This window comes from Alteromonas salexigens, assembly GCF_025628895.1.
Taxonomy (GTDB): Bacteria; Pseudomonadota; Gammaproteobacteria; order Enterobacterales; family Alteromonadaceae; genus Alteromonas; species Alteromonas salexigens.
The window spans coordinates 173,014-230,684 of sequence record NZ_JAOTJC010000002.1 but is presented as its reverse complement, the minus strand read 5'-3'; the positions used below and the strand labels follow the sequence as shown (position 1 = coordinate 230,684).

Genomic DNA, 57,671 nt, shown 5'->3' with positions numbered 1-57,671 from the left:
CAATGAATGATGAGCAAATACCAAATATATGGATAGCACAGAGTTATACTACCCAAAAGAACTGAGCTGGCTGGCGTTTAATGAGCGCGTTCTTCAGGAAGCCGCCGATAAAAACACCCCTGCCGTTGAACGGATCCGCTTTCTGGGCATTTATTCCAATAACCTTGATGAATTTTTCCGGGTTCGCGCGGCTGATGTAAAACGTCAGATTACCATTGCGCAAAACGATGGCAACGAAGAAGAAGCCGAGGCGCAAATCGCCCTGCTGGAGAAAATTCAGCAAAAAGTGGTAAAACTGTCCGAAAAGTTCGACGGTATTCACAAAGATGCGCTGAAGTCGCTGGCCCGCTACAACATCCACATTCTGCGTAAAGACATGCTGAACGACTTTCAGCGGACCTGGGCACGAAACCTGTTTATCAATAAAATCCTCCGTCATATAGCGCCCATTCTCATTGATAAGTCTACCGACTTACTCAGCCGCCTTAACGGAACGTCCGTGTATTTATATGTGGCTATTCGCCGCGAGGGCAGAAATCCGAAATTCGCGGTAGTACAGGTGCCCACGGCGGAGATGTCACGGTTCGTGCAGATCCCCCCTGAGAAAAGCCGCAAGAAGAAAAATCTGGTGCTGCTGGATGACATTATTCAGCTATGTCTGGAAGATATTTTCCGTGGTTTTGTGAAGTTCGACTCACTGGAAGCATTCTCTTTCAAAATGACCCGGGACTCTGAGTATTCCATTAACGACGAGATTGACGAAAGTTACGTGGAAAAAATGTCAGAGAGCATGAAACAGCGACTGATTGCTGAGCCGGTGCGGGTAATATACGACACCGCCATGCCCAAAGACATGGTGCATGATTTACGTAAGCGTCTGAAAATCACCTCGCTGGATACCATGCACGCCGCCGGTCACTACCGAAACTTCAAAGACTTTATCGGCTTTCCCAATGTGGGTCGGGAATACCTCGAACACAGTAAGCTGCCCGCTATCGATACCCAGCGGTTTTCCCGTTACAACACTGTGTTTGACGCCATCACCGCCCACGATATTCTGCTGCACTACCCGTATCACCGGTTCCTGCACTTCACCGAGTTCGTTCGGCAGGCGGCGTTTGACCCCAGTGTTAAAGCGATTCGCATCAACATTTACCGGGTAGCCAGCCATTCCCGTATTATCAGTTCGCTGATTGATGCGGTAGACAACGGCAAAAAAGTGACCGTGGTGGTAGAGCTGCGTGCCCGCTTCGATGAAGAAGCCAATATTGAGTGGTCCAAGCGCATGACCGACGCCGGGATCCGGGTAGTGCTGGGTATTCCCACCCTGAAAGTTCACAGCAAGCTGTGTCTGGTGACCCGTGAAGAGCGCGGCTCACTGATAAATTACGCCCATTTCGGCACCGGCAATTTCAACGAAAAAACAGCGAAGATTTACACCGACTTTTCGTTATTCACTCGTAATCAGGAGCTGGCGGATGAAGCCGCTGCGGTCTTCGATCTGATTCAGTATCCGTACCGGCGGTTTAAGTTTCAGCATCTGCAAATTTCGCCATTAAATGCGCGCACCAAAATTCAGTCGCTAATCCGCCAGGAAATACAGCATCTGAAAGAAGGCCACGACGCCGCCATCACATTTAAGATGAACAACCTGGTAGATAAAGAGTTAATTGACGATCTGTACCGGGCAAGTCAGGCCGGGGTTCGCATTCGCGGTATTGTGAGGGGTATGTGCTCACTGGTACCAGGCTTACCTGGCATCAGCGACAATATTGAAATTATTTCCATTGTTGATCGGTTCCTGGAGCATCCCAGAGCAATGGTGTTTGAATCAGGCGGGGACAGGAAGGTCTTTATTTCATCGGCCGACTGGATGACCCGCAATATGGACAACCGCGTAGAGGTGGGCTGCCCCATCTTCGACAAACAGTTACAGCAGCAGATTGTTGATATTCTGGAGATCCAGTTTCAGGATACCCTTAAAGCCAGGGTGATTGATAAAGATCAGACCAACCGGTACGTGGCCCGGGGCAACCGCAAGAAATTGCGCTCTCAGGTAGAAATTTACCATTATCTGAAACAGCTTGAAGAACAGTAACCGGCGGCCTTATGAATCAACATGAATCGGCATTTAACTCTGTGTCCTCCCGGGAGACAACGAAAGTCGCCGCGTTGGACATGGGGTCGAACAGTTTCCATTTGGTGGTAGCCCGGATTAACGCCGGCTCAGTCCAAATTCTGCACCGCGTTAAACAGAAAGTGCGGCTGGCGGAAGGGCTGGACGAACACCACGTATTGTCGCAGGAAGCCATTGACCGTGGCCTGGACATGCTCAAGATCATTGCCGAGAGCCTGCGCGGTTTTGAACCTGACTCGGTGCGCATCGTGGCCACGTACACCCTGCGTAAGGCCAAAAATGCCCGGGCATTTATTGATGCGGCTAAAGCAATTCTTCCCTACCCCATTGAAGTTATCTCCGGCACAGAAGAAGCCCGCCTCATCTATTCGGGCGTGGCCCACACGAACTTTTCCGAAGGCCAGCAACTGGTGGTGGATATTGGCGGTGGCTCCACCGAGTTCATCATTGGTGAAGGCTTCACGCCGTTGTTGTGCCGCAGTCTGCAAATGGGCTGTGTGTCATATACTCAGCGCTTTTTTGCCAGTGGCGAACTGACTAATAAAGCCTTCAAGAAAGCCATCACCTCCGCAGCCCAGACCCTGGAGCCCATTGAAACCCGCTATCGCAAACTGGGCTGGGCGCAATGCCTTGGCACCTCAGGCACCATCCGTACCCTGTACACCCTGGCCCAGCCCGAAGCTGACGGGGGCAAAGACGTCCCGCTCACGTTAAAGTCGCTGCAGCAGCTTAAAAAGCAATTTATAAAGGCCGGGCATATCGACAAGCTCGCTTACCCGCTGCTGAGTGAAGAGCGTCGGGTAGTGGTGGCAGCAGGTCTGGCTATCCTCATCGGCATTTTTGAGGCACTGCGCATACAGAGCCTGCACTTCTCCCCTGCTGCACTGCGTGAAGGGGTGCTTTACCAGATGGAAGATGAACTCAACAATGCGGACATTCGTGGACGCACAGCCAGTAGCCTGGCCACCCGCTACGATGTCGATACCGCGCAAGCCACGCTGGTGCTTAATACCACCCTAGCCTTACTCGACAAGGCCTCGGCATGGAAACTGGATACCGAGGACTGCCGCAGCATGTTGGGCTGGGCTGCCCTGTTGCATGAAGTGGGGCTGCAAATAAATTCCCGGGGCGTGCAACGTCACTCCGCCTACATCCTGTCAAATGTGGACATGCCCGGCTTTACCCAGGAACAGCAGGAATTACTGGCCACGCTGGTGCGTTTTCACCGCAAGAAAATCCGGACTGCAGATATTCCCAGTTTCTATCAGTATTCGGGCAATACGGTATTACGCCTGATAGCCTTACTGCGGCTGGGGGTGCTGTTGAATATCAAACGTCAGGAGGGCTTTGTGCCCGAATTTGACGTTGCTGCCGGCAACTCGTCACTGTCACTGACTTTCCCTGACGACTGGCTGGCAGGAAAACCTATTATGTCGGCGGATCTGGAGCGGGAAGTCGGTTACTGGGAGTCGCTGGGGCTTACCTTACAGGTACAGTAAGCGGATTAGGTTAACACGGCAGGGATGTTGGGACTTTGTGCGGGGATAAAAGCTTGCCGGCCAGGTGACCGGCAAGTCCGGAGTATTACGCCTTAGACGCCTGGTAAATACTTTCGATTGCATTATCCAGTGTCTTTTCGAACTCTTCTTCGGTTTGCTGTACCGCAATGCCTTCAGTCAACGCTCGTGAGAAGCTGGCGATCATGCCCTGGTTTTCAGCCAGTTTAGCGTTTGCATCGTCACGGCTATAGCCCCCTGACAGCGCCACAACTTTGAGAACCCGCGGATGGTCTACCAGTTCTTTGTAGAAGTTGGCTTCATTGGGCAGGGTGAGCTTGAGCATCACTTCCTGTCCTTCGTCCAGCATGTTCAGCTGAGCAAGAATTTCCAGCTTTAACAGCGCTTCCGCTTCTGCTTTCTGAGGACTGTTAATATCCACTTCAGGCTCAATAATGGGCACCAGACCGGCACTCAGAATTTGCTTACCCACGCTAAACTGCTGCTCAACCACATCTTTGATGCCCTGGTGGTTCGCCAGTTTCACCACGGAACGCATTTTGGTGCCGAAGACATCCTGCGCTACCGCTTTGGCCAGTAGTGCGTCCAATGCCGGCATAGGCTTCATTACCTGTACGCCATTGGCTTCTTCAGCCAGCCCTTTATCCACTTTCAAAAACGGTACCACCCGCTTTTTCTGCCATAGATAGTGAGCTGTGGTCATGCCTTCAATTTCCCGGTCCAGGGTGTTTTCAAACAGGATCGCTCCCAGGATCCGCTCACCGCTGAACGCGTTGCTGGTTATTATGCGAGTACGCATCTGGTGTACCAAGTCAAACATTTCGCTGTCGTTATTGTATGCAGACTCATCCACACCGTATAACTTCAATGCTTTCGGGGTACTTCCACCGCTTTGATCAAGGGCTGCTATAAAACCAGTCTGGGTTTTAACCTTATCAAGCATGGCTTGCTGAGCTTGTGATGCCATTCGCAACACTCCTTTTGTAGGTATCTGCACAAGGCAGGTGTAGGGTTATATTTGTATTTGCTGGCGCACCTCATTGTGCAGCCAGCGAAAAGGCACTCGCTTTGCGGTCTGGTTATTTTTGTTTTTGTTCCAGTACCGCCACTGCCGGCAGTGTTTTACCTTCCAGGAATTCCAGGAACGCACCACCACCGGTAGAGATATACGATATCTTATCAGCGATTTCATATTTATCTACTGCCGCAAGCGTGTCACCGCCGCCGGCAATGGAAAAGGCATCGCTTTCTGCAATTGCATTCGCAATGGCCTTGGTGCCAGCACTGAACTGGTCAAATTCGAACACACCCACCGGGCCGTTCCACACTATAGTGCCGGCGTTTTTCAGGATATCGGCCAGTACCTCGGCAGTGTCAGGACCGATATCAAAAATCATGTCACTGTCGGCAATACTGTCTACCGGCTTCAGGGTCGCCGGGGTGTTTTCATCAAAGGCTTCGCCTACTACCACATCGGTGGGAACCGGAATATCTCCGCCATTGTCCTGGGCCTGGCCAATCAGTCGCTTGGCTTCATCCACCAGATCCATTTCCACCAGCGAGTTGCCCACGTTATGACCCTGCGCAGCGATAAACGTATTGGCGATACCGCCGCCAACAATCAGCTGGTCAACTTTGTCCGCCAGTGTTTTCAGTACCGTCAGCTTCGTCGACACCTTGGAGCCACCCACAATCGCCACCATGGGTCGCTTAGGGTTATCCAGTGCCTTGCCCAGCGCATCCAGCTCAGCAGCCAGTAACGGACCGGCACAGGCTTTCGGTGCAAACTTAGCCACACCGTGGGTAGAGGCCTGGGCACGGTGCGCCGTACCAAACGCATCCATCACGAAGATGTCACATAACGCAGCGTACTGCTTTGCCAGGCTGTCGTCATCGCTTTTCTCGCCCTTGTTGAAACGGACGTTTTCCAGAATATACAATTCACCCGGGGTCGTCTCGACACCGTTCAGGTAATCAGTAACCAGTTTTACCGGCACATCCAGCGCCTCGTTCAGGTAGTCCACCACGGGCTGCAGTGAGTACTCAGACTCAGGCTGACCTTCCGTCGGACGCCCCAGATGCGACATCACCATGACCGCAGCACCGGCATCCAGCGCGGTTTTTAAGGTCGGAACAGAGGCTTTAATACGGGCATCAGACGTCACCTTGCCGTTTTTGACCGGCACGTTAAGGTCCTGACGGATCAGCACTCGCTGCCCGGATAATGAAAAATCCTGCATGCTTGGAATAGCCATGATGTCTCCCTAATTTATTAAGTGTTAATTCGTTGTACTGACACGGTGCATTGCCATTGCCGTGTCAATCATTCGGTTCGCGAAGCCCCATTCGTTATCACACCACACCAGCGTTTTCACCAGATGGCGGTGGCTTACCCGGGTCTGGGTGCCATCCACAATGCACGAATGCGGATCGTGGTTGAAGTCCACCGACACCAGCGGCTCTTCAGTGTAACCAAGAATGCCCGCCAGACGCCCATGACGAACGGCAGCCAGTGCCGCGTTGACCTGTTCAATCGTCACTTCATCGTGCACGGTGACACTTAAGTCCATTGCAGTCACATTGATTGTCGGCACCCGCACCGCAATGGCTTCAAATTTGCCGGCAAACTTCGGCAGTATCCGTTCGATGCCCCGGGCGAGCCGGGTATCCACGGGAATAATTGACTGACTGGCAGCCCGGGTGCGACGAAGATCGTCGTGATAGGCGTCAATGACCTGCTGGTCATGCATGGAAGAGTGGATAGTTGTGATGGTGCCACTGAGGACGCCAAAAGCATCATCCAGTGCCTGAATAACCGGCACGATACAATTGGTCGTACAGGATCCGTTCGACACCAAGCGCTGCTCCGCCGTCAGGGTATCTTCGTTGCTGCCAAAGATAATGGTGTTGTCCAGATCCGGCGTCCCCGGTGATGAAAACAGCACTTGCCGGGCACCGGCATCCAGGTGCGCCTGGCCAGAGGCCCGGTCATCGAACACACCGGTACATTCCAGTACTATATCCACACCCAGTTCGCGCCATGGCAACAGATCAATATCTGGCTGAGCCAGTAACCGTATCTCATCGCCGGCCACTTTCAGGCCGCCGTTTTCCAGGTGCACATCAAACGCAAACCGCCCGTGGGCGGTGTCGTATTTAAGCAGATGTGCTATGCCTTCGGGTTTGGCCACGTCGTTAATGGCCACCACGTCAATCAGCCGGTTGCGCCCGCTTTCATACAGCGCACGCAATATGTTCCGGCCAATGCGTCCAAACCCGTTTATGGCTACACGTAACATGAGTACCGCCTGGGTTTACAGAGACAGCGCCGCCTCAACCACGGCCTCTGCCGTAATATTGAAGTGTTTGAACAGGTCGGCAGCCGGGGCAGACTCACCAAAGGTGTCCATTCCCACAATGGCGCCGTGCATGCCCACATACTTGTACCAGCTGTCTTTCGCTAACGCTTCTACTGCCACACGCTTTGTCACCGTCGCAGGTAGTACCCGCTCTTTGTAGGCGATGTCCTGACGATCAAACACATCGGTACAGGGCATTGACACTACCCGCACCTGTTTGCCTTGGGCTTTCAGCGTGTCCGCGGCACTGACTGCCAGCTGCACTTCTGAGCCGGTGGCGATCAGGATCAGTTCTGGCTCGCCGTCGCAATCCACCAGAATGTAACCGCCCTTCTCAATATCTTTCACCTGCTCACTGGTGCGTGATTGTTGCGGCAGACCCTGACGGGTGAAGATCAGAGACGTCGGTCCGTCATTTCGCAGTAGCGCGGCTTTCCACGATACGGCTGACTCAACCTGGTCACACGGACGCCAGTTATCCAGATTCGGCGTAGCACGCAGTGCCACTACCTGCTCTACTGGCTGGTGGGTCGGACCGTCTTCGCCCAGACCAATGGAGTCATGGGTGTATACGAAAATCGCCGGCTGCTTCATCAGTGCCGCCATACGTACTGCGTTACGGGCATATTCCATGAACATCAGGAAGGTTGCACCGTAGGCTTTAAAGCCACCATGCAGGGTAATGCCGTTCATGATGGCTGACATACCAAATTCGCGCACGCCGTAGTAGATATAGTTGCCACTGGCGTCGTCTTTATCTACGCCCTTACTGCCCGACCAGATAGTCAGGTTGGAGCCCGCCAGGTCGGCCGAACCGCCTAACAATTCCGGTAACATAGGCCCGAATGCATTCAGGGCATTTTGTGATGCTTTACGGGTAGCCACAGACTCCGGGTTGGCCTGCAGGTCAGCAATGATTTTGTCTGCTTCGGCAATGAAGTTTTCCGGCAGCTCACCGGCAACCCGGCGAGCGAATTCAGCCGCCAGTTCAGGGTGCGCTTCTTTATACGCAGCAAACTTGTCATTCCAGTCTTGTTCAGCCTGGTTGCCTTTTGCTTTTGCATCCCAGCCTGCGTAAATGTCGTCCGGCACTTCAAAAGGACCATGCGCCCAGTCCAGCGCTTCGCGGGTAGCAGCGATTTCATCTTCACCAAGCGGGGCGCCGTGACACGACTCTTTACCCTGCTTATTTGGCGCACCGAAGCCAATAACGGTACGGCAGCAAATCAGCGTAGGCTGATCGGTATTGCTACGCGCGGCTTCAATGGCGTCGGTCACCTGCTGGGCATCGTGACCATCCACGTTCTCAATGACCTGCCAGCCATAGGCGCGGAAGCGCTCTGGCGTATTATCGGTAAACCAGCCCTCGACTTCACCGTCAATGGAAATGCCGTTGTCATCCCAGAACGCAATCAGTTTGCCCAGGCCTAATGTGCCAGCCAGTGAGCAGGACTCATGGGAGATCCCTTCCATCAGGCAGCCATCGCCTAGGAAGGCATAGGTGTAATGATCAACAATGTCGTGTTCATCGCGGTTAAACTGTGCCGCCAATACCTTTTCAGCCAGTGCCATACCCACGGCATTGCTCACACCCTGGCCTAGTGGACCTGTGGTGGTTTCGATGCCCGGCGCATAACCAAACTCAGGGTGGCCCGGTGTTTTTGAGTGCAACTGACGGAACTGCTTCAGCTCTTCTAACGGCAGGTCGTAACCTGACAGGTGCAACAAAGAATACAGCAACATGGAGCCATGGCCGTTAGAAAGCACAAAGCGGTCACGGTTAGCCCAGTTAGGGTTGGCCGGGTTGTGAGCAAGGAAGTCTCCCCACAATACCTGCGCAATGTCGGCCATTCCCATAGGGGCGCCGGGGTGACCGGATTTTGCTTTTTGTACTGCGTCCATACTTAACGCGCGAATGGCGTTGGCGAGTTCACGGCGAGAGGGCATGATGTCTCCTGATTTCGGTTCGAAGGTGGGTGGCGAAACGCCGCCTCGGTAATTCACTCAAGGCAGCGCAGACAGACAGGCGCACCCGTTTATCTGAATGAGGGGTATTCTTACTCATGGGCTGCTTCAGTTCAATGGATTTTGCTTATCTAATGGGTTGCGGCGCCGATAACCCGAAAACATGCCAGTATAAGGTTTGCTCGGGCGGCTTTTAATGCCACTGATTCGAACCAGAACTGTCAACTAATCGTAACGAACAGACTTTTAGACGTCTAGAAGTAAAGACTGGCATTTCCAATCTAAACCAGTACAATACTGTTAATATTGTGATAACGCGCACGGAGATTATATGGCCACGCATTTGTTCACTTCCGAGTCGGTGTCAGAAGGACACCCGGATAAGATAGCCGATCAGATTTCTGATGCGGTGCTGGACGCCATTTTAGAACAGGATCCCACTGCCCGGGTAGCTTGTGAGACCTACGTCAAGACCGGTATGGTACTGGTTGGCGGGGAAATTACCACCTCTGCGTGGGTAGATATTGAAGAGCTCACACGGCAAACCGTAAAAGACATTGGCTACACGCATTCAGATATGGGCTTTGACGCCGACTCGTGTGCTGTACTCAACGCCATTGGTAAACAGTCGCCAGACATCAACCAGGGCGTTGACAGACAAAGTCCTGAAGAACAGGGTGCCGGTGATCAGGGCCTGATGTTTGGCTACGCTTCCGATGAAACCGAGGTGCTGATGCCCGCGCCAATTACGTACTCACACCGGCTGGTTCAGCGCCAGGCCGAAGTGCGTAAGTCAGGCAAGCTCGACTTCCTGCGTCCGGATGCGAAAAGTCAGGTGACGTTTAAATACGAGAACCACAAACCAGTGGGTATCGATGCCGTGGTGCTGTCTACCCAGCATTGCGACACCGTATCAACGGCCCAGGTGCGTGAAGCGGTAATGGAAGAAATCATTAAACCGGTCTTGCCTGCCGAGTGGCTCGACAAAGACACACAGTTTCATATTAACCCCACTGGCCGTTTCGTCATTGGCGGACCTATGGGTGACTGCGGTCTGACCGGGCGTAAAATTATCGTCGATACCTACGGCGGTATGGCACGTCACGGCGGTGGCGCCTTTTCCGGTAAGGATCCATCAAAGGTTGACCGTTCTGCGGCCTATGCGGGCCGCTATGTGGCCAAAAATATTGTGGCCGCAGGTCTGGCGAAACGCTGCGAAATTCAGATTTCTTATGCTATCGGCGTGGCTCAGCCCACCTCCATCAGTATTGAAACGTTTGGTACCGGCAAAGTTGACGAAGCCACACTGGTAGCACTGGTGCGTGATCACTTCGATTTGCGTCCGTACGGTCTGATTAAAATGCTGGATTTGGAACGTGCAATTTACCGTCCAACCGCAGCTTATGGTCACTTTGGCCGCGATATTTTCCCATGGGAAAAAACGGATAAAGCAGAGGCGCTGCGCGCCGCACTGTAATATTCACGCGTCCGCGGTTTAACTGTGGACGCGTACTTCTCCCGAGCCCAGGCTATTCCTCACTTATCTCTTTTCGCTATAGCTAAATAACAATAGCGAACAAAAAACACTCAATGTTTATTATCTATCTTTCGTACTCCCAACTACACTAGAAACTGATGGCCATGACGCCATCGACGTAATAGCTGTGTCTGCCCTTTCCTGTATTTAGCACGATAAGAAAGAAGGACGTTACGTATTAAAATTGCACACACTCACTGGAAGATCTCGCATGAAATTACTGTGGCGGGTATGGATAATTATCGTTGTTTTTTCTGCACCTGTTTACGCAGAGCAGATGCCAAACGTGACCAGTCAGGAGGTCAGGCTGCCGGCCCTTTCAGCGCCTTCTGCCCACGACATTACCTACCGCAGCACGGCATTACCGCTATGGTCGTTCGATATTCAACATCAACGCACCCTGCCCGCACAGGAAATCTGGATAGATACTATTACCCATGCCTCTCCCCTGGACTCAATTACCCTGTCAGCCAGCCGCACCGTGTCAGCTACCTCCTCACAACACGTATTTGCAAGGGTGCAGGCCAGTAATAATGCTTACCTTCAGCCCCTCAGCTGGGTGACACTGCCGGAAAATGCAGGGGTAGCTGCCAGCGTTGGATGGTTGATTGGCGATCGTGAGGCATTAAACATGGCAGTGGAGTTTGAACACCGGGAAGTGGGCGAAAAGGAAGTAAATTCGCTGAACCTGGGGATTCAGTATCATTTCTGAGGGGCGCTTTGAGATGAACGCAACATCAGGTGCTTTTTATTAAAGCGTGTATTCAGACAGCGTGTGTTTCCAGCTTCCAGTCAGCAATGGCCTCTGCGTGAATAGCTGTGGTGTCCAGTAACCCCACCCGTTTTACGTTTTGCTGACGACAGGCGGTCGCCGCAGCATCCCCGATATGTAGCAGTGGGACATCAATATTATCAATAATATCTGACGCGACGTAATGCATGGTATTGGTGGCAATGGCAATGCCCTCAGCGCCGGCTAACTGCAATGCTCTGGCACTGGTGGCTAACTGCTTCCCAAGTGCGGCCCAGTCATTAGCATGCTGAAGGTGAGCAATGGGTTCAAAATCCACGCTGTGAATAAGCAGATCGGCGCTGTGCAGGCCGCCCAACCGCTCACCGATAAGACGGTTAATATGCTGATAATACAGCAATGTCGACTCCCAGCTCATTCCCCCGATAATTCCACATCGTCGCTGTTGCCCCACCCTTATTCTCCGGTTTCGTTTTTTAAAACGGCAGCTTTTTCAGCCGTTTTCATAAATGTAGACTGAATAAGCTGTGCATCGGCACTGGCACGGTGGCGGAGATCCTGATCCTGGTCAAGCATAGCCCGCTTGACCTCGTGCCAGCGTTGCATTTGAGCCTCAGAGAGCAGGTATTCCAGCGCTGAGAGCTGGAATGACATATTAACGTTAGCTGCTGCATACAGTTTGGTCAGCCAGGGTTTATCCACCACCCAGCCATCAGAATAGGCAGTGCGTTCGCCGAGGAATTGATTGAGCTGCTGGCACACGGTTCGGGGGTCTTCGCCGTACTCCGATAAGTGCTGACGGCTGATGCCGTGCAGTGTCTGGGCGTGTTGATCCCAGTGTGTCCACTCCGGATAAGGCTTTATCAGGCGACAAAACAGGGCACCGTCGTCCCTGGCCACTCCTATTTCAATGGGGTAGCTGTCAGCGCCAAACCCGCTGGCTTCAATGTCGACGATTGATGGACGCCCGTTGTTCATATGTAAGTCGCTGGCCTGAGTTAATGAGTTAAACAATAACTATACGCTACGACCCTAACCTACAGAGTGCAAGGAAATGGCTCTATTAATTACCGCAAGCGGCAAACCACTACAACTTTAGCATAATTTTTCGCAATTTAGCGGCTGCCAACTATCTGAATAGTATAAATAGAGCTAGTCTTTAAAGGTAAATTCTTACGCATTAACCGGGCGTAAGTTAGGGAAAGAATAAGCCTCATGAAGACGCCGTTAAAATATTTATTGCCAATCAAACTCTTGCTTTGCTGCTGGCTATGGATGCCCCAGCTCGCTCAGGCTGAGTCGGCGAATATGTATATTGGTATAGATGCCGACCTCTCTGCGGTAGCCGTAGAAGGTGGTGTGGCAATTTCCCGTGGCGTGGAACTGGCGGTAGCGCAAATCAACCAGGAGGGTGGCCTGCTGGGCAAGCGGGTTAAAGTTATTCAGAAGGATCATAGGGGTAATCCCGCCCGGGGGATCCACAATATCCGTCAACTCGCTGAAACAGAAGGCATTCTGGCAGTAGTAGGTGGTGTGCATACCCCGGTGGCATTAGCCTCATTGCCAGTGATCCATGAAAAGAACCTGCTCTACCTGGGTCCCTGGGCTGCAGGCACCCAGGTGGTGGATAATGGCTACGTCCCCAACAACGTATTCCGGATCTCGGTTCGGGATGCTGAAGCCGGCAAAGTCATGGTGGCACACGCCACCGAAAGAGGCTTTAAGCGGGTAGCTTTAGTACTGGAGCGCACCGCCTGGGGGCGTTCTAACGAAACCTCTATTTCTCAGGCGGCAGCCGCAGCCGGCGTCACCATTGACAGCGTGTACTGGATAAACTGGCAACAACCCGAGTTTGGTGGGGCCAGTACCCTCCTTGAGAGCGATGTCGATGCCGTTATGTTGGTCACCAACGCGCCGGAAGGCAGTGTGGTAATCAATTCTCTGCACCAAACGGGGCAACCGCAGAAACCCATCATTTCGCACTGGGGGATCGCCGGGGGTAACTTTGTGGAAAATGTCGGACTTAAGACGTTAGCAGAGATGGACATTTGCGTGTTGCAAACTTTCAGCTTTCTGCGCCAACGGCACCCGGAGGCGCTGGCGTTGTTAGCCAGCTACCGGCGGGATTACGGCGATGTTGAAGCTCAGAATATTCCCGCCGTGACCGGCTTAGCCCATGCCTATGATCTTACATTAATGTTGGCTGAAGCAGTACGCCAGACAGGCAGCACTGACACCAACGCGCTGCGCACGGCGCTTGAGCAAATCAGTCAGTTTCGTGGTGCAGTCAAGCGCTACGCGTCTCCCTTTACTGCATCACGCCACGATGCACTGTGGGCTGAGGATTATTTTATGGCCAGCTACAGTAGCCAGGGCCGGTTACTGCCAAGGGACGCCCATCACTAATGCCACAACGCTCTCTTTATCAGCAGCTGCTGGCGAAAATACTTCCCCGACTGGTTGTCATCACTGTGGCGATCAGTGCCGTTATTTTGTTGCTTGCCTACGTGGTTGCCCAAGAACAAGCCGATAACCAGCAACGGCGCCAGATTGCCGCTTTACAAGATGAACTGATGGTGTTTTTAGAAAATACCCAGGGGCATATGGCGAATCTTTCGCAAAATCATCTGCTCATTAACAGCTTTATCGACTTTGAATACCGGGATAATTACCTGCCCCTGTTTATCCGTTCACTCCGGCTCACCGAAGCCCCACAGCAAACGCTGGGACTGTTTGATTTTACCGGCAGACCAATGGTCGCCCCATACTGGCAGAAAGTGGTTCCCGCGACATTGCGCAACACCTGGCAGGAAGCCACGCTTAGCCAGTCACGGCCATTCACAGCAATTTCAGAGGATGGTGTACTCATTGCCACACCGGTACTTATCAATGATATAGCGGAAGGCGCCATGGTGCTGTATATCCCTAATTTGCAGTCAGTCATTGAAATGCCAGACACAGCCAGCAACCTGCTTATTACCAGCCCCAGTGAAACAATTTTATTCAGTAACAACCAGACTCAGTATCCGCCGGGGACCACACTTGACCCCACACCGCCTGCCTGGATGCTGCAGAAAAAGGTCGCCTGGCGCAGCCTGGTGTTTACCAGTCAGTGGTCATTTCAGCATGCGTTCACCACCGTGTATTGGTTACTTCCACTGCTGGCGATGGTTATTGGCTCTTTGATTTTCGTCAGTATGTACACCGCCAGACGGACGGCTTTTTTTGCCGGTACCACGTTGCGCGGCTTATATGATGATTTAGAAATGGCAGCGGCCACGGGCGAGCCACCCAAGGCGCAACACCTGCACAACGAGCCCCTGGAGCTGGCCGACATTCGCCAGGCATTTTATTCGCTCACCCGCAATCTGTTAGAAGTGTCACTTTCCAATGAACAGTTTACTAATGTGCTCGACTCATTAGGTGAGATGCTACTGGTGGCCGATGAACGTTACGATACTCTGTTAAGTAATCAGCGCCTGAAGCGATTCTGTCAGCAACATAATATTGACGAAAGTCAGTTCGCAAAGGATCTCCACCCTCATCTTATTTCGACGTCGGTCACCGAATTACACTACCCGGCCCAAAAGAACGAAAAAGATATGCGCATAGCGTGGAGCGCAATTCCGCTACTGGATAGCAATCACAACCGCACAGGCACTATTTATGTAGGCGAAGATATGACCCGCCAGCGGTCACTGGAAAGTCATGTGAAGCTGCTGAACCAGGCCATCGATGAAGCGACGGTGGCCACGGTGATCACAGATATTCAGTCCCACGATCACCCTGTGGTGTACGTGAATCAGGCCTTTCAGAAGCTCACGGGGTACCGGCCAGACGAAATTATCGGCAGGAACTGCCGCATGCTGCAAGGCAGTGGTACCTCCAGAGGTAACGTGGCACGGATACGTCACGCCATTGCTAAGCGCCAGCCGGTGGACGTGACCTTGTTAAATTACCGCAAAAACGGTGAGCCGTTTATGAACCGCCTGATCCTCACACCCGTGAGCTCAGAGGGCACCGTGACCCATTACATTGGCTTTCAACAGGACGTGACCGAGCAGGAGCAGGCAACCAGGTTCCTGGAAGAGGCCAGACAAAAAGCGGAAGAATCAGTAAAAATTAAAGCCGGCTTTTTAGCAAGCATGAGTCATGAAATCCGCACTCCTATTCATGGCATCTCCGGGTTGCTGCAATTGCTCAGCAGCACCAGCTTAAATGGCCAGCAGAAAGAGTACCTCAGACTGGCCACCAGCAGTACCAATAGTCTGCTGCATATCATCAACGATATTCTGGATTTTTCTAAAATCGAAGCCGGTCAGTTGCAGGTAGAACATGCGCCCTTTGATCTGCGCGAAGAGCTAACGAGCATTACCGAAAACTTCCGGCTGCAATGCGAGGACAAAGGCCTCGCGTTCAGTGTCTCGTTTAAATTAGGTCAGTCAGCGGCGGTGATCGGTGACGCAGTCCGTGTGCGGCAAATTCTCACTAACCTGTTAAGTAACGCACTGAAGTTTACTCATACTGGCAGTATTTCCGTAACTGTCATCTTGCAGCCTGTTGCCGGAGAAGACAGCCCGGCCAGAAAGCTCACCATGGAGGTAAGTGACAGCGGCGTCGGAATAGATAACGAAAAGCTGGACACCATCTTTGAACAATTTGTGCAGGAGAACATGTCTACTTCCCGCCAGTACGGTGGCACCGGGCTCGGGCTGTCGATAACACGTCAACTTTGCCAGTTAATGCATGGAGATATTGAGGCGAAAAGCCAAAAAGGCCAGGGCAGTACCTTTACCTGTCACCTCATGCTAAAACAAGCAATCAGTCCGCCCATACCGCCCCGCCTTCCACATAATACAAGCCCGCTGGCGGCGCCGAAAGACAAGCTGACTATTCTGGTAGTGGAAGATAATGAAATAAACCGGGTCATTGCCTGCCAGCATTTGCAACAGCACAAAACCCTGTGTGCTAAATCTGGCCGGGAGGCTCTGAATGCACTGCATAACCCCAAAGTTCATTTCGATATTATTCTGATGGACTGCCAGATGCCGGTGATGGACGGCTTTGAAGCCACCCGACGGATCCGCGGCGGAGAAGCGGGTGACAGCTACCGTCACATTCCAATCATCGCGCTCACTGCCAACGCCATGAAAGGAGACCGGGATATTTGTCTGCAGGCCGGCATGAACGATTACCTGAGTAAGCCTTTCGAAGCTGAAGATCTGCATGAAAAAATCCGTGTGTGGGCCCAACCTGAAATACCAGCGGAAGCGGCCGGTATTTCCCAGGCCTGATTTAATGCGGCCCCCCCAAAAGTAAATAAAGCGCCAAAGACCTTTGCACCTGGCAGGTATTTCGCATACCTTGTGAGCAGATATGTGTTTTGTTTCAGCATCCCCTCTACGGCATAGCTGAGGCAAGGCACCCATTTTTCCAGTAAAGGATTATCACAATGGGACTGTCTGCTCTACCCGCCCAAAAACACGCGGAGCGGCAACCGGCGTGGCCCACTCTCAGGCACTCGCGGGCACACCGGTGGCTGGCGTTATCACTGGCGCTCATCGCGCTTACTGCCGCGGTGTATCTGGCTGTCCTCACCTATGCTATCGATTCCCATGCCCTTACCATCCGGCACTGGTTTAAGAGTGAACAATACCCTGCTCTGACAAAACTATCCGACACCCAACAACAACTGCAGGAACTATCAGACCGGCTCCCGCCCTACGCTGAGGGTCATTTAGCACTGGCTAAACTGTACGCCATGCAAGCTACGTTCAGCCAGTACCCTCAGCAAAAACGTCAGGAAATGCTGGCAGCGGCACAAGCTGAAATCAATCTGGCCCGTGGTCTCCAGCCGTCTCATTATGATGCCCTGAGTTTGCAGGTCTGGCTTGACTGGCAACGTAACCTGCCTTTATTTGAACGATTGTCTGCCTTGCGGCTGGCGTTACAACAGGGCGCATTGGAAAAGTCCGCCCAGTGGATCCTTGGGCCGGTCATTGTCGATGAGTGGCCAGCGCTGCCGGCAGATATCCAGCAACAAAGTGGGCCACTTATCCGCAGTATGCTGGCAGAAGAAAGTAGCCGTGTGCGTATTCTTAATGCCATGTATGAATCCCGTTCTTTTGCGCCCTTTACCCGGTTTTCGCCGAACCGCGCAACCTCCGTGTTACTGCAAACATTGCATGCTATTTATGTCACCCCGACGCTTCGCTAGGCTCCCCCGTATTGCGGCGCAATCAATGTTGGCCAGCTTACTGGTGGTGGCACCCTGGTTACATGGGGGTGAGCTGGTGTGGGAACAAATGACACTGGTTAGCCTTATTTTTCTCACTATGGGGTTCGCTGTGATGACCCGGCCCCCAGCAAAACCGTTGAGGCGAAACGTGCAGCTTGCGTTAATAGCCGGAACTTGCTGGGTGTTGTACAACACCTTGTCGCTGTTGCCCCTGGACTCAGACCTGCTCTCGTCCCTCAGCCCTGCGGCAGCCCAATGGTATGAGCTTACGCCCGGCAATGACTCAGCCTACCTGTCTGTATACTGGTACGCGACCGCACTTGAGTGCCTCAAATACTTAGCCCTGGTGGCGTTAATTCCCACTTTGTTATGGCTGGTACGTACTCCGCAGGCTGCGCGCCGCTGGCTGCATGTATGCGTAGGCGTAGCGACAGTTACCGCCTTATACGGGCTACTGAATTTTTTCAGTGGCGGCCTGTTTGAGCTAAGTGCTGCCAACCCACCCTGGGACTTGCCCTGGCAGGACGGTATACGTGGCCCGTACAGCTACAAAAATCAGTACGCCATTTATCTGGTGATGACCCTTCCGCTCGCCCTGGTCTGGTGCGCCCGACAATATCGGGTACTGTTCAGCCCTACGTTTATTAAGCACAACAACCGCAGGGTGGCACTGACTCGATTAGCTATTGTGGTGATAATGTTTCTCTGCCTTATATTCACACTGCTGAATACCAGCTCACGGGGTGCGTTACTGGCGCTGATGGTAAGTAGCGCGGCAGTCACCGGGGGGCACCTCTTGCGTTACCGTGAACAACGGCAGCGCTGGCTCAATAAAAAAGTCATATTGGGCGGGGTGATAGCAGCGGGTCTGTTGGCAGTGCTGTTTACCCAGTCTGCCGCTTTTGATCGCTTTAAAAATGATGCTCTGGAGGATAACGGTCGCTTACAGTTGCACAGCACGGCGCTGGAAGTGATTAAGGAATATCCGCTGACCGGCAGTGGCGCCGGCACCTACCCCTATGTACAACACCAATACAAACCGCCATCGCTGGGCAACAGTGGCATGTCGCAGCGTGTACATAACGACTACCTGGAAACTCTCGCTACCCAGGGTATTGCTGGCACGGTGCTGCTGGCCATTATGCTCGGTGCTCTGATAAGCGGTATGTTTGGCCGCAGCCACTCACACGGTCACTACCAGCTGGCATGTCGGTGTGCGGTGCTGGCACTGCTTATTCAGTCCGTGTATGACGTGAACGTCTCCACGTTCTGGCTACCTGTGTATGCCATTACACTTTGTGTGCTTGCCCAGCGCTTCCGAGATCCGGCGCCAGGCAAGTAGTCATTGGTAGGGTAACAGCCGAACCGTTACAGCGTGGTTATGATAATACCGTTGGCAGACAGTTGCCTATCGGCGATGGTCAACGTAGTGGTAAAGTCACCCTCTGAGGTGGTTTCTACCACCCCCATTTGCTGGTACTGGCGCAACATCGGTGCCAGCTGGGGTAACTGCTCGGGCGCTGCCCCACCCAACAGAATAGCCAGCTTGCCGCTGAGTTTAGAGGTTAATGTCCCGGCCTCCAGGGTGGCTTCGTCGAAGGGGGCGAGTATAAATTTACCGTTCGCTGAAAAAGGGATATCGTTATATTTAACTGCTATTTGGTTAATAGCCAGGGTGAGTTGATTTTTGCCAATTTCTGCCAGCATGGCATCGCTGTCAGCAGCGCTCTGGGTCATACCCGATTCCGAGACGCCCATGAAGTACTTAAGCCCCTGCTGACTCATTCCTGAGACTGCCATATCGGTTCTAAAATCGGTTAACCTCAGTGGGATGCCACCCTGAACTGTCGCTACGCTGTTGGCCTCAACACCATAAGAAATAGCGAAAGTCTCATTGTCCAGTTCACTGGTAACCGTTTTTAGCGTAATGCCTTCTACTTCAGATACCTGTGATTGTGCAGACGTACCCACTGCCAGCTTTTCGATGGTCAGTCGTGCTTCACCGAGGTACAGCATGCCGGCAAGTCGCTCCATGTCGGTTTTAATATTTACCTGGTCTAATGTCACCTGCGCACCCGCGGGTGAGTCTTCCAGTGAGAGACCGCCCCAGGTGCCTTCCACCTCTAGTTCAGACAAGGACAAGTTACTTTCGCTGGTCAGAGATAACGGACGAAAGGTAATTTTTCCCTGCTGATTGTTCAGTACGACCTCGCTGGTAACCAATGTTTGCTGTAATTCGCCTGCCAACGCGTTTACCGACGATCTGAATGAATAGTCGACTTGCTGCAACGCACTGACAATACCCTCGGAAAGGTTCTCCCCTTTATCGAAGCGGTGCTCACAGGTCACGTACAGTGGCAGGATCTGACAGTCACCTGTCATTGACACTCTAACTGCTCCATCAACCTCCTCATTCAACCCAAGCACCGGCAACAGCTCCGAATCTGCCGTGACAGTAATGACATCAGTAAAACCGAACCAGTCACTTTGAGTCACATCACGGGATACATTCAACCCCATGTCTGCGTAATGGCTTTTTGTTATCGCAATCTGATTGGCGAGCGCAGTGTTATATTGATTTTTTGTAAAGAAGGTTGCACCAACCCCGACAGCAGCAAATACGCCGGTGGCAATAATGAGAGTGGTGATCCGCATAGTATGTCCTTTTAAAACGTCTTTCCCTGTTCGGATAACAGGAGACTTTAGCCTACACGTCAGTAACCTGGATGAGAAGCAGTAAAGGATGTAAAGCGGCTAGCAGAGTAGGACAAAACACGAAGACCCAGCGTCACCGGCGTGCCTTAGGTAGCGCCGCATAACGTGGAGAGTACTATGACTTGAATGGATTCAGGAAAGGGGTGGAGTTGGCCGTAAGCCGGGTTCTGTCATGGGCAATCATTCCTCTAGGTCAGCAATTACTCACTGACTCAAGCAACCTACCCGATCCCCATGCGGGCCGCACGTACTGGGATCCTATTTGGTCTTGCTCCGGGTGGAGTTTACCGTGCCGTACACTGTTACCAGCGACGCGGTGCGCTCTTACCGCACCCTTTCACCCTTACCGGCGCTTGCGCGCTTAGGCGGTTTACTCTCTGCTGCACTGGTCGTCGGCTCACGCCGCCCAGACGTTATCTGGCACCCTGCCCTGTGGAGCCCGGACTTTCCTCCCCTCTCTTACGAGAGCAGCGATTGCCTGGCCAACTCCGCTGCGCATTCTACATGATGTTCGCGCCCCGTGCGATGGCAATTTTCCCTGCATTCATGTTAGCGTGGCCGCAATACTGGTTTATTTATGGCAATTCATTGCAGGGGGTTGGTTCAAAAAATGTGTGTGGCCACCACCACCGCGCTGGTACAGGCAAAAAATAGCGTAATTAATTTTGGCTATAAGTACCTGAGCAGCGGTAATAAAAAATTTGAGTACAAAAAATTGCGAACTTTTTGTACTCAGAATTGCCCGATGGCCATTGAGGTTCAAAAATCGACGGCGTATGCCGAGGTGTGAATTGCCCCAGCAGCGACCGGCGTCCATACTACAACGCTAAGGAGTTCCTTATGAAGTTTGTAAAACAATCCCTACTGACCGTACTTCTCACGTCTGGACTGGCATCTGGCGCTGCACTGGCGCAAGCTCAGGACACCCAGAAAACAGCATCTGCTGCTGCCCAACAAGAGGCTGCACCCCAGATTGATGTGAGTGAACAACAGGTAGAAAATTTTGTGGAAGCGTACGTAGCCGTGCAGACTATTGCTCAGCAGTACCAGCCACAAATCCAAACCGCGGGTGATAAAGCCAAGGCGGCTGAGCTCCAGGAGCAAGCGCGCGGTAAAATGAAAACAGCTATCACAGACACAGGCCTGAAACTGGGCGAGTACAAGCAAATCGCGCTCGCGGCAAACCAGAGTGAGTCACTGCGTAAGCGCATTGCAGCTGAAATCTCTGAGGTAACACAATCTCAGCAAGGCTAATAGCCACAGCGTGATAAAAAACAGCGGGTCTGGCCCGCTGTTTTTTTGTCTTTAATTTATTACATGCCCGTATCGCTGCGCTCAACAAGCATTCTCTCTTATAAGTGACCTATCATCACTCCTAACCACGTCTGTACCTTGCTGATTGCGACACATCCCCGGTTTTGCTTGCGCTTGCCATTGAAACAACACGCGCATCTTCAGCTTTTTCAAGGTTATCGATAAGCCACTCTACGGTGTAACCATTATTTTGTGGAACCGGCTCATTAATCATCCACCAGCAGTTTCTGCCGCTCGCTTTGGCCTTATACATCAGGCGGTCTGCCAGCCGGATCATCGCGTTCGCCGACAATTCATGTTCCTTCGCAAAATCGCTGTAAGCTGCGCCAATAGAGCAGGTGACATGTAGTGGCTCTTCATTCGGCAAGGTGAAATTAGTGTTGGCTACGGTGACCCTGAGTCGCTCCAACAGACCACTCAGTTCGTCCTGGTCTTCAATGACTGACAGCAATAAAAACTCTTCCCCGCCAATGCGGATTATTTGATCGGCAGAGCGAATAGTTTGCTGCAAAGTATCAACAAGCTGCTTTAGAATACTATCGCCCGCGTCATGCCCGTAGTTGTCGTTAATTTTCTTGAAGTAATCAATATCCAGCGTCACAAAGCTGAGTAACTCTTTCCCTTGACTACGGCGTACTCTGGCAATCATTCCCGGTAAGTGATGTTCAAGGAACCGCCTGTTATGCACCCCCGTGAGCTCATCGGTGATACTGAGCTGCTGTATACGGGATAACTGTTGATTTATTTGTTGGGTTTTCTCTGTGACCAGTCGCTGCAGCTCTTTCTGTTTAATGTGCTTCGCGTTCAGAATTTGCCGGTGCACCGCGCGCTGATACAGAATAACTAACACGATGGCGATCACATACGCGGCAAAAGCCCATCCACTCCGATACCAGGGCGGACTGACATGGATTTCGAACAGCAGCGGCTCTTGCGTCCAGACGCCGTCGCTGTTGCTGCCGCGGATTGCCAGACTGTGACGTCCATCGGTTAGCCCGGCAATATTCAGACTGGTTTCATTAGACAACGATTGCCATTCATCGGCGGTATTCAGCCATTTATACTGGTAGCGGTTTAGCGCGGGTGCGGTGTAGTCCAGGGCAGCAAATTTGAACTCAAGATACCTGTCCTGATATTCGAGCGGGAATGCATAACGCCCGTCTACCTTGCTGACTTCGCTGAGAATACTTTCATTGTGTACCAATACATCTACCAGGACCATTGACGGCGGAGCCGGGTTGGTAGGCAAAGACGCGGGATCGACGATATTAAAGCCATTCGCGCCGCCAAAATAGAGCAAGCCATTCTGACTACGGTGATAAGCACCAATGTTGAAGTCGAGACCCTGTAAGCCATGAGTTGGATGAAAGTTAAATTGCTCGCCGGTATTGGCGTTAATGCTACTGAGTCCCCGGGAGTGGCTCACCCAGACGTTACCGTCACCGTCATCCACAAGTCCATAGGCATAATTACTGCGTAGCCCCCCCGCCCGGTTGTAGTGCTCTGTCTGGTAATCAGGGGTTCCTTTAACCGGGCGCAGCCGAACCACGCCCATGTCCTGGGTTGCCAGCCAGATATCATTATCCCGCAGTAAAATACTGTATACATTGTCCGACAGAATGGCGCCGTGCGTGGTGGCGGTTTTGTTAAAATGAACAAACCGTTCGGTTTCCCTGTCATACCGGGCTACCCCGCCCCCAGCCGTCCCTATCCAGATAAAACGTTCATCGGTGGTGGCCAGACTGGTGACCCGGTTATGCCACAAATGCGCAGGCGAGTCAGGTTTAGCCTTCAGGTGAGTCACCTCACCATCGTGGCTGATAATATTCACGCCGCCGCCATAGGTGCCGGCGAAAACGATGCCATCAGACAGGGGTAAAATACTGCTTACCGAATTGTCGCTCAGGAACCCGTCGGCACCGAGGGTATGGTCCCAGCTTTTCTCTAATCTCAATTCCTGGTCAAACCGCTGCAAGCCCCCTGCTAAAGTGCCTACCCATAGCTTGCCCTCATCATCAATATGCAAGCTCATCACACGGTTACCCCGAAGACCGCCGGCTGTGCTCTGCGCTCCTTTGATAAGCTGACTGACCTCACCTGTGGGGGAGATAACACTCACCCCCGCGCCCCAGGTTCCCACGAACAGGGTCCCGTCATCCCGGCTTGTGAAGGCGCTGATCGTGTCACTGGCAAGTGCCGGCAGGTTAGTTCGGTTGATGTGCGTAAAGGGCTTGAGGGCTGCATTCCAGCGGCTCACCCCTTCATAAGTCCCTACCCAGATCACCCCGTGCCTGTCCTCGAACACATGATTCACATTGTTGGAAAGTAAGCTGTTTGGTCGCGTTCTGAAATGCTGAAAGTGGCTAAAGCGGCCAGCCCCTGCCTGCCACTGATATAACCCGTTGTTGGTAGCCAGACGAATAGTGCCATTCCGGCTCTCATGAATATCTCTGACTGTAACGTTGGCAGTAAAGTTGGGGATAGCTGTACCTGTCGGGTGTAACTGGCCATCAATAAAACGAAACGTCGCCAGGCCGTTATCGTCTGTGCCAGCCCAGAGGCGTCCCTCTGAGTCCACCAACACACTGCGTACTGAGTTATTCGGCAAGCCCGGCGTAGTGTCCGTCGTGAAAAACCGGAGCCTGCCTTCCCTCTCATCAGACAACCGGCCAATACCGCCACCCACAGTGGCAATCCATGCGGTACCCTGACTATCGAAATGGATATCCCGTATTTTCTGAGAGGCTGGCGATTCTGAGGAAGCTGCGTCCATATCAAGTGTTTGGAAAGTCAGTGTGTCGGGGGTCACTACCGTGATGCCGCTGTCCTGACTCCCAAACCACAGTTTGCCGTCCGGCGCCTCGGCAATGGTTCGGTAAATGCTGCCCTGCACCTGTGATACAGTCTGCCGGGTGAAGTTACTGAATCCATCCAGTTCGGGCAGATACAGGTGAATACCGGCTTCACTGGCAAACCAGAGCCGCTGTTGACTGTCCCGATGAATATCCCATACCCAGTTACTGCTTATACTGTGAGGATCTGTGGGTGAGTAGCTATAGAGGGTCAGGTTTTTACCGTCGTAACGGTGCAGACCATCTTGCGTGGCAATCCAAATCAGACCGTGGGCATCCTGCTCAACGTCATAGACCACCGGGTGCCAGAGACCCTGTTCGGCACCTAAGTTTGTAAACCGGGTGGTTTCTGACTGCAGCGCACTGTACCAGGATGATTTAGCCGCGCCGCTGATTGCACACAGAGCCTGTGTACAGAACACGCAAAGGAAGCGTTTGACAGAAGTGTCCAAATTTTAAATTCCCTTTTTTTGTTAGTTTTTATTATTTATTGTTATTTATAGAGCTGCGACTTCCGTACCGCGGCACAATTCCAGTGCGTTAAATTAGCGCACTTTATGAAAAACTTCTACTGCTGCCAGGCGGGCTTGTACGGCCTCACCGGTACATTGTGGCGCAATAAAACGTCTCGTCCTGCTTATTACTGAAGCAGAAAAGGAAACCCAAATAGCGGCTAACCTCAGCAACCAGCTACCCGCATAAAGCCCGCTCATGTCAGGGCAAGCCGCTGATATCCCAGCTTTCCACTACCGCATCTGAAGTTAACGTTATCAGGCGGCCATTGTCAGTTTGCTGTAAATCAAGGATGGCTGAGCCCATGGAATGGGACGTGGCAGACCAGGAAGTAATTTCCTCCCCGGTGTCTGTGCGCCATAAGGTGAGGTCAGTTTTGGGCGAAGTGGTTATCAAACGGGTATCGTCGCGAATAAATAGTCCTTTTCTGAAAAACCGGTACTGCTGCCAGTAATCCAGAGCGCCTGCTACCCGGTTTTGCCAGGGTTGCCAAAAAACCTGATCGTTCAGTGCATCAGAAATAAACATCAGTGAATTGTCGGCATTGCTCACCATACTGGTCACACGAAATGGCGTGGTGTATTCAGCGTGTACAGACAAGTCTTGTAAGCTTGTGGCAACGACTTTGCCATCATTGCCTGCGGAATAAAGCATTTGTTGCTGATGGCCTACAAGAAGCTTAGTGACTTCACTGGAATGGGCCTCATAGCGTTTAAACAGGTTATTGCCAATATCTGCAATGATAATCGAGCCGTCAGAGTTGCCGGTCACCAGCACGGTGTTACTGATAAAGGCCATTACATATACCTGGGCATCGCCGAGTTGCTGCTGAAAATCCAGCGTGCCTACCGCAGTTAAAGAGTCCCGCTCCCACAGGATCACGGTCTGTCCGTCGCTGGTCATTAATGCCGATTCGTCCGGCGAAATGACGAAGTCGCGGGTGTTCTCGGGCAGTTGGTCGTTGCTCAGTCGCTGAAGCTGACGACCAGTGTCCAGCGCCCACGAACTGAAGGCGGGGCCGCGGGTGAGTATATATGCTTTGTTAAAACCCACGGAAAGCCGGGCCGTGAGTACCTGTTCAGTGGTCAGTTGCTGGCTGCTGAGCGGGGTTAACGCCGGCGGATCTGCACAGCCACCTAACGTCACAACCATTACCAGCGCACTGAGGAGCTGACGGAGATAGCGGTAAGTCGCAGAGAAAAAGGGGTTCAATTCACACTATTCCTTAAGGTACCTGGTCTGGTCTCGTGCTGACACGCAGTATTCAGTGCAGACAAAAAAGCCCTCCAAGTGAGGGCTTTCAACGGTTCTTGCAACTGACTGAGTTACGGCGTAATCGCATTGTGATAAACGTCCTGGACGTCGTCACAATCGTTCAGCATATCCATGAATTTCTCAAACATGGGCATGTCGTCTTCGCTGATTTCGGTTTCCGTTTGCGGGATCCAGCTCATTTCTTCTGTTTCAAAGTTAATGTCCGGCATGGCGTCCGTTAACGCCGTCTTTACCTGATAAAATTCAGTGTGCGGGGCATATACCGTGATCTTGCCGTCGTTTTCTTCGACGTCGGTCACATCCACATCGGCTTCCATCAGAATTTCGAGGATCGCGTCTTCATCGTCGCCGGCAAACTGGAAAATCGCCTGATGATCAAACATGTGCGAAACCGCCCCCTGGGCACCCAGCTTCGCATTAGTTTTGGTAAAACAGTTGCGCACATCGGTAATGGTACGGTTAGCGTTGTCTGACAGACAATCCACAATCACCATGCAGTTGCCCGGCCCGAACCCTTCGTAGCGCATGGGCTGGAAGTCTTCACCTGCGCCACCTGCGGCCTTATCAATGGCCTTTTCGATAACGTGACTGGGGACCTGATCTTTCTTCGCTTTGTCCATCAGACGACGCAGCGACAGGTTCGTCTCTGGATCCGCGCCGCCGTTTTTGGCGCACACGTAAATTTCCTTGCCGTATTTCGAGTAAACCTTGGTTTTTGCGCCTGCCGTTTTGGCCATGGCCGCTTTTCTTACTTCAAATGCTCTTCCCATGATGTTTGTCTCTTTCGTGTTACGGGTATGCTGTGGCCGGGCAACCTGGCGTTGCCGGCAGAAAAATTAGCCGAATATTACAGCGAATAGGCTAATGATAACAGCACTTAAGGTAAATGTTCTGTTGCCAGGTAATCATGCGACTGCATTTCCTTGAGCCGGCTCAGGCAACGACGAAACTCAAAACTCAGTCGACCGTCGGTATATAATTCCTGCAGCGGCACCTCCGCAGACATTATCAGTTTTACGTGACGCTCGTAAAATTCATCCACCATGGCAATGAAACGCCGGGCGACATCGTCGTTCTGCTGCCCCATCTGCTTCACATCGCATACCAGCACCGAATGGTAGTACCGGCTCAGTTCAATATAATCGCTCTGACTGCGGGGCCCTTCGCATAACTCTGCAAAGGTCGCCATCATCACCCCGTCCGCATTCCGCAAGGTGCGGATTTTACGGTTATTGATATCGATAGCAGTATGCTCGGTGCCCGCTTCGGGTGCCAGTTGGCGAAAATATTCATGCAGATTTTTGGTGGCGTCCTCATCCAGCGGATGATGATAGATTTCTGCCTGTTCCAGCGTACGCAGCCGGTAGTCAATGCCGCTGTCTACGCTGATGACCCGGGTATTCTGATTGATCAAATCAATGGCGGGCAGGAAGCGCGCCCGCTGCAAGCCATTTTTGTACAGCTCATCCGGAATAATGTTCGAGGTGGCCACCAACACAATCCCGTGCCCGAATAACTCTTCCATCAGGGTACCCAGGATCATGGCATCGGTAATGTCTGATACAAAAAACTCATCGAAACAGATAACCCGGGTTTCTTCAGCCAGTTTCGCAGCAATGATCTTAAGGGGGTCTTCGGCATTTTTGAGTTGCTTCAGTTCATCATGAACCCGGTGCATGAAACGGTGAAAGTGTACCCGCATTTTTTGTTTAAACGGCAGGCATTCATAAAAGGTGTCTACCAGGTAGGTTTTCCCTCGTCCCACTCCTCCATAGAAATAGATGCCCTGGATACCGGGTTTGCGCTGGCCTTTTCCAAAAGCGGCTTTCAGTTTGACCCGCCAGGTACTTTTCCGCTCCGGATGAGTTAACTCATCATATAAACGCTGTAGCTCTTTCACCGCGTTCTCTTGTGCGGGATCGTGCTGGAATTCTGGCTCAGTGAGATCCTGCTGGTATTTTTCCCATGGCGTCATCGCCGCAACAACTCCCAATTTAGTATTCGCGGTGCACGCTGCACCGACCTGCTTGAAAAATGCAATTATGACCTTAATTTAGTTGGAAATCACGGTAGAATCATTCCCCAACCGGTAACAGGTGCTGGTGTCCACCAGCTTGTTCATCGGTATTAACAACCTGATGGCAGCATAAAACGTACAAAAGTCACAGAAATAGTAGCAAGGTCACGCAGACCACTGTGAGATTGCTATAGTCAAAGACAATGTGGCAGATTACAGTATGCCAGTGAATGCCGTTGAATTATTGATTCACTAACCAGAACACTCGGAGACATTAATGGATGTGCTTATCCCGCTAGCCCTGCTAGCCGTTGGTATTATTTTAGGCTTCTTTGTGGCCCGCTATGTATATAACAAAGACGATAGTGCGGGCAGCAGTGCGCAGGCGGAAAAAAACATTAAAGAAATTATGGCGCAGCAAGCAGAGCACCATATTCATCAGTCACGCCAAACCATCGATGCGGTTGAAAAACAATGCGAAGCCATGCGTCAGCAAATTGATGAGTACGAGGCGTTACTGTCACAAAATCTGGATGATGATGCCCCCCGTGTCCCGTTCTACGGTGAACACGCCGCATCATATTTGCGCAATAACCTGCAAGGACAAGAGCGACGTCAGCAAAAATCGGCACCGGATACCCAGCCGCGCGACTTCGCAAATACCGGCTCAGGCCTGTTCGTCGGCAGTTCTGAGCAGTCTGCCGCAGAGAAGAAGTAACCCCAGGAACTTTTCCCCGCCGATTCGGGTCTGTCTTTGAACTAACGCATTTCGCAATAAACATGAGGAGTGTAAGCGAACATGAATAAGTCTCTCCGCCAGCTGTTTTTGGTGTCAGGTTTGGTGGTTAGTGCGCTTGGTATGAGCGCACCCGCCAGTGCGGCGCTGCCGTTTTTTAGTGATAAGAAAGATGAAGTGCCTTCCTTGGCACCGATGCTAGAAGAAGCCACCCCCGCGGTCGTCAGTATTGCGGTGAAAGGCACGCAAACCTCCCGTCAGCAGGTGCCGGAAATGTTCCGTTACTTCTTTGGCGGCCCGCAGGAGCAAACCCGGGAGCGTCCGTTCAGAGGGCTTGGCTCAGGGGTGATCATCGACGCCAGCAAAGGCTACGTGGTGACTAATAACCACGTTGTTGATAACGCTGATGAGATCACAGTGAAGCTGACCGATGGCCGTGAGTTTGATGCTAAAAAGCTGGGTTCAGATGAACAAAGTGACATTGCCCTTCTGAAGATTGATCCGCAGGACCTCACCGCGCTGCCGCTGGCTAACTCCGATGAGATCCGGGTGGGTGATTTTGTAGTGGCTATCGGCAACCCCTTCGGCCTGTCGCAGACCGTTACCTCAGGCATTGTGAGCGCACTGGGTCGTTCTGGTCTGAATATCGGCGGGTATGAAGACTTTATTCAGACCGATGCTGCTATTAACCGCGGGAACTCCGGTGGCGCGCTGGTAAACCTGCATGGTGAGCTGGTGGGGATAAATACCGCTATCTTTGGTCCGAACGGCGGCAACGTCGGTATTGGTTTTGCGATCCCTGCCAACATGATGAAGAGCCTGGTAGATCAGATTGCGGAATACGGTGAAGTCCGCCGCGGGCTGCTGGGCATACTGGGTAACGATGTCGATGCCGGGCTGGCGGAAGCCATGAATTCCCAGGTAAATATCGGCGCGTTTGTCAGTGAAGTACAACCTGATTCTGCGGCAGATAAAGCGGGTTTACAGGCAGGTGATATCATTACCGCAGTAAACGGGCGTGACCTGAACAGCTTCCAGGAGTTGCGTGCAAAAATCGCCAGTATGGGTGCCGGCGCTGAAGTCGAACTGACACTGGTGCGTAAAGGTAAGGAAATGCAGGTTGATGTGGTGCTGGACGATGCCACTCAGACTGAAATCACGGCTGCGCAGATTCATCCGGCGCTGGAAGGGGCCACACTGGCTAACGGTCAGGATAAAGCCGGTAACGCAGGCGTTATTGTCTCTGAGCTTGAACGGGGCAGCCCGGCTGCACGTTTTGGCTTACAACCGGAAGATGTGATTGTGGGCGTAAACCGTAACCGCGTCACTACCCTGTCTGAGTTCAGAAATGCGCTGGACGAAGCGTCAGGCGTCATTGCGCTGAACGTGAAGCGCGGTGCCTCTACACTCTACCTGGTGATCCGCTAACTCATAACGCGTCTCCCCCTAAGTACAACAAAACAGCGCCCTGCGGCGCTGTTTTTTTATGCCTCCCTGCTTACGACAGAAATCTCATTGGTGTCACGGGGCAACAGTGTTATTCTTTGTTTTAATTTGTATTTTTTTGCTTCCCTCCCTGGCCACTGGTTGGCGCGGGTAGCGCTGTGAGTAAGTAATTATTGTGTCAGGCAGACATTTTCTGAGTTTTCTTGTGCGATCCGTGTTGCTGGGTATAGTTGTCGCGGCGTTGATCCTGTTACTGGTGCCGTCCCTGCGACAGGGCGCGGGCTTTACTGACACCTGGTTCAGGGATTCGTCGGTCACGGCTTCGCGGGCAACTTATTTCCCCGCCCTGAGCCGCTCTGCGCCAGCGGTTGTGAATATATACAGCGTCAGCATCGAAACCGATACCGGATTATTTCGTAACCAGCCTCGGGAACGCGCCAGCTTGGGCTCCGGTGTGATCATGACCGAGAATGGCTATATCCTTACCTGCGACCATGTGGTCGCCAACGCTGACAGTATTTACGTGGCCGTCCAGGATGGCCGGGTTCTGGAAGCGCAGATCGTCGGTAACGATCCGCTGACCGACCTCGCGGTACTTAAGGTCAGTGCCGACAACCTGCATGTCATTCCACAGGCTAAAGAGCCTGAAATCCGCGTGGGTGATATTGTAATGGCGATTGGGAATCCGTTTAACCTGGGCCAGACCATTACCCAAGGCATTGTCAGTCGCGCCGGCCGTAACGGGTTATCCAATTATGTCGATTTCATTCAGACAGACGCGGTTTTGAATCAGGGTAACTCCGGTGGGGCTCTGGTCGACAGCAACGGGCTGCTGGTAGGTATTACGAATGCCAATTTTCAGGTTCGTGACGCACGCCGGCGTGTTCGCAATGTCGACGGCATTAACTTCGCCGTACCGTATGAATTAGCCAAACGGGTAATGGACGAAATTATTATTAACGGTAAGGTAACCCGAGGCCAGCTGGGTTTCATGGGTGAGGAGCACCGTGATCGTCCCGGTATAGAAGTGACCAGTGTTTCCAGTGGCAGCCCGGCAGACAAAGCCGGCTTGCGGGCGGGAGACATTATTATGGCGATTGATGGCGTGCGGCTGGAAAGTGCTTCCAAAACACTGGATATGATTGCCGAAACCGATCCGGGTACCCAGCTAGAATTACAGGTAAGCCGCGGCGGCGATATGATTACTATTAATGTAGTGGTGGCAGAATTAGCCGTTACACCGGGCAATAGCCTGCGATTAAACTAAACCTTCAGAGAGTATGAGAGCCCATGTCAGATGATAACGCTGTGACAACGCTGGGCTCCGCCAACCATAAGCACGGCAGCTTCACTTTGTGTGCATTTCCTGGCGCCGTGATGGTGTTTCCCCGGGGCAGCTGGTCCATGCCCTGCACCGAGGATTACCTGGAAAAAATTGTTGCAGTCCGTCAGTCGGCCGCCACCGACCGGTTTGTATGTATCGTCGACACCAGCGCCTGGGAGCTCGCGACCCCGGACGTTCTCGATATACTCGCAAAGTTCAATATGCATGCTGTTGAACAGGGTATGCTGGGGCAATGGTTACTCGATGAAACGGGCTCCGTGGCAGTGACGCGCATTCTGGCCTCTGCTTTACGCCGCTTTACTAACAATGTCCATGTAGATTCGAAATTTGACCGCTGTGCCCAGGCAGTATCGGAGATACTCCCTGAGCTTGATTGTGAGCTGCTCAGACAGGTTTATCTGCAACATCATACCCCTTCACGCGCTGCGGTCGTCAGCAACACTTAGGGCCGCGCTATGCAGCAAAAAGGCGCGATAGACGCGCCTTTTTCAGGAAGATAGCTACGCCAGTAAATGGTTACTCCTGGACACGCTCTATGTTGGCACCCAAGCCGCGCAGTTTCTCTTCTATGGCTTCATAGCCCCGGTCGAGATGATAAATACGGTTCACATGGGTTTCCCCTTCTGCCACCAGGCCAGCAATAACCAGTGAGGCCGAGGCCCGTAGGTCGGTGGCCATGACCGGTGCGCCTTTCAGTACCGAGCAGCCTTTAGAAACCGCGCTGTTGCCTTCCAGTGCGATTTCAGCGCCCATGCGTTGCAGCTCCGGCACGTGCATAAAGCGGTTCTCGAAAATCGTTTCAGTGATCACGCCGGTACCTTCTGCCAGACAGTTCAGGGTGACAAACTGCGCCTGCATGTCGGTGGGGAAACCGGGATGCGGGGCGGTTTTTACCCGCACAGCCTGGGGCTTATTACCCTGCATATCCAGTTCAATCCAGTCATCACCCAGGGTAATCGTGGCGCCTGCCTGTGCCAGTTTATCAAGTACTGCATCCAGCGTGTCCGGGGCGGCATGGGTACAACGGACCTTGCCGCCGGTCGCAGCCGCTGCCACCAGGAAGGTGCCGGTTTCAATCCGATCCGGTAACACATTATAATCGCAGGCTGACAATTCACTCACGCCGACAATGGTAATATTATCCGTGCCCGCACCGGAGACCTTGGCCCCCATCTGATTGAGGCAATTGGCTAAATCGACAATTTCCGGCTCCCGTGCCGCATTTTCCAGCACAGTGGTGCCTTCGGCCAGCGCCGCAGCCATCATCAGGTTCTCAGTGGCGCCGACACTAACCATATCCATGAAAATGCGTGCGCCTTTTAAGCGGCCATCTACGTGGGCACGAATATAGCCTTCGTCCACCTCAATAGTGGCGCCCATGCGCTCCAGACCATCAAGATGCAGGTTGACCGGGCGGGCGCCAATTGCACAGCCGCCTGGCAACGACACGTTCGCCTTTCCTTCACGGGCCAGCAAAGGGCCTAATACCAGAATTGATGCTCGCATAGTGCGCACCAGCTCGTACGGGGCGGTGACACTGCTCAGCTCATGGGCATCCAACAGCACGTCGTTCGCTGCCGGTCGCGCCACACTCACGCCCAACTCCTGGAGTAACGAGACGGTCGTATTAATGTCACGCAATTGAGGCACATTGGTATAGCGACAGGCTTCGCGGGTAAGCAGACTGGTCATTAATAAGGGCAGCGCAGCATTTTTCGCGCCGGAAATACGAACAGAGCCCTCTAGCGGCGGGCTCTTTTTAATAACTAATTTATCCACTGTAATTACTTGTCCCTGACCGGGTTATTGAGGCAGGTTAAACTGGCGCTCACGGGCCCAGTCTTTTACCGAAAATGTTTTAATTGAAATCGCGTGCATGGAGCCATCAGCAATTTTCTCAGACAGCGGGGCATAGATTGCTTGCTGGCGCTTTACGCGGCTCATCTCGCTAAAGGTGTCGCTTACGGCAATGATGGTGTAATGCGACCCATCGCCATTCACATGCACCTCGTCTAAGTCCAGTGCGTCTTTTAATATTTGCTCAATTTCAGTAACGTCCATAAACCACCCGGAGTTGTGTGCTGGCCTTCATCGCGATGCAGACCAGTTTCGCTAAATGTTGTTGTCGATCGGCAATAGTGTATCGACACCACTGATTTTCGCCAGTTTTATTACTTTCTCTGGCACCGCCTGCAATCGCAGTGTTATCTGGTGTCGCTTAGTATCGCGTATGGCATTGATTAACCACGCTAACCCGGCGCTATCCGCGCGGGCCACACCGGTCAGATCGAACAGGCATGAGCCAGCCTCTGTCAGCTGGCGTTTCTCGGCAGAGGATAACATGGCCCACCAGTCCCGCGACAGCGTATCACGGTCAAGCTGCCCGGTTATTGTTACCTGCCCGTTACCCTCAAGCTTGTATAAACTCACGCGGCGTCCTTGTCCTGCTCTTTAAGCTCAACTGGCTGCTCAATTTTTTCTTTCATGATGGCAATAACAGCGTCAATGCCGTCCTGACGCAAAATGGACTCGAATTCACTACGCTTGCTGTTCAGCATGCTAATGCCTTCGGCCACCATGTCATAGGCTTTCCATTCGTTGGTCTTGCTGTCTTTACGTACTTTAAACGCAATTTTTATTTCCGGACGGGTCGGATCTTCGACCACGGCGCGCACAGTCACGGACTTCTTATCGTCGAAACTGCCTTCCGGCTCGAAAGTCACGGTTTGGTTGTCGTAATAGCCCATCGCTACCGCGTATGTGGTAATCAGGTACTGGCGGAAAACCTGTACGTATTCAGACAACTTTTCACGGGGCACCGATTTGAAGTGTTTTCCCAGTACCATAAACGCAGCAAACTGATAATCAATATGCGGCAACAGTTCCTCTTCCATGATCGTGCGTAGCACCTCAGGGTCCTGTTTAATCTCCTGCTGATTCGCTTTAATACGATCAAACGCTTTCATGGCTACGTCTTCTACCAGCTCATACGGGTTTTCTTCGTTTATCTCTTGCGCTACCGCACCAAACGACAATGTCAGACACAACCCAAAAATAGTTATCAGCTTTTTCACCTAACTCTCCTAACTTAAACTTCACTGAACAGACCGGCAATAACCCGTCATTCACTCATTTATTCTTCGCTGCCGCGATTAAACAGAAATTGACCAATCAGATCCTCAAGCACCAGCGCGGATTTCGTGTCCTGCAGGTAATCACCGTCTTCCAGGTTGGCCACACCATCAAACGAAAACCCTGGCTGGAAACCGACGTATTGCTCGCCGAGCAACCCCGAGGTCAGAATAGACACCGAACTGGTTTCGGGAAATTCGCCATATTGCTGGTTAATACTCAGCTTCACTACTGGCGTGTAATCTTCTTTATCCAACGAAATTGACGCCACCCGACCAATCGTAACGCCGCCGACTTTCACCGCCGAGCGTTCTTTCAGGCCGCCAATATTGTCGAATTTTGCATATAACGTGTAGGTATCGCCATCACTGGTCATCGACTTGTTTGCTACATTCAGCGCCAGTAGCAGCACCGCACCCACGGTCATTACGACAAACACACCTACCAGCAGTTCCGTTTTATACTTATTCATCCTACCCTCTACTCAATTCCAAACATCAGGGCGGTCAACACGAAGTCCAGCCCCAGCACAGCTAATGAAGAAAACACCACGGTTTCTGTGGTTGCCTTACTGATCCCTTCCGAGGTAGGAATGGAATCGTACCCTTTAAATATGGCGATCCAGGTCACAACTAAGGCAAACACGAGGCTTTTTATGATGCCGTTCACCACATCTTTGTCCCAATCTACCGTAGACTGCATAATTGACCAGTAACTGCCCGCGTCGACACCCAGCCAGTCAACACCAACCAGATGGCCGCCCAGTATCCCTACCGCGCTGAATATAAGCGCCAGCATCGGCATTGAAATCATGCCGGCCCAGAAGCGCGGAGCGACTACCCGACGCAACGGGTCCACCGCCATCATCTCAAGACTGCTTAGCTGTTCCGTGGCTTTCATTAAGCCAATTTCTGCGGTCAGGGCAGACCCTGCCCGGCCAGCAAATAGCAAAGCGGTTACCACTGGCCCCAGCTCTCTGAGTAACGATAACGCCACCATGGGTCCCAGACTGCCTTCTGCCCCGTAATCGACCAGAATAGTATAGCCCTGCAGCGCCATCACCATGCCTATGAACAAGCCTGATACAATGATAATTAACAGAGACTGAACACCCACCACATATACCTGCCGGATGGTGAGTCGAATATTCTTCGCTTTCGGCACCGCGGCAAGGGCGCCAAATAACATCAGTGCCGCACGGCCTGCTGCAGAAACTTTCGCCAGTGTATTGGCGCCGACCGACTGCAAAAACTTCATTGTTCGCCCCCGAATAAACTGCTTTCCAACGGGTTGGCCGGGTAATGGAACGGCACCGGTCCATCGGCTTCACCTTTCAGGAATTGCTGTACTAATTCAGACTCGCTGTTACGTATCTGATCTGCCGTGCCCTCACCAATAATTCTCTTGTCAGCAAGAATATAGATGTAGTCAGCGATAGTAAGCACTTCCTTAACGTCGTGCGTCACGACGATACTGGTCAGATCCAGTGCATCATTCAGCTCACGGATAAGTTTCACCAGCACGCCCATAGAAATGGGATCCTGACCGGCAAACGGCTCATCGTACATGATTAAATCCGGGTCCAGCGCAATGGCCCGCGCCAGCGCCGCGCGTCTTGCCATACCACCGGAAAGCTCGCTGGGCATCAGCGACGCCGCCCCGCGCAACCCTACGGCTTGCAGTTTCAGCGCCACAATGGTGGCAATAACATCTTCAGACAGCCGGGTATGCTCGCGCAGAGGAAACGCCACGTTATCGAACACACTCATGTCGGTGAACAGCGCCCCGGACTGAAACAGCATGCTCATGCGGCGGCGCGCCTTATAGAGCTGCGAGCGCGACATGCTCACGACTGAGTCACCGGCAAAGCAGATATCTCCCGCGTCTGGCGTCAATTGTCCGCCTATCAGCTTGAGCAAGGTGGTTTTACCTATCCCGCTAGGCCCCATCACGGCAGTAATTTTGCCCTTAGGTACATGCAGTGAAATTCCGTCGTAAATCACGCGATCGACACGCCGGAATGTCATATTGTCTATTTCGACTAAGTTATCCATTATTCTTTTAAAACAGTTCCATGGCTGGTGTGGTAAACGGCTGAGTGCCGCTTCCCTGACGTTGATGCCAGTCAGGCATCAGAGGATGCGAAACCACTTAAGTTCACTGGCCCACCTAAGTGAGGGGCATTGTACGCTTTTTCAAGCCACCCGCCAAAAGCAAAAAGTTACAAGTTATGTTCGATAGAACCGAATATTTCCTTATATGCTGTGAGGTTGAGGCGATTTGCTGTCCGCCCGTCATGGTGCCCCCCTATCATCTCCCTATCGTTTTGTCGGCAATCACCGACACTTTCGTGCCTTCATGTGTTTACCCCTTTCCCATTCTGCCAACTATTGCGCCGCGGTGGCGGTTCGCGCCACCACGCTGCTAACGCCGAAATGAACCGGCAGTGCGCTTTGCTGCGTACGAACCACGTACCTTTGCTTTCTTTGCAAAAGTAACGTGTAGCGCCATTCGCTACAGAGCATTAGCAGAATGCTTGCCAATTTAGTCTTTGACCCGGTTTGAAAGTGATATAGACGTAGGCAAGCGCCGCTGTTTTTGCGACAATCCCCATCAAACTCACGATCTTATGGAAAACAGTGCTAGTTCAGATTCTTATTTTTGTAGCGGGCCTTGCAGTATTAAGCTGGAGTGCTGACCGCTTTGTCTACGGCGCCTCTGCGCTGGCAAAGAATATTGGGATCTCGCCCATGATGATTGGTTTGACGATTGTCGCCATGGGATCATCTGCACCGGAGATCGTGGTCTCCGCCATTGCCTCCATCAACGGCAATATGAATACCGCCGTGGGTAATGCCATGGGCTCAAATATCACCAATATTGCACTGGTGCTCGGCATCACCGCGCTGGTGAAGCCGCTGTGTGTTTCATCAACTACCCTGAAACGGGAAATGCCGGTACTCATTATAATCAGCTTAATCGCTGTATTTTTCATGTATGACGGCAGCCTGGAGCATTATGAAGGCGTTATACTGTTCGGGCTGTTTATTTTTATGCTGGCTGGTATGGCGTGGTTATCGTTACAGGTGGACAAAGAAGATCCGCTGATGGCGGAAACCGCTGACGAAATCCCCAAAGGTGTGACCAACGGCTGGGCTCTTATCTGGATAGCTGCTGGGCTGGTATTGTTGCCCCTAAGCGCACACTTTCTGGTGGGCTCGGCGGTGGAAATTGCCCGCTTCTTTGGCATTAGCGACTTAATCATCGGCCTGACTATTATCGCACTGGGCACCAGTCTTCCTGAACTGGCTGCCAGTATCGCCGGGGTCATGAAAGGTGAGCATGATCTGGCGCTGGGCAATATCATTGGCTCCAATATATTCAACTTGCTGGCAGTATTGGGCATGCCCGGGCTGATTGCACCCGGCCCGTTGGATCCCGACGCCTACGGCCGTGACATGTATGTCATGCTGGGACTCACCCTGCTGCTGTTTTTATTTAGCTTTAACCTTAAAGGGAAGTGCCAGATTACCCGGTTAGAAGGCGGGCTGTTCGTGGGCTGCTTCTTGGTTTACCAATATTGGTTGTTTGGATAATGTCTACTAAAGAGTCAACCTATATCGCTTCGGCCCGGCGGGTCATCAGTATTGAAGCATGCGCAATTTCAGCACTTGGCGACCGCCTGGATGAACGCTTTAATGCTGCATGCGAAATGTTGCTGCACTGCACCGGCAAAGTGGTGGTGTGCGGGATGGGCAAATCGGGCCATGTGGGCCACAAAATTGCGGCCACCCTGGCCAGCACCGGTACGCCGGCTTTCTTCATGCACCCCGGCGAAGCAAACCATGGTGATCTGGGCATGCTTAGTCCAAACGATGTGCTGCTGGCTATCTCCAACTCCGGGGAGACCGGTGAGCTACTGAATCTGTTGCCGGTGGTCAAGCGACTCAATGTACCGGTTATTGCCATGACCAACAGTGCCGGCAGCTCGCTGGGCCAGCATGCGGATATAGTGCTGGATATCAGTGTAGAGCAGGAAGCCTGCTCGTTAGGGCTGGCCCCTACCTCCAGTACCACTGCTACACTGGTAATGGGCGATGCCCTGGCAGTGGCGCTGCTGGATAAAAAAGGGTTTACCTCAGACGACTTTGCACTGTCTCACCCGGGCGGCAGCCTGGGTCGCAAGCTGCTGCTTAAAGTCCGCGACATTATGCTCAGTGGCAGCGATGTTCCTCTTGTACATCAGGATACCCCCGTCGCCGAAGCCCTGCTGGAAATTTCCCGCAAAGGCCTTGGTATGACTGGCGTTACCGATGATAACGGCCAGTTGTTAGGGATTTTTACCGATGGCGATCTGCGCCGCATCCTGGATGCCCGTATTGATATTCATGCTGCGCGAACCCGGGACGTAATGACGCAGGGCGGTAAAACCAGTCAGGCAGACGACCTGGCCGTGGAAGCGCTGAATCTTATGGAACGGCATAAAATTAGTGCGCTGATGGTGGTCGATCATGACCAACGCCCGGTTGGCGCCTTTAATATGCACATGTTACTGAAAGCGGGAGTGCTGTAATGGCCACCACACAAACTCTGTATACCGACCTCGACAGCGACTTTTTCGAGGCACTGCGTGCCGTCAAGCTGCTGGTGTGCGATGTTGACGGCGTATTTTCAGACGGGCGCATCTATCTGGGTAATAATGGTGAAGAGCTAAAAGCCTTTCATACCCGCGATGGCTACGGCGTGAAAGCCCTGGTATCGCAAGGCATTGCCGTTGCCGTGATTACCGGCCGCCGGTCTGAAATCGTGCAGTCGCGCATGCAGGCGCTGAATGTGGCGCACATTATCCAGGGCGAGGAAGACAAGGCGACAGCGCTGGGTGAGCTTAGTCAACAACTGGGACTCTCTCCTCATCAGATTGCGGTGGTTGGCGACGACATGCCAGACACCGGAATGTTCCCGTATGCCGACATCCGCATCGCTGTGAACGATGCACACCCCGTCGTAAAACGTCAGGCCAACTGGATTACTACCCTGCCCGGCGGGTTCGGGGCAGTGCGCGAAATCTGTGATACGCTGCTGCAATGCCACGACGCGCTCAGTGATATTCATGGGTCGAGCACATGAGCGAAGAAAAAGGGGTAAGCCGGCTGGGTCTGAGTATTTCGGCCCTGTTTGCTCTGGCACTATTATTGTATATCCCCATCTGGATGGATGAGGAACCAGGTACTGAAGAACGGGAGGGCGTGGATGCCCTGAGTCCGGCGTATCAGGCCACCAACCTTACCACCACGTTTTACGATGAGAACGGCAACCGTAACCATCAGGTTTTTGCAACCAGTATGGAACATTACGACCAGTTAGGGTTCGTACTCTTTGAACAACCTGAATACACCGTGTATCTCGACCAGGAGTCTTCTTCCTGGCAGGTAACAGCAAAAGAAGGCACGCTGTATAACAACAACCTGATTCAGCTTGAGTCTGACGTGGTGATAAAGAGTCTGGGGGATGAGAATTTCGTAAATACCATCACCACCGACTTTATTGAAATTAACTTAGATACCAAGAAGATGGTATCTGATCAGCCCGTAGTGATCCGCGGAGCACCTTACGTAATTAACAGCAATGGGTTTACCGGCGATCTGCAAACCCAGCAATATGAGCTTATTGATCATGTACAAACCATTTATTCCCCTGGCAATTAGTTTGCTGCTTGGCCTGAGCTTTATGACCCAGGCCGATACCAGTGACTTTACCAAGCCCATCACGGTTGACTCAAAATCGCAGTTTGTAGATGGCAAAAATAAAACCTCATTGTTTAAAGATGATGTACGCATCACCCAGGGCAGCCTGGTGATTGATGCTGACGAAGTGGAAGTGATTGCCACCGACGGTGAAGGGCGCGAGATCTTTGTCGCCCGCGGCAATCCGGCCAGCTATGCCCAGACGCTGGACGACGGCACGCCGGTGCAGGCGAAAGCCAATGAAATTCGCTATGAAGTCAGCAAGCGTACCATTTCACTGACAGGAAACGCGGAATTGCAGCAAGATACCAGTATGGTGAAAGGCGACAGCATTACCTACGACATGGCCACAGAACAGCTGCTGGCCACTGGTGGCGAGGGTGACGGTGAAGGCCGTGTTACCACTGTATTCCGGCCGGATGCCATCAAAGAGTTCACGGAAGAGGATAACAACGACCAACCCGAGAATGACGAGGACGAGCAGTAGTTATGGCAACCCTGACAGCTAAAAATCTGGCCAAGGCATATAAATCACGGCAGGTAGTGCGGGATGTCAGTTTGTCTGTCTCTACCGGGCAGATTGTGGGCCTGCTGGGGCCAAATGGTGCTGGCAAAACCACTACTTTCTATATGATTGTAGGGCTGGTGCCGCTGGGTAAGGGCAATATCTATATCGATGAGGAAGTGGTCACGCACCAGCCCATGCACGAACGGGCGCGAAAAGGAATTGGCTACCTCCCACAGGAAGCCTCTATCTTCCGCAAACTGACGGTGCATGAAAATATCATGGCCATATTGCAGACCCGCAGCGACTTGTCTGCCAGTCAGCAGGAAGAAGAAGCCGACGCGCTACTTGATGAATTTAATATCAACCATATACGTAATAGTACCGGCATGAGTTTGTCGGGGGGTGAGCGGCGCCGGGTAGAGATTGCCCGGGCGCTGGCAGCGAACCCGCAGTTCATCTTATTAGATGAACCTTTCGCTGGAGTTGATCCAATATCGGTTAATGATATAAAGAAGATCATACAGCATTTGCGAGACCGGGGGATTGGGATACTAATCACCGACCATAATGTCCGCGAAACTTTGGACGTATGCGAGAAGGCATACATCGTTAGTCACGGCGAGTTAATCGCTCAAGGCACGGCTGAACAGGTTTTAAGTAATCAAAAGGTCAGGGATGTATACCTCGGCGAACAATTCAGGCTATAGTTAAGTAAAGTTAAGCTATTTTTTTCATTGTTCCCGCATACGTATACTTGGAATAAACGCATTTTTTTAAGACGTAGATGAAACCATCTTTACAGCTAAAATTCAGTCAGCAACTTACGATGACGCCACAATTGCAGCAGGCAATCAAGCTGCTGCAATTGTCCACGCTCGACTTGCAACAGGAAATTCAGGAGGCACTCGACTCCAACCCGTTGCTGGAAGTGGAAGAAGGCACCGACAACGACCCGGCTGAAAAAAACAATATCGACACCGATGACAGTTCTTTAGAGACTGCCAGCACCAATGCCGACAGCATCGAAGCCGGTGACGCACTTGAGAAAAATGCGCTGCCTGACGAACTGCCTATCGACAGTACCTGGGATGAATACTATTCCGCGTCTTCTGCACCGGCACCGGCAGCATCCGGCGGTGACGATGACCAGGTATTTCAGGGCGAAACCACTGACAATATTCAGGACCATTTGCTCTGGCAAATGCGCCTGACGCCGTTTTCGGATATCGACCGGGCCATCGCCACCGCGATTATCGATTCCATTGACGAGTCGGGTTACCTCACCGTGTCGCTGGATGAAATACTGGCTTCCGTGAATTCCGATGAAGTGGACGACGCCGACGAGCCTGTGGAAATGGATGAAGTAGAGTGTGTGTTAAAGCGCATTCAGCAATTCGACCCCATCGGCTCCGGATCCCGCACCCCCCAGGAATGCCTGTTGGTGCAGCTTAAACAGTTCTCCGACGATACGCCCTGGCTGAATGAGGCGCGTATTCTTATTGAAGAATACTCTGACCTGTTAAGCAGTAAAGACTACCGCACGCTGATGCGTAAAAGCAGACTGAAAGAAGATCAGTTACGTGAGGCCATGCGTCTGCTGCAAACCCTGAATCCGCGGCCGGGAAGCGCGCTGATTACCAAAGAGCCGGAATACGTCATACCCGATGTGTCGGTGGCCAAGAAAAACGGCCGCTGGACAGTCGAGTTAAACCCGGACAGTCTGCCAAAACTGAGCGTGAATCAACAGTATGCGGCCATGAGCCGTAAAGCCCGTAACAGCAGCGACTCACAGTTTATCCGTTCGCACATGCAGGAAGCCAAGTGGTTTATTAAAAGTCTGGAGTCACGCAATGAAACGCTGATGAAAGTGGCGAATTGTATTGTGCAGCAGCAGATGGGCTTTTTCGAGCACGGCCCGGAAATGATGAAACCAATGGTGCTGAATGATGTCGCAGAAATGGTGGATATGCATGAGTCGACAATTTCCCGCGTGACCACGCAGAAATACATGCACACCCCCCGGGGCATATACGAACTGAAATATTTCTTTTCCAGCCATGTCGCCACGGAGTCCGGGGGAGAATGCTCTTCTACCGCAATTCGTGCACTAATCAAGAAGCTGGTTGCGGCTGAAACGCCCAGCAAGCCGCTTAGTGACAGCAAGATTGCTCAATTGCTGGCCGAGCAAGGCATTAAGGTTGCCCGGCGAACAATAGCAAAGTACCGGGAGTCTCTTTCGATCCCGCCGTCTAACCAACGCAAGAGCCTCATTTAGCGGGCTAAAAATATAAGGAAGACGAAATATGCAAATCAACCTTACCGGTCATCATGTCGAAATCACCGACTCTTTGCGTAATTATGTCGATACTAAATTTAGCAAACTGGAAAGACACTTCGATCATATTTCGAATGTTCATGTCATTCTTAATGTGGAAAAGCTAAACCAGAAAGCCGAAGCGAAAATGCATCTCAGCGGTGCTGAAGTATTTGCCTCGGCAGAAGACATGGATATGTATGCGGCGATCGACAGCATGGTTGATAAGCTCGATAGGCAAGTGATTAAGCACAAGGAAAAACTGAAGAAACATTAATTGATGGATATTCACGCCCTTGTAAGCCTGGACCGCACCGAGTGTGCGGTTCAGTGCAATAGTAAGAAAAAAATTCTCGAAATCATTAGTCAGGTTGCGGCAAAGAGCAACCCGGCTATCGATGAGGCGACCGTGCTGAATAGCCTGCTGAGCCGTGAACGAATGGGCAGCACCGGTATAGGAAATGGTATTGCCCTGCCCCACGGCCGGCTGCCGGGCTTAACGAATGTTCAGGCGATCGTCATCACCAGTAATCCGCCCATCGATTTTGATGCGTTGGACAATAAACCCGTAGATATTTTCTTCGCATTACTGGTTCCCGAAGAACAGACCGAAGGTCACTTACAGACATTAGCCACCGTTGCCAGTAAACTGAGCGACAAAGAGACGGTGAAAGCCATCCGTAAAGCCAGTAGCAGTGACGATATTATCACCGCCCTGGAATAAGTAGCGTTAACGGGAGAAGCGCGTTGAAGTTAATCATAATCAGTGGCCGTTCAGGTTCGGGCAAATCGGTGGCACTGCGCGCGCTGGAAGATCTGGGCTATTACTGCGTAGACAACATCCCGGTTAACCTGCTCCCCACGCTCACCCATACCGTTGTCGACGAATACGAACAGGTAGCAGTGAGTATCGATGTTCGTAACCTGCCAAAAAATCCCACTGATTTGGTTGAAATACTCGACTATCTGCCCTCGTCGTGGTCAATGACCATTGTGTACATTGATGCCAGTGACGACATTCTGGTGAAGCGATTCAGCGAAACACGACGCCTGCACCCGCTGGCGAAATTGAACAAGTCGCTCTCTGAAGCTATCCGCGCCGAGTCAGAGTTACTGGCTCCCATAGCCGAGCGGGCCGACTTGTATATCGACACCGATAAGCTGTCTATCCACCAGTTAGCCGAGCTGATCAGAGAGCGGATCCTCGGCAAGAAGTCGTCCAGACTGGTGCTGGTGTTCGAATCTTTCGGCTTTAAGCACGGTATTCCCAAAGACGCCGATTACGTATTTGACGGGCGCTTTTTGCCTAACCCCCACTGGGAGCCGGATTTAAAGCATTTGACCGGACTGGACACGCCGGTGGAGAACTTTCTTGGCTCCCAGCCGCTGGTGACGAAGTTTATCTGGCAAATCCAGAACCTCATTACTACCTGGCTGCCCCATCTGGAGCGCAATAACCGCAGCTATGTCACTATTGCCATAGGCTGTACCGGCGGCCAGCATCGCTCCGTCTATGTGGCAGAGGCGTTAGCGAAAACCTTCAGCGATGTGCATCCTGATGTGCAGATACGCCACCGGGAGCTAAGCCGGTAATGCGCGTGTCACAAACCGTCACCATAGAAAACAAACTCGGGCTGCACGCCCGTGCTGCAACCCAGCTGGTGCAGCTGGCAAACCAGTTTGATGCCACCGTGACGCTGCAAAAAGGCGACAAAGAAGCCAACGCTGACAGCGTACTTGGTCTGATGATGCTGGAAAGCCATAAGGGCGAGCAGGTTACCGTGATAAGTGAAGGCCCTGATGCCGAAGGCGCGCTGGAAGCTATTGCTGCCCTGATTGCCGATAAATTTCACGAAGAAAGTTAGCCCCGTCCAAGTTTTTCACGCCTCAAACGTCGAGCTTGCCTGGTGATCACTCCTCCTACTCTACCGCCCCCCCAGACTACGCGCACTGAGGTTTCAACCAACAACTAAGAAAACCCTTCTCACGCCGGGATTTATCATGACAGTTGCAGGGTGAGTGCGGTATTCTTAACATCATTGAATTTCAGTGCCTTACGAGGAAGAAGCCGTGGCAGAAGCATTTGAGAGCAAGTTTGCCCAAAGCCAGCTTACGCAGTTAAATGCGGCACTGAACAGCGGCCGCTTCGTGTCGGTCCGCAAACTCCTTCATGAGCTTCCCCCCAGTGATGTGGCCCTTATCCTCGAGTCCAGCCCTAAACGTACCCGTACGGAGCTCTGGGGGCTGATAGACGGTGATATTCACGGCGACATTTTAGAAGAGCTGTCTGAGGAAGTCCGTAACGGCATTATCACCGGTATGATGCCTGCCAGCGTGGTAGACGCGCTGGAAGAGATGGATACCGATGACCTCGCCGAAACGTTAAGCAGCCTGCCTGACGAAGTACTGCAGGACATATTGGCGTCCATGGACGCACAGGACCGCCTGCGGGCCGAGCAGGCGTTGTCGTACGGGGAAGAAACCGCCGGTTTCATCATGAACACTGACACCATCACCTTACGTCCTGACGTAACGGTAGATGTGGTACTGCGCTATATTCGTCTGAAAGGGGATCTCCCCGAGAACACCGATACATTTTACGTGGTTAACCGCACCGACAACCTGGTCGGCTCGGTACCGGTAGCCCGTTTACTGACCGCCGATCCTGAAGAAAAAGTGCATGATGTCATGGACGATGAGGCGGAAGCCGTGCCGGTCAACATGCCCGATGATGAAGTGGCCAGCTTGTTTGAACGCTATAACCTGTTATCTGCCCCGGTGGTAGATGAACGTAATCGCCTGGTAGGCCGCATTACCATTGATGATGTGGTAGACATTATCCGCGAAGACGCCGAGCACTCTATGATGAGTATGGCCGGTCTGGATGATGAAGAAGACACCTTTGCACCGGTATTACAAAGTACCCAGCGGCGCTCAGTGTGGCTGGGAGTCAATTTGCTTACGGCCTTGATGGCCGCGGCGGTCAGCGATTTATTTGAAGCCACCCTCAGCCAGCTGGCTGTGCTGGCAATCCTGAACACCATTGTGCCCAGCATGGGCGGAGTCGCAGGCAATCAAACCCTGACACTGGTTATACGCGGCATGGCCCTGGGCCATGTAAATGAAAGCAATTCCCGCTGGCTAATCAGTAAAGAGCTGGCGATAGGCTTTTTGAACGGAGTTATCTGGGCAGTACTGATTGCCACTGTTATTGCGCTTTGGAAGCAAGACGCCATGCTGGGTGTCATTATTGCCTTTGCGATGCTGGTTAACATGATTGCCGCCGCCCTGTCCGGGGCGACGCTCCCCATCATCATGAAAAAGCTGAAGATAGACCCGGCCCTCGCCGGCAGTGTTATTCTCACTACCATCACCGACGTGGTGGGCATTTTCGCCTTTTTGGGCACCGCAACACTCTTCCTGCTGTAGGCCGACGTTACAAAGAAGGGGTGAAACACAAGGCTAGCCTGGTGATGAATAGAAGGAGTCGATAACGTGGCGCGGGAAATACTTACGGTTTGCCGGGGCAGATATAAAAAGTCCGGCGCAGTGGCCGGACTCTGTTATTTGATCACTTTCAGTGACGGTTTACCTTTCTTCGGGGGCACCGGCGCATCTGCCTGCTTGTCATTATGTTCGTCCGCCGGTTTCGGGGACGGTGCTTCTGTAACGGGCTCAGACGGCGCCTCTGGGGACATTTCGTCCTCTGTAGCGAAGACTGTACCTGCGCCGTTTTCACGTGCGTAGATAGCCATTACAGCCTGACAGGGCATGCTTAACTGTCGGGGCTGGCCACCAAAGCGCGCCTGAAACGACAAACCATCCGTGTCCAGATAGAAATTCACGCACGCTGATGGCGAGACATTCAGCACTATCTGTCCGTCTTTAACGAATTCCTGCGGTACTTCCACGGCTTCATTACGAGCGTCCACCACTATATAGGGCGTCATGTCGTTATCGACAATCCAGTCGTAAAACGCGCGAAGTAAGTAAGGTTGGTTTGAGGTCATGGCACTCATAACGGGTTATGGATCTCGCGTTCCTGGTCCGTCAGTGAAGCTTTAAATGAGCTACGTGCAAAAATACGGTTCATGTATGCATGGACTTCTTTCGCACCCGCGCCATTCAGTTCAATGCCCATCAGTGGCAAACGCCACAACAGCGGAGCCAGGTAGCAGTCGACCAGACTGAATTCTTCATTCATGAAGTAAGGCATTTCTGCAAACACCGGAGCCAGGGCCAACAGGGCTTCACGCAACTCGTTGCGCGCCGCATCGACATCGCCTTCGCCACGGAAGATTTTCTCAGCCAGAGAATACCAGTCTTGTTCAATACGGTGCATCATCAAACGGCTTTGACCGCGTGAAACCGGGTAGACTGGCATCAGGGGTGGATGCGGGAAACGCTCATCCAGGTATTCCATGATGATATGCGAATGGTAAAGCACCAACTCGCGGTCAACCAGGGTGGGCACCGTACCGTAAGGGTTCAAATCAATCAGGTCCTCGGGCAGGTTGGTAGGATCGGTATAGCTTATTTCTACGCCTACACCTTTCTCTGCCAGGACAATTCGTACCTGATGACTATAAATATCAATCGTGTCTGAGAACAACGTCATGATAGAACGTTTATTCGCGGCTACGGCCATTAAGTTTCCTCCGTCGAGAAATCATTGCGCCGGACAAGGCTGGCCGGGCAAACTAACAAAAGCGAAAAAGGGGGCGAGACGCCCCCTTACCTATTATACATAAAACAGGTATGTTTAGTGTACTTCTCGCCAGTAATCTTTCTTAAGCAAGTAGACAAACACAAACAGCACTGCGATAAACACCAGTACCCACTTACCAATGCGGTAAGAATCAAGCTTTGATGGCTCGCCGGTATATTCCAGGAAGTTAACGATATCGCCAACTGCCTGATCGTATTCGTCAGGTGACATCGCGCCAGTGCCGTCAGACTTGATGCCGACGTAACGCTCAACCATCTCGCCGTCTACCATCACTTCTTCATACGTTTCACGGGGAGTTCCCTGCAGCGGTTCCAGCACATGCGGCATACCTACTTCAGGAAACACCTTATTATTCACGCCAAACGGACGACTTTCGTCAGCATAAAAGGTGCGTAAATAAGTGTAAATCCAGTCTGGACCCCGTACCCGTGATACCAGTGTTAAATCTGGTGGTGCGGCACCAAACCAGCCAGAGGCTGATTCGGCGGGCATGGCACGGGTAATGTAATCAGTCACTTTCTCGCCAGTGAACTGCAGGTATTTTTCACCCAGCTCATCTGGAATACCCAAATCGTTGAACGTGCGCTGATAACGCTGATACTGCATTGAGTGACAACCCAGACAGTAGTTCATAAACAACTTGGCACCACGCTGCAGCGACGCCTTATCGGTAAGGTCTATGGGCGCCTCATCCAGGGGTACGTTCCCACCGGCAGCAAACGCTACACCAGGAAGGAAGCACGCCAGAAAGCACATCAGTTTTTTCATTTCGGGATCCTCTCTGGTACAGGTTTAGTATTCTCGTTTTTGCTGTACAGGAACAGCGCCACAAAGAAGCCAAAATAAAGCACGGTAGCTACTTGTGAAGCGATGATTTTCCAGTTCTCCTGCGGAGTTCCGCCCAGGTAACCCAGGAAGACAAATACAATAGCGAACAGGATCAGGTTAACTTTGTGCAGACCACTGCGATAGCGCCATGATCTTACCCGCCCACGGTCCAGCCAAGGCAGAGCAAACAATGCTGCAATGGCACCAAACATGGTCAGTACACCCAGTAACTTATCAGGGACCGCTTTCAGAATTGCGTAGAACGGTGTGAAGTACCAGACCGGGAAGATGTGCTCAGGCGTCTTCAGCGGGTTGGCAATCTCAAAGTTTGGATGCTCAAGGAACTTACCGCCCATTTCCGGCGCAAAGAACAGTACATACGTAAAGCCCGCCAGGAAGATACAGAATGCCACCAGGTCTTTCAGCACGATGTGCGGGAAGAACGGCACCACGTCATCGGCAATATCGTATTTGTCAGTGTAGTACTCGTGGATCTTATAAGGGGTCTTCTCAGATTCTGGTAATGAGCCTTTTTTATGCTTAATAGCCACACCATCGGGGTTGTTCGAGCCAACCTCGTGAAGCGCAATGATGTGCAGGAACACCAGAATGACAATGACCAGCGGCAGTGCAATGACATGCAGCGCAAAGAACCGGTTTAGGGTGGCGCCGGATATTACGTAGTCGCCCTGGATCCAGATAACCAGATCTGGGCCAATCACCGGAATAGCACCAAACAGGGAGACAATTACCTGTGCACCCCAGTAAGACATCTGGCCCCAAGGCAGCACGTAACCCATAAAGGCTTCGGCCATCAGTGCCAGATAAATAAACATACCAAACACCCACAATAACTCGCGGGGCTTCTGGTAGGAACCGTAAATCATGCCACGGAACATGTGCATGTACACCACAATAAAGAACGCCGAGGCGCCGGTGCTATGCATGTAGCGGATGATCCAGCCGTAGTCGACTTCACGCATGATGTATTCAACTGACGCGAACGCGCGCTCAGCCGAAGGCTCAAAACTCATGGTCAGCCAGATACCGGTTACAATTTGGTTTACCAGTACGATGGTGGCCAGAAAGCCAAACACATACCAGAAGTTCATGTTGCGAGGGGCAGGATATTGGATGGCGTGCATGTTTGCCACGCGCATCATAGGAATACGTTCTTCAATCCAGGCTAGGAAACCAGACATGTTACGCAACCTCCGCTTCTGAACCGATGATAATCGTATTATCATCAACGAACTGGTAAGGAGGCACCACCAGGTTCAGTGGAGCCGGAACGTTTTGAAATACCCGGCCTGCCATATCAAACTTGGAGCCATGACACGGGCAGAAGAACCCTTCCGGTACACCTTCAACGATCTCTTCAAACGCGCCATTTTTAAGAAACTGTGGAGAGCAACCCAGGTGAGTACAGATCCCCACCAGTACCAGGTACTCTTCTTTAAGTGAACGGTATTTATTTTGAGCAAACGCAGGCTGTTGTTCAGCTTCAGAATTAGGATCTTTCAGCTTATCTTCATGCTTGCTTAATGCTTCAAGGGTCTCCGGCGTGCGACGTACAATCCATACGGGTTTGCTTCGCCACATAACACGAATTAGCTGACCAGGCTCTATTGCACTGATGTCTACTTCAACGTCAGCACCGGCCGCTTTCGCCTTTGCGCTCGGATTCCAAGACGCAACAAAAGGCACTGCCGCGCCGACAACACCTACGCCACCAACAACGGACGTGGCTACCGTGAGGAAGCGCCGACGAGTATTGTCTTGTGGCTGTTTGTCAGTTTGTGCAGACTCTTTTGCATCTACAGATACATTGCTCATCCACATTTCTCCAGGTTCGGATAGTTATGGTGACTGACCAGCATCACGTATTGTTGTGTTCAGGGTCAGACTGCCATATCGGCTTGTCATGAAAATTGCTCGACAGCACGCTCAAGTACGCCTCACAACCCACGAAAGTTTGTCATTATTTTCGACCCGAAATGATAAGGGAAAACCCCTTAAATATACAAGGTTTTACTGCCATTAATAGGTGAAATAGTTATATCAGTAAGCACAGATTTCTTTGCAGTTACCGTCAGTTAGCGAAGTAGCGGTGAATTTATGACAATTTCACCACGTAAGTTAATGGCTTGTTATTTTATCCGGGAGGAGATTTCACACACTTTTGTGACAGGCATAAAAAAACCCGGCGAGTGCCGGGTTTTTGCCAAAACGTATAATTAACGCTTCGAGAACTGTGGACGCTTACGTGCTTTATGCAGACCCACTTTCTTACGTTCAACGCGACGGGCGTCACGTGTAACGAAACCTGCTTTACGCAGGGCAGGACGCAGTGCTTCATCGTAGTCCATCAGTGCACGGGTCAGACCGTGACGAACTGCACCAGCTTGACCGTTTGAACCACCACCAGAAACGGTGATGTATACGTCAAACTTCTCAGTCATTTCTACAAGTTCCAGTGGTTGACGAACCACCATGCACTCGGTTTCACGACCAAAGTACTCGTCAAGAGGACGTTTGTTTACTGTGATGTTACCTGTACCTGGACGCAGGAACACACGAGCAGTAGAACTTTTGCGGCGGCCAGTGCCGTAGTATTGAGTATCTGCCATGTCAGTTGCTCCTTAGATGTCCAAAACTTGTGGTTGCTGTGCAGTATGCGTGTGCTCAGCACCCGCATAAACTTTCAATTTGCGGAACATTGCACGGCCCAGTGGACCTTTTGGCAACATACCTTTAACTGCTTTCTCAAGCACCATTTCAGGCTTGTGAGCAATCAGCTTTTCGAAGTTTGTCTCTTTCAGACCACCTGGGTAACCTGTGTGAGAATAGTACATCTTGTTCTGCGCTTTACGGCCAGTTACCGTTACTTTCTCAGCGTTTACTACGATGATGTAGTCACCGGTGTCAACGTGAGGAGTGTACTCTGGCTTGTGCTTACCGCGCAAACGCATAGCAATTTCAGATGCCAAACGGCCAAGAGTTTTGTCTGTGGCGTCTACCACATACCAGTCGCGAGTTACCGTTTCTGGTTTAGCAACAAAAGTTTTCATTAAAATTCACCCGAATAATATCGTCGTTACTGATTTTCTGCGTCAGAAAATCACCTTAAAAATCAATTGCGTGACCCCTTCGAGCCGATTGATTCTTCCACCTTCCCAAAGGTGGGCGTAACTGGGCAGGGCGCGAATTATACAGGATTTGGGTAAAAAGCGAACCCCCAATGCGATCTTTTTGCTTAAAAAGCGCTGGCTTGACCGCACCGGCTGTCATGGTCTTGTGACGATCCCATGCGCATCACTTATCAGGATGCGGGGTAATAACAGGCAAGAACGTGAAAACAGCTCGCCACGGTGTCAACCAACGGGTTTCAACAGCACACCTCGCGCAGCGCTAAGCCTGGGACTGACGCTTCACCTGCTGCCAGAAGGCTTCCATCTCTTCCAGGCTCATGTCTGTTAACGTCTGCTGCTGGGACCTCGCCAGTTCTTCTACCCCATTGAAGCGATTCGCAAACTTATGACTGGCTTTACGCAACGCGGTATCCGCCTCCACGCCACAATGCCGGGCTAAATTGACCATCGCGAATAACGCATCGCCAATTTCTTCTTCCAGGGCAGCCTGGTGACGCTCAGGTGCGTCCAGTTCCTGTTGAATTTCATCCAGCTCTTCACGTACCTTGTCCATCACCGGCGCCGTGTTGGGCCAGTCGAACCCCACGGTGGCGCAGCGCTTTTGCATTTTATGGGCAAGCTTGAGGGAGGGCAGCCCGCTGGGAATATCATCCAGTAGCAAAGCATTTTCTGTACGCGCTTTGCCGGCGCGCTCACTGGCCTTTATGGCCTCCCACTGTGCATTAAGCTCACTGGCATCGCCGGGTAGTTGACCGGCAAAAACATGGGGGTGCCGTCGCTCCAGCTTATCCGATATAGCGCGGGCCACATCCTGCAGCGTAAAGTCGCCGCTTTCCTCACCAAGGCGGGCGTAAAACACCACCTGAAACAGCAAATCGCCAAGCTCATCGCAGATTTCATCAGGCTCACCACCTGCGATAGCATCAGCCACTTCATACGCTTCCTCGATGGTATAGCGCGTCAGCGAAGACATGGTCTGGGCAAGATCCCATGGACAGCCTGACTCCGGGTCCCGCAGGGCGGCCATGACTGACACCAGACGCTGGATCTCATCACGGGGTTTAGTGCTGTTTCCGCTTGGCATCTACCACTCCTTTTAACTGCCGCAGTCGCCCCATTACACGTGACAGGGTATTCAGATCAGGCACTTCCACTGCAATGGCGACCACCGCTGACTGCCGGTTTTTGTCGGTTTCACTGTTCACTCCCAACAATGCCACGCTTTCATTGGCCAGTACCGTGGTAATGTCGCGCAGAATACCGGTCCGGTCGCTGCAGTAAATATCGATGGCCGTCTCAAATCCCACGTTGAGTTCGTCTGACCAGTTCACTTCTATCTGTCGCTCAGGATGCTGGATGAGCAGATTTTGCAGCTGGTCACAGCTTTCTTTATGCACACTGACTCCCCGCCCCTGGGTGATGTACCCCATAATGGGCTCGCCGGGAACCGGTTTGCAGCAGTTGGCCAACTGGCTCATCAAATGGCCCACCCCCTGCACTACCACAGCGTCGCTTTTGCCTGCCGCGCTGGCCCGCTTGCGGGTTTTCACTTTAGGGCTGATTTCATCTTCTACCGGCGGCGGTGCCGCGAGCTGATGCAGGTGATGCACTACCTGCATAACGCGAACATCCCCTGCCCCGATAGCTGTAAACAGGTCATCCAGGGTATGCATGTTGAAACGCTCACAGGCATCGCTGGCACTTTTCAGGGGCAGGTTTGCGCGGGTAAGCTCACGTTCCAGCAGATCTTTGCCCGCAGCCAGGTTTTTGTCCCGATCCTGCTTTTTGAAAAATGAATGGATGGTGGCGCGGGCCCGGGAGGAATGCACGTAACCCAGCCCGGGGTGCATCCAGTCGCGACTCGGGTTCAGGGCTTTGCCGGTATGAATTTCCACCTGATCCCCGCTGTGTAGCTGATAGGTGAACGGCACAATCCGCCCATTGACCTTAGCGCCGATACAGCGATGGCCCACATTAGTGTGAATATAGTAGGCAAAATCCAGTGGCGTAGCGCCCTGAGGCAGGTCAATCACATCACCTTTGGGGGTGAACACATACACCCGGTCGTCAAAGACCTGGCTGCGTAATTCTTCGACCAGATCACCGGACTCTGCCACTTCTTCCTGCCACTGCAGAATGCGCCGCAACCAGTTAATTCTGTCGTCAAAACCCGAACTTTTACCCGCCGAGCCTTCTTTGTACTTCCAGTGCGCTGCCACGCCAAGTTCAGCATCCTGATGCATTTTCTGCGTACGGATTTGAATTTCCACTGGCTTGCCTTCCGGCCCCACTATGACCGTATGAATAGACTGATAGCCATTGGCTTTCGGCGTGGCTATGTAATCATCAAATTCGTTAGGAATATGTTTAAAATGGGCATGCACAGTGCCCAGCGCGGCGTAACAATCCTGCAAGCGCTCGGCAATAATGCGTACTGCCCGGATATCAAATAACTGCTCAAACGTCAGATGCTTCTTTTGCATCTTTTTCCAGATACTGAAGATGTGTTTGGGGCGGCCGTACACCTCGGCCTGAATGTGCTCATTGTCCAGTAGCTGTTGCAGCTCCCCTACCACATTATCGATGTATTCTGCCCGCGCCTTGCGTTTGCCATCCAGCATGCGGGCAATGTGCTTATAGGTCTCCGGGTGCAAATAACGGAATGCGAGGTCTTCCAGTTCCCACTTTAGCTGACCAATACCCAGCCGGTTAGCCAGCGGTGCATAAACCGCGGCACACTCTCGTGCCACCATCACCCGGGTTTCTTCGTCCGCTTTTTTGACCTTCTGTAAGGCACAGATCCGTTCTGCCATCTTGATGACAACGGCCCGCACATCTTCCACCATCGCCAGCAGCATTCGCCGGATGCTATCGATATGCTGTTCGTCGCTGGGCTCGCCCGTTTTGGCGCGAGGCCGGGCATGTAAAACTTTAATAGCATCCATACGCCGCACGCCAACCACAAGCTGACAGACTTCTTCGCCGAATTCCTGCGCAATGGCATCCTCCGGCAGCTCATGTTCCTCACAATACGGGTAGACCAGTGCCGTTTGCAGGGTGGCGTCATCCATATTCAGCTGATGGAGAATTTCCACCATTTCCTGGCCCACCAGCAGTTTATCCGGGGAGTCTGAAATTTCCCGGAGCTTGTGTTTGGTTTCTTCTGACAATGACAAACTGTCCAGCCACTTTTCAAACGGCGGCCGCTCGGGCTCGTGGACTTTTCTTGTAGATACCATGGCTTTGCACCGATTTATTGTCGTATTTCGCGCCCTTAGCGAGTAAAGAGCGCCATCACTTCCAGGTGTTTAGTGTAGGGAAACATCTCCAGCACCCCTACTTTCTCAAGCTGATAATTGCCAGCCAACAAGGTTTTTGCATCCCGGGTAAACGTACTGGGATTGCAAGAAATATACAAAATTTGCTTAACATCGCTGTCGGCCAGCACTTCACATACCGTAGCGGCCCCTTCCCGCGACGGATCTAACAACACTTTATCCAGTCCGTCGCTCACCAGGTTTCGCACCACGGCGCTCTGCTGCAGATCATGGTGTTGCCAGTCGATACCGGTAATGCCCTGTCGCTGTGCATTCTCGGCGGCCTGATGCACCATGTCAGGTACGCCTTCCACGGCTTGTACCCGGGCGCCCCGCTGCGCTAACGATAAGCTGAAATTGCCCAATCCGCTAAACCAGTCGGCAATATGTTCGCCGCCAGCCGGGTTCAGCCACTGCATGGCCTGGGCCACCATTTTTCTGTTTACTTCAGCATTCACCTGAATAAAGTCATTGGGCCCGGGTGACACGCTCAGTCCGGCTTCTGTTTCGCATATAAGCGCGCCCTGATCATGCAGCGCGTTCAGCCCGCCGTCCTTATCTTCCAGCACCACGTTGACCTGGTTTTCCCGTCCCCATACGGTGAGGGCAGACAGCCACTCAGTGCCCATGGTCCGGGTTACCTTGATGGTAACGCGCGCGCAGTTGTCACCCTGCATCAATGCAATATGGCCCACGTGGCGGACACCCGGATAACTGCACAGCGCTTCGCGCAGCGAGGGGAGCAATGCATTCAGCGTCGGCGTGAGTACCGGGCACGACGGAACGTCAACCACATCATGGCCGTTAGCCTGCCGGTAGCCAATACGGATGTTGTGCGGATCACGGGCGTCCACCGCCAACCGGGCCTTGCGACGATACGCCGGTCGCGGGCCGGTCACCGCCGGTTGCCAGGGAATCTGTGTCACACTGAACTGCTTCTGCCACAGTGTATCCAGCGCCTCTTGCCGCCATGTCAGTGCCTCGTCAGCAGAGACATGCTGTAACTGGCAGCCGCCACATTGGTCAGCCAGAGGACAAAACGGCGTCTGTCGCTCCGCAGCAGGGGTAATGACGTCTTTAACTTTGCCGTATGCCACCTGCTTTTGTTCCCGGTAACCAGCTACCGAACACCGCTCTCCCGGTAACGCCCCGGCCACAAACAATACAGGGTACTCTCGCACCACGCCCTGCCCTTGCCAGTCCCAGCTGTCGACAGACACCGGCGTACCGGGCGAGCGGCGGGGTGTATCAGTACGACGCCGAGACGCCGGCCGCGAAGTCGCAGGCTGACGCTTTTTACCGGGCTTATAAAAACTCACCATTTTATTCGCTCGTCTCCAGTACGACAGTGGCTACCGCGTAGTGCTGTTCATCCGAGATAGACAAGAAACTGCGGCATATGCCCAGGGCCTCACAACGGGACTGAAACGCACCGGTAAAGGTCAGTTTAGGGGCGCCCAGCTCATTGTTACTTATTTCAATATGCTGCCAGCTAATGCCATTGCCGATACCAGTGCCTAATGCCTTCACCGCCGCTTCCTTGGCCGCAAAGCGTTTAGCCAGGTAGCGGGCGGGTTCAGTCTGACTGTCATAAATCGCTTTTTCTGTGGCTGTGAGAATACGTGCAGCCAGGCGCGGAGTCCGCTCAAGGTTCGCAGTTAACCGGGCTATTTCTATGATATCGGTTCCAATTCCGGCAATGGCCATGCTCTTACCTGCCTTCGCTTCGCGCTTCCAGCATCAATTTGCGCATATCAGCCACGGCGTTATGTAATCCGTCGAACGCGGCGCGGGCAATGATGGCGTGACCAATATTCAGCTCGACCAGGTGTGGGATAGCCGCCACAGGTTTTACATTATGGTAATGCAAACCATGACCCGCGTTGACTTTCAGTCCCGTCTGGTGGGCGTATTCAATGCCAGCGACCAGCTTGTCCAGCTCCTCTTTTTGCGAAGCTTCACTGGTGGCTTCCGCATACTGGCCGGTATGAATTTCAATATAAGGGGCACCACACTCCAGCGCCGCGTCTATCTGGGCTTTATCCGCATCAATGAACAGCGACACCTGAATGCCGGCTGCGGCCAGGCGCTGACACGCGGCTTTAACTGCTGACATATTGCCGGCCACGTCGAGACCGCCTTCGGTAGTCAGTTCTTCGCGCTTTTCCGGCACCAGACAACAAAACGCAGGCTGCACTTCTTCGGCAATAGCCAGCATTTCCTCGGTTAC

Annotated in this window: 55 protein-coding genes and 1 other RNA gene (1 of these 56 running past the window's edge); 25 read left to right on the top strand and 31 right to left on the bottom strand. The window is 52.4% G+C overall.

Going from position 1 to position 57,671, the window contains the following annotated elements; genetic code table 11:
• The first annotated feature begins 28 nt into the window (after positions 1-28).
• Together ppk1 and ppx are read left to right on the top strand one after the other, a co-directional pair.
• On the top strand, positions 29-2,098 hold the full coding sequence (ppk1, locus tag OCL06_RS01020; protein ID WP_262991864.1) for a polyphosphate kinase 1: 2,070 nt from the start codon (positions 29-31) through the stop codon (positions 2,096-2,098).
• Between the two features lie 11 nt (positions 2,099-2,109).
• The gene (gene ppx / locus OCL06_RS01015) at positions 2,110-3,636 is read left to right on the top strand and encodes an exopolyphosphatase (protein ID WP_262991863.1); all 1,527 of its coding nucleotides are present in this window, start codon (positions 2,110-2,112) and stop codon (positions 3,634-3,636) included.
• A gap of 85 nt (positions 3,637-3,721) precedes the next feature.
• On the opposite strand, the gene OCL06_RS01010 is transcribed toward ppx, so the two are convergent.
• The 4 genes from OCL06_RS01010 to tkt form a co-directional block, all read right to left on the bottom strand.
• Complete coding sequence (locus OCL06_RS01010; protein ID WP_262991862.1) at positions 3,722-4,621, bottom strand: fructose bisphosphate aldolase; 900 nt, start codon at positions 4,619-4,621, stop codon at positions 3,722-3,724.
• A 112-nt stretch (positions 4,622-4,733) separates the two neighbouring features.
• Positions 4,734-5,909 (bottom strand): phosphoglycerate kinase, encoded by a 1,176-nt coding sequence (locus OCL06_RS01005; RefSeq protein WP_262991861.1) that lies wholly within the window; start codon positions 5,907-5,909, stop codon positions 4,734-4,736.
• 24 nt (positions 5,910-5,933) lie between these two features.
• Positions 5,934-6,953 carry an erythrose-4-phosphate dehydrogenase gene (gene epd / locus OCL06_RS01000; RefSeq protein ID WP_262991860.1) on the bottom strand — a complete coding sequence of 340 codons (1,020 nt, stop codon included), beginning with the start codon at positions 6,951-6,953 and terminating at the stop codon, positions 5,934-5,936.
• A 15-nt stretch (positions 6,954-6,968) separates the two neighbouring features.
• A complete protein-coding gene (tkt, locus tag OCL06_RS00995) occupies positions 6,969-8,960 on the bottom strand; it encodes a transketolase (RefSeq protein WP_262991859.1) in 1,992 nt (663 codons plus the stop codon).
• A 349-nt stretch (positions 8,961-9,309) separates the two neighbouring features.
• Between tkt and metK the strand changes: the two genes are divergently transcribed.
• Positions 9,310-10,455 (top strand): methionine adenosyltransferase, encoded by a 1,146-nt coding sequence (metK, locus tag OCL06_RS00990; RefSeq protein ID WP_262991858.1) that lies wholly within the window; start codon positions 9,310-9,312, stop codon positions 10,453-10,455.
• Positions 10,456-10,726: 271 nt separating this feature from the next.
• Positions 10,727-11,227, top strand: a complete 501-nt coding sequence (locus OCL06_RS00985; protein ID WP_262991857.1) for a hypothetical protein — start codon at positions 10,727-10,729, stop codon at positions 11,225-11,227.
• Between the two features lie 52 nt (positions 11,228-11,279).
• Here the strand turns inward: OCL06_RS00985 and OCL06_RS00980 are convergent, their stop codons facing one another.
• Positions 11,280-11,720 carry an aspartate/glutamate racemase family protein gene (locus OCL06_RS00980; protein ID WP_262991856.1) on the bottom strand — a complete coding sequence of 147 codons (441 nt, stop codon included), beginning with the start codon at positions 11,718-11,720 and terminating at the stop codon, positions 11,280-11,282.
• Positions 11,721-11,722: 2 nt separating this feature from the next.
• A complete protein-coding gene (locus OCL06_RS00975; RefSeq protein ID WP_262991879.1) occupies positions 11,723-12,244 on the bottom strand; it encodes a 3'-5' exonuclease in 522 nt (173 codons plus the stop codon).
• 237 nt (positions 12,245-12,481) lie between these two features.
• On the opposite strand from OCL06_RS00975, the gene OCL06_RS00970 reads away from it, so the two are divergent.
• From OCL06_RS00970 to OCL06_RS00955, 4 genes are all read left to right on the top strand, one after another.
• Positions 12,482-13,672, top strand: coding sequence for an ABC transporter substrate-binding protein (locus tag OCL06_RS00970; protein ID WP_262991855.1), 1,191 nt, complete (start codon positions 12,482-12,484; stop codon positions 13,670-13,672).
• A complete protein-coding gene (locus tag OCL06_RS00965; RefSeq protein WP_262991854.1) occupies positions 13,672-16,560 on the top strand; it encodes an ATP-binding protein in 2,889 nt (962 codons plus the stop codon). The genes OCL06_RS00970 and OCL06_RS00965 overlap by 1 nt, the downstream gene beginning before the upstream one ends.
• Before the next feature lie 158 nt (positions 16,561-16,718).
• Complete coding sequence (locus tag OCL06_RS00960; RefSeq protein ID WP_262991853.1) at positions 16,719-17,483, top strand: hypothetical protein; 765 nt, start codon at positions 16,719-16,721, stop codon at positions 17,481-17,483.
• 25 nt (positions 17,484-17,508) lie between these two features.
• On the top strand, positions 17,509-18,846 hold the full coding sequence (locus tag OCL06_RS00955; protein WP_262991852.1) for an O-antigen ligase family protein: 1,338 nt from the start codon (positions 17,509-17,511) through the stop codon (positions 18,844-18,846).
• Between the two features lie 26 nt (positions 18,847-18,872).
• Here the strand turns inward: OCL06_RS00955 and OCL06_RS00950 are convergent, their stop codons facing one another.
• Positions 18,873-20,159, bottom strand: coding sequence for a DUF945 family protein (locus OCL06_RS00950; protein ID WP_262991850.1), 1,287 nt, complete (start codon positions 20,157-20,159; stop codon positions 18,873-18,875).
• Positions 20,160-20,360: 201 nt separating this feature from the next.
• An RNA gene (rnpB, locus tag OCL06_RS00945) (RNase P RNA component class A) lies at positions 20,361-20,709 on the bottom strand.
• Positions 20,710-21,059: 350 nt separating this feature from the next.
• On the opposite strand from rnpB, the gene OCL06_RS00940 reads away from it, so the two are divergent.
• The gene (locus tag OCL06_RS00940) at positions 21,060-21,473 is read left to right on the top strand and encodes a DUF4168 domain-containing protein (RefSeq protein ID WP_262991849.1); all 414 of its coding nucleotides are present in this window, start codon (positions 21,060-21,062) and stop codon (positions 21,471-21,473) included.
• A 121-nt stretch (positions 21,474-21,594) separates the two neighbouring features.
• Here OCL06_RS00940 and OCL06_RS00935 read toward each other — a convergent pair whose 3' ends face one another.
• From OCL06_RS00935 to zapE, 4 genes are all read right to left on the bottom strand, one after another.
• Positions 21,595-24,837 carry a ligand-binding sensor domain-containing diguanylate cyclase gene (locus OCL06_RS00935; protein WP_262991848.1) on the bottom strand — a complete coding sequence of 1,081 codons (3,243 nt, stop codon included), beginning with the start codon at positions 24,835-24,837 and terminating at the stop codon, positions 21,595-21,597.
• A 262-nt stretch (positions 24,838-25,099) separates the two neighbouring features.
• The gene (locus OCL06_RS00930) at positions 25,100-26,110 is read right to left on the bottom strand and encodes a WD40 repeat domain-containing protein (protein WP_262991847.1); all 1,011 of its coding nucleotides are present in this window, start codon (positions 26,108-26,110) and stop codon (positions 25,100-25,102) included.
• 113 nt (positions 26,111-26,223) lie between these two features.
• Entirely contained in the window at positions 26,224-26,943 is a 720-nt protein-coding gene (locus OCL06_RS00925) for a YebC/PmpR family DNA-binding transcriptional regulator (RefSeq protein WP_262991846.1), read from the bottom strand.
• A gap of 107 nt (positions 26,944-27,050) precedes the next feature.
• Complete coding sequence (zapE, locus tag OCL06_RS00920; RefSeq protein ID WP_262991845.1) at positions 27,051-28,148, bottom strand: cell division protein ZapE; 1,098 nt, start codon at positions 28,146-28,148, stop codon at positions 27,051-27,053.
• Between the two features lie 319 nt (positions 28,149-28,467).
• Here zapE and OCL06_RS00915 point away from each other — a divergent pair, with 319 nt between their 5' ends.
• From OCL06_RS00915 to OCL06_RS00900, 4 genes are all read left to right on the top strand, one after another.
• A complete protein-coding gene (locus OCL06_RS00915; protein WP_262991844.1) occupies positions 28,468-28,908 on the top strand; it encodes a ZapG family protein in 441 nt (146 codons plus the stop codon).
• Between the two features lie 141 nt (positions 28,909-29,049).
• On the top strand, positions 29,050-30,354 hold the full coding sequence (locus tag OCL06_RS00910; RefSeq protein WP_373318423.1) for a DegQ family serine endoprotease: 1,305 nt from the start codon (positions 29,050-29,052) through the stop codon (positions 30,352-30,354).
• A 193-nt stretch (positions 30,355-30,547) separates the two neighbouring features.
• Positions 30,548-31,639: a trypsin-like peptidase domain-containing protein gene (locus OCL06_RS00905; RefSeq protein ID WP_262991842.1), complete on the top strand. Its 1,092-nt coding sequence runs from the start codon at positions 30,548-30,550 to the stop codon at positions 31,637-31,639.
• A gap of 23 nt (positions 31,640-31,662) precedes the next feature.
• Entirely contained in the window at positions 31,663-32,163 is a 501-nt protein-coding gene (locus OCL06_RS00900; RefSeq protein ID WP_262991841.1) for a hypothetical protein, read from the top strand.
• Positions 32,164-32,233: 70 nt separating this feature from the next.
• Here OCL06_RS00900 and murA read toward each other — a convergent pair whose 3' ends face one another.
• The 7 genes from murA to OCL06_RS00865 are packed head-to-tail and all read right to left on the bottom strand — an operon-like array spanning position 32,234 to position 36,903.
• Positions 32,234-33,496: a UDP-N-acetylglucosamine 1-carboxyvinyltransferase gene (murA, locus tag OCL06_RS00895; protein ID WP_262991840.1), complete on the bottom strand. Its 1,263-nt coding sequence runs from the start codon at positions 33,494-33,496 to the stop codon at positions 32,234-32,236.
• A 24-nt stretch (positions 33,497-33,520) separates the two neighbouring features.
• The gene (locus OCL06_RS00890) at positions 33,521-33,778 is read right to left on the bottom strand and encodes a BolA family protein (RefSeq protein ID WP_262991839.1); all 258 of its coding nucleotides are present in this window, start codon (positions 33,776-33,778) and stop codon (positions 33,521-33,523) included.
• 51 nt (positions 33,779-33,829) lie between these two features.
• Positions 33,830-34,147 (bottom strand): STAS domain-containing protein, encoded by a 318-nt coding sequence (locus OCL06_RS00885; RefSeq protein ID WP_262991838.1) that lies wholly within the window; start codon positions 34,145-34,147, stop codon positions 33,830-33,832.
• Positions 34,144-34,791 carry an MlaC/ttg2D family ABC transporter substrate-binding protein gene (locus OCL06_RS00880; RefSeq protein WP_262991837.1) on the bottom strand — a complete coding sequence of 216 codons (648 nt, stop codon included), beginning with the start codon at positions 34,789-34,791 and terminating at the stop codon, positions 34,144-34,146. The genes OCL06_RS00885 and OCL06_RS00880 overlap by 4 nt, the downstream gene beginning before the upstream one ends.
• A gap of 59 nt (positions 34,792-34,850) precedes the next feature.
• On the bottom strand, positions 34,851-35,321 hold the full coding sequence (gene mlaD, locus OCL06_RS00875; RefSeq protein ID WP_262991836.1) for an outer membrane lipid asymmetry maintenance protein MlaD: 471 nt from the start codon (positions 35,319-35,321) through the stop codon (positions 34,851-34,853).
• 8 nt (positions 35,322-35,329) lie between these two features.
• On the bottom strand, positions 35,330-36,106 hold the full coding sequence (gene mlaE, locus OCL06_RS00870) for a lipid asymmetry maintenance ABC transporter permease subunit MlaE (protein ID WP_262991835.1): 777 nt from the start codon (positions 36,104-36,106) through the stop codon (positions 35,330-35,332).
• Complete coding sequence (locus tag OCL06_RS00865; protein ID WP_262991834.1) at positions 36,103-36,903, bottom strand: ATP-binding cassette domain-containing protein; 801 nt, start codon at positions 36,901-36,903, stop codon at positions 36,103-36,105. The genes mlaE and OCL06_RS00865 overlap by 4 nt, the downstream gene beginning before the upstream one ends.
• Before the next feature lie 585 nt (positions 36,904-37,488).
• Between OCL06_RS00865 and OCL06_RS00860 the strand changes: the two genes are divergently transcribed.
• The 12 genes from OCL06_RS00860 (at position 37,489) to mgtE (ending at position 46,844) form a co-directional block, all read left to right on the top strand.
• Positions 37,489-38,445 (top strand): calcium/sodium antiporter, encoded by a 957-nt coding sequence (locus OCL06_RS00860; RefSeq protein ID WP_262991833.1) that lies wholly within the window; start codon positions 37,489-37,491, stop codon positions 38,443-38,445.
• Positions 38,445-39,422, top strand: a complete 978-nt coding sequence (locus tag OCL06_RS00855) for a KpsF/GutQ family sugar-phosphate isomerase (RefSeq protein ID WP_262991832.1) — start codon at positions 38,445-38,447, stop codon at positions 39,420-39,422. Before OCL06_RS00860 ends, OCL06_RS00855 begins: the two co-directional genes overlap by 1 nt.
• A complete protein-coding gene (gene kdsC, locus OCL06_RS00850) occupies positions 39,422-39,976 on the top strand; it encodes a 3-deoxy-manno-octulosonate-8-phosphatase KdsC (protein ID WP_262991831.1) in 555 nt (184 codons plus the stop codon). The genes OCL06_RS00855 and kdsC overlap by 1 nt, the downstream gene beginning before the upstream one ends.
• The gene (gene lptC, locus OCL06_RS00845; protein ID WP_262991830.1) at positions 39,973-40,554 is read left to right on the top strand and encodes an LPS export ABC transporter periplasmic protein LptC; all 582 of its coding nucleotides are present in this window, start codon (positions 39,973-39,975) and stop codon (positions 40,552-40,554) included. The genes kdsC and lptC overlap by 4 nt, the downstream gene beginning before the upstream one ends.
• A complete protein-coding gene (lptA, locus tag OCL06_RS00840; RefSeq protein ID WP_262991829.1) occupies positions 40,523-41,080 on the top strand; it encodes a lipopolysaccharide transport periplasmic protein LptA in 558 nt (185 codons plus the stop codon). The genes lptC and lptA overlap by 32 nt, the downstream gene beginning before the upstream one ends.
• Before the next feature lie 2 nt (positions 41,081-41,082).
• A complete protein-coding gene (gene lptB, locus OCL06_RS00835; protein ID WP_262991828.1) occupies positions 41,083-41,808 on the top strand; it encodes an LPS export ABC transporter ATP-binding protein in 726 nt (241 codons plus the stop codon).
• A gap of 77 nt (positions 41,809-41,885) precedes the next feature.
• Complete coding sequence (locus OCL06_RS00830) at positions 41,886-43,376, top strand: RNA polymerase factor sigma-54 (protein WP_262991827.1); 1,491 nt, start codon at positions 41,886-41,888, stop codon at positions 43,374-43,376.
• Positions 43,377-43,404: 28 nt separating this feature from the next.
• Positions 43,405-43,692 (top strand): ribosome hibernation promoting factor, encoded by a 288-nt coding sequence (hpf, locus tag OCL06_RS00825; RefSeq protein ID WP_262991826.1) that lies wholly within the window; start codon positions 43,405-43,407, stop codon positions 43,690-43,692.
• Between the two features lie 3 nt (positions 43,693-43,695).
• Positions 43,696-44,139 carry a PTS IIA-like nitrogen regulatory protein PtsN gene (gene ptsN, locus OCL06_RS00820; protein WP_262991825.1) on the top strand — a complete coding sequence of 148 codons (444 nt, stop codon included), beginning with the start codon at positions 43,696-43,698 and terminating at the stop codon, positions 44,137-44,139.
• A 23-nt stretch (positions 44,140-44,162) separates the two neighbouring features.
• Positions 44,163-45,008, top strand: a complete 846-nt coding sequence (rapZ, locus tag OCL06_RS00815; RefSeq protein ID WP_262991824.1) for an RNase adapter RapZ — start codon at positions 44,163-44,165, stop codon at positions 45,006-45,008.
• Positions 45,008-45,280, top strand: a complete 273-nt coding sequence (locus OCL06_RS00810; protein WP_262991823.1) for an HPr family phosphocarrier protein — start codon at positions 45,008-45,010, stop codon at positions 45,278-45,280. Before rapZ ends, OCL06_RS00810 begins: the two co-directional genes overlap by 1 nt.
• Positions 45,281-45,485: 205 nt before the next feature.
• Complete coding sequence (gene mgtE, locus OCL06_RS00805) at positions 45,486-46,844, top strand: magnesium transporter (protein WP_262991822.1); 1,359 nt, start codon at positions 45,486-45,488, stop codon at positions 46,842-46,844.
• A gap of 134 nt (positions 46,845-46,978) precedes the next feature.
• Here the strand turns inward: mgtE and OCL06_RS00800 are convergent, their stop codons facing one another.
• The 12 genes from OCL06_RS00800 to pdxJ form a co-directional block, all read right to left on the bottom strand.
• A complete protein-coding gene (locus OCL06_RS00800) occupies positions 46,979-47,434 on the bottom strand; it encodes a ClpXP protease specificity-enhancing factor (protein ID WP_262991821.1) in 456 nt (151 codons plus the stop codon).
• Complete coding sequence (sspA, locus tag OCL06_RS00795; RefSeq protein WP_262991820.1) at positions 47,431-48,063, bottom strand: stringent starvation protein SspA; 633 nt, start codon at positions 48,061-48,063, stop codon at positions 47,431-47,433. Before sspA ends, OCL06_RS00800 begins: the two co-directional genes overlap by 4 nt.
• Positions 48,064-48,177: 114 nt before the next feature.
• Positions 48,178-48,912, bottom strand: a complete 735-nt coding sequence (locus tag OCL06_RS00790; protein ID WP_262991819.1) for a cytochrome c1 — start codon at positions 48,910-48,912, stop codon at positions 48,178-48,180.
• Positions 48,909-50,174 (bottom strand): cytochrome b, encoded by a 1,266-nt coding sequence (locus tag OCL06_RS00785; protein WP_262991818.1) that lies wholly within the window; start codon positions 50,172-50,174, stop codon positions 48,909-48,911. The genes OCL06_RS00790 and OCL06_RS00785 overlap by 4 nt, the downstream gene beginning before the upstream one ends.
• A 1-nt stretch (position 50,175) precedes the next feature.
• Positions 50,176-50,808 carry a ubiquinol-cytochrome c reductase iron-sulfur subunit gene (gene petA, locus OCL06_RS00780; protein WP_262991817.1) on the bottom strand — a complete coding sequence of 211 codons (633 nt, stop codon included), beginning with the start codon at positions 50,806-50,808 and terminating at the stop codon, positions 50,176-50,178.
• 401 nt (positions 50,809-51,209) lie between these two features.
• Positions 51,210-51,602 (bottom strand): 30S ribosomal protein S9, encoded by a 393-nt coding sequence (rpsI, locus tag OCL06_RS00775; protein WP_262991816.1) that lies wholly within the window; start codon positions 51,600-51,602, stop codon positions 51,210-51,212.
• 12 nt (positions 51,603-51,614) lie between these two features.
• Positions 51,615-52,043 carry a 50S ribosomal protein L13 gene (rplM, locus tag OCL06_RS00770; protein WP_262991815.1) on the bottom strand — a complete coding sequence of 143 codons (429 nt, stop codon included), beginning with the start codon at positions 52,041-52,043 and terminating at the stop codon, positions 51,615-51,617.
• Between the two features lie 340 nt (positions 52,044-52,383).
• Positions 52,384-53,208, bottom strand: coding sequence for a nucleoside triphosphate pyrophosphohydrolase (gene mazG / locus OCL06_RS00765; protein ID WP_262991814.1), 825 nt, complete (start codon positions 53,206-53,208; stop codon positions 52,384-52,386).
• On the bottom strand, positions 53,186-55,363 hold the full coding sequence (gene relA / locus OCL06_RS00760) for a GTP diphosphokinase (RefSeq protein ID WP_262991813.1): 2,178 nt from the start codon (positions 55,361-55,363) through the stop codon (positions 53,186-53,188). The genes mazG and relA overlap by 23 nt, the downstream gene beginning before the upstream one ends.
• 35 nt (positions 55,364-55,398) lie before the next feature.
• Positions 55,399-56,763 (bottom strand): 23S rRNA (uracil(1939)-C(5))-methyltransferase RlmD, encoded by a 1,365-nt coding sequence (gene rlmD / locus OCL06_RS00755; protein WP_262991812.1) that lies wholly within the window; start codon positions 56,761-56,763, stop codon positions 55,399-55,401.
• A 1-nt stretch (position 56,764) separates the two neighbouring features.
• A complete protein-coding gene (gene acpS, locus OCL06_RS00750; RefSeq protein ID WP_262991811.1) occupies positions 56,765-57,148 on the bottom strand; it encodes a holo-ACP synthase in 384 nt (127 codons plus the stop codon).
• Between the two features lie 4 nt (positions 57,149-57,152).
• A protein-coding gene (pdxJ, locus tag OCL06_RS00745) for a pyridoxine 5'-phosphate synthase (protein WP_262991809.1) crosses the window boundary here: on the bottom strand, positions 57,153-57,671 show its 3' portion. 222 nt of this gene lie beyond the right edge of the window; the window shows 519 of its 741 coding nt (coding positions 223-741); its start codon lies beyond the right edge, outside the window; its stop codon occupies positions 57,153-57,155.

Excerpts from the sequence above, each read along its gene's own strand:
- ppk1 (WP_262991864.1), top strand. The coding sequence starts at position 29 with ATGGATAGCACAGAGTTATACTACCCAAAAGAACTGAGCTGGCTGGCG.
- ppx (WP_262991863.1), top strand. The coding sequence starts at position 2,110 with ATGAATCAACATGAATCGGCATTTAACTCTGTGTCCTCCCGGGAGACA.
- OCL06_RS01010 (WP_262991862.1), bottom strand. The coding sequence starts at position 4,621 with ATGGCATCACAAGCTCAGCAAGCCATGCTTGATAAGGTTAAAACCCAG.
- OCL06_RS01005 (WP_262991861.1), bottom strand. The coding sequence starts at position 5,909 with ATGGCTATTCCAAGCATGCAGGATTTTTCATTATCCGGGCAGCGAGTG.
- epd (WP_262991860.1), bottom strand. The coding sequence starts at position 6,953 with ATGTTACGTGTAGCCATAAACGGGTTTGGACGCATTGGCCGGAACATA.
- tkt (WP_262991859.1), bottom strand. The coding sequence starts at position 8,960 with ATGCCCTCTCGCCGTGAACTCGCCAACGCCATTCGCGCGTTAAGTATG.
- metK (WP_262991858.1), top strand. The coding sequence starts at position 9,310 with ATGGCCACGCATTTGTTCACTTCCGAGTCGGTGTCAGAAGGACACCCG.
- OCL06_RS00985 (WP_262991857.1), top strand. The coding sequence starts at position 10,727 with ATGAAATTACTGTGGCGGGTATGGATAATTATCGTTGTTTTTTCTGCA.
- OCL06_RS00975 (WP_262991879.1), bottom strand. The coding sequence starts at position 12,244 with ATGAACAACGGGCGTCCATCAATCGTCGACATTGAAGCCAGCGGGTTT.
- OCL06_RS00970 (WP_262991855.1), top strand. The coding sequence starts at position 12,482 with ATGAAGACGCCGTTAAAATATTTATTGCCAATCAAACTCTTGCTTTGC.
- OCL06_RS00965 (WP_262991854.1), top strand. The coding sequence starts at position 13,672 with ATGCCACAACGCTCTCTTTATCAGCAGCTGCTGGCGAAAATACTTCCC.
- OCL06_RS00960 (WP_262991853.1), top strand. The coding sequence starts at position 16,719 with ATGGGACTGTCTGCTCTACCCGCCCAAAAACACGCGGAGCGGCAACCG.
- OCL06_RS00955 (WP_262991852.1), top strand. The coding sequence starts at position 17,509 with ATGTTGGCCAGCTTACTGGTGGTGGCACCCTGGTTACATGGGGGTGAG.
- OCL06_RS00950 (WP_262991850.1), bottom strand. The coding sequence starts at position 20,159 with ATGCGGATCACCACTCTCATTATTGCCACCGGCGTATTTGCTGCTGTC.
- OCL06_RS00940 (WP_262991849.1), top strand. The coding sequence starts at position 21,060 with ATGAAGTTTGTAAAACAATCCCTACTGACCGTACTTCTCACGTCTGGA.
- OCL06_RS00925 (WP_262991846.1), bottom strand. The coding sequence starts at position 26,943 with ATGGGAAGAGCATTTGAAGTAAGAAAAGCGGCCATGGCCAAAACGGCA.
- zapE (WP_262991845.1), bottom strand. The coding sequence starts at position 28,148 with ATGACGCCATGGGAAAAATACCAGCAGGATCTCACTGAGCCAGAATTC.
- OCL06_RS00915 (WP_262991844.1), top strand. The coding sequence starts at position 28,468 with ATGGATGTGCTTATCCCGCTAGCCCTGCTAGCCGTTGGTATTATTTTA.
- OCL06_RS00910 (WP_373318423.1), top strand. The coding sequence starts at position 29,050 with ATGAGCGCACCCGCCAGTGCGGCGCTGCCGTTTTTTAGTGATAAGAAA.
- OCL06_RS00900 (WP_262991841.1), top strand. The coding sequence starts at position 31,663 with ATGTCAGATGATAACGCTGTGACAACGCTGGGCTCCGCCAACCATAAG.
- OCL06_RS00890 (WP_262991839.1), bottom strand. The coding sequence starts at position 33,778 with ATGGACGTTACTGAAATTGAGCAAATATTAAAAGACGCACTGGACTTA.
- mlaD (WP_262991836.1), bottom strand. The coding sequence starts at position 35,321 with ATGAATAAGTATAAAACGGAACTGCTGGTAGGTGTGTTTGTCGTAATG.
- mlaE (WP_262991835.1), bottom strand. The coding sequence starts at position 36,106 with ATGAAGTTTTTGCAGTCGGTCGGCGCCAATACACTGGCGAAAGTTTCT.
- OCL06_RS00865 (WP_262991834.1), bottom strand. The coding sequence starts at position 36,903 with ATGGATAACTTAGTCGAAATAGACAATATGACATTCCGGCGTGTCGAT.
- OCL06_RS00855 (WP_262991832.1), top strand. The coding sequence starts at position 38,445 with ATGTCTACTAAAGAGTCAACCTATATCGCTTCGGCCCGGCGGGTCATC.
- kdsC (WP_262991831.1), top strand. The coding sequence starts at position 39,422 with ATGGCCACCACACAAACTCTGTATACCGACCTCGACAGCGACTTTTTC.
- lptC (WP_262991830.1), top strand. The coding sequence starts at position 39,973 with ATGAGCGAAGAAAAAGGGGTAAGCCGGCTGGGTCTGAGTATTTCGGCC.
- lptA (WP_262991829.1), top strand. The coding sequence starts at position 40,523 with ATGTACAAACCATTTATTCCCCTGGCAATTAGTTTGCTGCTTGGCCTG.
- lptB (WP_262991828.1), top strand. The coding sequence starts at position 41,083 with ATGGCAACCCTGACAGCTAAAAATCTGGCCAAGGCATATAAATCACGG.
- OCL06_RS00830 (WP_262991827.1), top strand. The coding sequence starts at position 41,886 with ATGAAACCATCTTTACAGCTAAAATTCAGTCAGCAACTTACGATGACG.
- hpf (WP_262991826.1), top strand. The coding sequence starts at position 43,405 with ATGCAAATCAACCTTACCGGTCATCATGTCGAAATCACCGACTCTTTG.
- ptsN (WP_262991825.1), top strand. The coding sequence starts at position 43,696 with ATGGATATTCACGCCCTTGTAAGCCTGGACCGCACCGAGTGTGCGGTT.
- OCL06_RS00810 (WP_262991823.1), top strand. The coding sequence starts at position 45,008 with ATGCGCGTGTCACAAACCGTCACCATAGAAAACAAACTCGGGCTGCAC.
- OCL06_RS00800 (WP_262991821.1), bottom strand. The coding sequence starts at position 47,434 with ATGAGTGCCATGACCTCAAACCAACCTTACTTACTTCGCGCGTTTTAC.
- sspA (WP_262991820.1), bottom strand. The coding sequence starts at position 48,063 with ATGGCCGTAGCCGCGAATAAACGTTCTATCATGACGTTGTTCTCAGAC.
- OCL06_RS00790 (WP_262991819.1), bottom strand. The coding sequence starts at position 48,912 with ATGAAAAAACTGATGTGCTTTCTGGCGTGCTTCCTTCCTGGTGTAGCG.
- OCL06_RS00785 (WP_262991818.1), bottom strand. The coding sequence starts at position 50,174 with ATGTCTGGTTTCCTAGCCTGGATTGAAGAACGTATTCCTATGATGCGC.
- petA (WP_262991817.1), bottom strand. The coding sequence starts at position 50,808 with ATGAGCAATGTATCTGTAGATGCAAAAGAGTCTGCACAAACTGACAAA.
- rpsI (WP_262991816.1), bottom strand. The coding sequence starts at position 51,602 with ATGGCAGATACTCAATACTACGGCACTGGCCGCCGCAAAAGTTCTACT.
- rplM (WP_262991815.1), bottom strand. The coding sequence starts at position 52,043 with ATGAAAACTTTTGTTGCTAAACCAGAAACGGTAACTCGCGACTGGTAT.
- mazG (WP_262991814.1), bottom strand. The coding sequence starts at position 53,208 with ATGCCAAGCGGAAACAGCACTAAACCCCGTGATGAGATCCAGCGTCTG.
- relA (WP_262991813.1), bottom strand. The coding sequence starts at position 55,363 with ATGGTATCTACAAGAAAAGTCCACGAGCCCGAGCGGCCGCCGTTTGAA.
- rlmD (WP_262991812.1), bottom strand. The coding sequence starts at position 56,763 with ATGGTGAGTTTTTATAAGCCCGGTAAAAAGCGTCAGCCTGCGACTTCG.
- acpS (WP_262991811.1), bottom strand. The coding sequence starts at position 57,148 with ATGGCCATTGCCGGAATTGGAACCGATATCATAGAAATAGCCCGGTTA.